The sequence below is a fragment of the Microcoleus vaginatus PCC 9802 genome (genome assembly GCA_022701275.1).
Lineage (GTDB): Bacteria > Cyanobacteriota > Cyanobacteriia > Cyanobacteriales > Microcoleaceae > Microcoleus > Microcoleus vaginatus_A.
Window position 1 is genome coordinate 3133914 of the sequence record CP031740.1, and the last position, 57671, is coordinate 3191584.

Consider the following 57671-nt stretch of genomic DNA (forward strand, 5'->3'; position numbering starts at 1 on the left):
TCGTCTTCAGACGACTTTAGCTTTGAGGCAGGGGTTGAAACCCCTGCCGGACTATTGGTTGTACGTTAATTTGACACCAATGGGCATTGCCGTGTCCTCAATAGTCCTGTTGTCGATCGTTATCTTCGAGGTCAATTCCTGCAGCCACATCTCAGACATAATCAACTACTTCTTACTCGGTGCAATCTTCTCAATAGAAATCAGCGACTCCATCACCGACTCCACAATCGGCGCCGCCACCGTCCCCCCCGAACCGTCCTTAGGCTCATCAATCACCGCCAAAACCACATACCGAGGCGCCTCCACAGGCATAATTCCCACAAAGCTAGTAATAATCGCCTTGTCAGAATAACCCCCACCAGCATTAGCTTTTTGAGCCGTACCCGTTTTTCCAGCAATCCGATACCCAGGAATTTGTGCAGCTTTCCCCGTACCACCATCAACCACAGTTTCCATCATTTCTAACACCTGTTTAGTAGTTTCCGGCGAAAAAACCTGCTTCGGAACCGGCCTCGGAAGCTTCCAATAAGCTTCACCGTCCCTATCAAAAAGTCCCCGCACAACGTGAGGAGTCACCAACTTGCCACCGTTAGCCAAAGCCCCGTTAAGCTGCACCAACTGCATCGGAGTAATCGAAAAACCTTGCCCAAAAGCCGTTGTAGCAACTTCCACCGGAGAGTTAATAAATTGCTCTCGATTTTTAAGCTGACTGGTTACTTCAAAAGGCAAATCAGTTCCCGCAGTTTGTCCCAGTCCGAGTTTTTCTAAAGCTTGATAGTAAAGAGAAGCTTTCATACTTCTCATTACGTGCACCATCCCCACATTGCTAGAATGTTTCAAAATCTCAGTAACAGTCGAAGGGCCACGCGCCCCTACGAATTTGTAATCGGAATTTTGGATAGTCCAGCCATCCATGAAAATCCGACCTTCGTCCTTAAACACACTATTAGGTTTCACCGCACCCGCTTCCAGAGCGATCGCCACATTAATCGCTTTAAAAGTCGAACCAGGCTCATAAACATCAGTTACAGCCCAATTTTTATAGCGCGACAAATCGAAATTAAAATATTGATTCGGGTCATAAGAAGGTTCCGCTACAACTGACAGCAATTCCCCGTTACGGGCATCCATCACAATCACCGTGCCCCGCTTCGCATCGTGTTCCTTCATTTTTTCCTTAAGCGCAGTTCGGGCAGCCCGCTGCAAGCGAGTGTCGATCGTCAATTGCAATTTCAAGTCATCAAGCTGCACAAATCCCGCCGTCAGCCGATCGGGAACCCAACTCCCATTGCTTGACCTGCTAAACTGAATCGACGGCATCGATCGTTCCAACAAATTCTGCTGGCTGTATTCCACCCCGGCTTGTCCCTTCCGTTCCCCGTCCACATAACCGAGGATATCCGCCGCCAACTCCTGCTGCGGGTAAAAACGCTGCTGCTGCCGCAGCAACTCCAAGCCATCGACCAGACTCTCTTTAATTTGCATCTGAGCGACGCGATCGGCAACCTCTTGAGGCAGAGACTCCGCAATTGTAATACCGCTTTCAGCAAGATTAAACCTGCGTATCAATTCAGTTTCCGACGTAGTGCCCGGACTCAGTTCCAGCGCCAGCATCGGAGCCAATTTAGCAGCAATTTCGACCTTCGAGTGGTTAAACAACTTCGGGTGAGCGTAGAGCGTGTACACCTCTCTGTCGATCGCCAAAACATTCCCTGCGCGGTCAACTATCGGGCGTCTCGGTACAAACGGCTTCGTTTTGAGAGTTTGCTGCTGCTCGGCCTGTTTACGCAGCGCCGGAGCTCGCGTCACCTGCAAATAAAACAAATTCACAGCCAGCCCCAGCCCCCCCAGCATCAACACCGCCCACACGGCCCACAAACGGAACTTGCTGCGCTTTAAACGTTCCACCGGCCGCCCCCAAGATGCAGCCGTCTGTTGTGGCGATCGGCCGAAACTGCCCGAAGATCTAGGTTTGGCTGGTTTTTCCCACCCAGTGCGTGAAGCGAAGCTATCCCGTAGGGAATCGCCCGCCTGTTTTGTGCGTTTAAAATTCGGCGATCTGTAGCGGTCAAAACGGGGGTCGTAGCTCATGGCATTAAAAATTCAATAGCAAGTTAGAGCGTTTTAGAATCTATAATTTATAACTTAAATATTAAAATATAAAATTCACGACTTGGGAATGAGCAGTCCCTATCAAGGTTGGGCTCACACCTACAGTTGCATTCTGTTTTTTGAAGTGGTGTTAATTATTTTTAATTTGTAACTTCCCGTTGGAAGCAGAAAATCGATCGCGACTTGCAAAAAAGTCAAAAAGGAAATTAGATCCTCGAATTTTCAGGCCCTCGGACACTCAGGCCCTCGGGCGCTCTACGCTTTGACACAGATTTAATAGCCCAGCGGTGTTTCCACACCGCCTCCCTTCTTGAGAGCGGGCTCAGAATTTGGTGCCGCAACGGGCGATCGAGTTTCAGGAGCCGGCTGCAAGAAAATTGTGTCCCCAGGATTCTGCGGAGCCAAACCGGTTTCGGGATTTTGGGCTTCTTTAGCAAGTTGGTGTTTCAAGACTTCACTAGAAGCACTCAATTGCTGTTCCCGGAGGCGCAGAGTTTCCAGCTTTTGATACTCCTGACTCCAGCGCTGCTCGCCGTAAACTGTCAAGCCGTAGAGACTCAGAGCACCGCCCAAAAGCATAAGTGCTGCCACTGAGGAGGCGCGCTGTGCCTGCAGGAGCGATCGCAACCACACTGGCTGCTGCTGGCGAGCTGGCATGACTTTCAGCACCGATGCCGACGACCGAGCCTGAGCCTGTTCGTCGGCTGGCGAGTAGTTGGGCAATACCGGCCCAGTCTTCGCCCGCCTAGCTCGGGCAATAGAAGTAACTTTGCTGCTGGCTGGGCCAGCAGCGGGCTTGCGGGTCGATCGGGAGCGGGGAGAATCCGGGGATCTGATAGCAGCGGTCATAGAGTTCACCAATACGTAAAGTGGGGTAGCTTCAGCTTGATTGAGGTTAAGAGTTTTTTGTCTCCAGAGCGCCAGTTGTGGCAATCTGGGCTCGATCGGTTATCCTTACCAAAGATACCTCACAAGCCAACCAACCCATCCTACCACTGGTCTCTTTGACTTCAGGATTTGCAAAAAAAAAAGAAATCTTTGCTGGTTAGCGATAATCTATGTGAAATTTATGAATAAATGCAGTATTGTAATCAACGAGCGAATCGTTGAGCTATTCGTGCCAGCATTGTTTCTGAAGTACACTATTCCCTTCCTTGCGATGGGTTTTCAGTCTTAAGGAGTTTTTATGAACAAGGGATTAATTCGTTTGACTTTGGTAGTGGGCTTGGCAGTAGCCCTCGGCGCCTGCGGAGGCGGAGATGCCGGCCCTGGCGGCACTGGCTCTAGCCCCTCTCCGGGCGGCGCTGGCGGCACTGGCGGCGCTGGCGGCACTGGCACTACTACTTCTCCTACTTCTTCTCCATCTCCAAAGTCTACTCCTGGGACTGGTGGAGCTGGGGCTGGTGGAGCTGGTGGAGCTGGGGCTGGTGGAACAGCTTCCCCTTCTCCTAAAAAGTCTCCCTAACTAGGGCGATCCGAGAGTGTTTGCCCAACGAGCCTAGCCTCCAGGTGAAAAATCGTTCGCTCCTCGCATTTTTTCATCTCAGAGGTCTAGGTCTCAAGTTGGGTGTTAGTTGTACTCTGATGCTTTTACTAGAGTTCCGTACATCCCCTTACTGCCGCAAAGTCCGCTTAGCGCTGGGTTACAAGGGCATTAGCTTTCAAGTAGAAAATTTGACTCCCGGCCTGCAGGTTTTGAAACTCAAGCCTCTGACGGGAGGTTTGAGGACAGTGCCAGTGCTGCTGCCTCAACTCGAAGGTCAACCGGAGGCGATCGCCCACTCGACGCAAATTTTGCACTGTTGATCGAGTCTCGCTTGCCTTCCCCGCCGCTGTTCCGACAGACGAGAGGAAAGCTATCTGAGCCTTGGATGCTGGTCGAAGACTTGCTCGATGAGAGCATCGGCATGGCTACTCGATTTATTGACTAGGAGTTTGGCGCCGGTGCGGGCAAGCAAATCGACCCGTCTGTTTTGAGCCAGTTTAGTGATTCAATTGGCGCCGCGCCAGTTCTGTATTAACCCTGCTTCGGCAAAACTCGCTCCAGTGGCGCCTGAGTGCTGCTTTAAACCTATTTCACCGTCGCTGGTAGGATGGTGCTAGTTTGCTAGGCGATGCCTTGAACAGGGCAGATATTGCTTGCTGCTGTCGCCATGCTGAGTCCTTTAACTTTGATGCCTCAATACCGAGTTGAGCATCCTTCGCTGTTTGAGCGTATTGCCCAAATTCACCGACTTTGTGGGGAAACCCAGCCTCCGGCAGGTGAAATTCTACAGATCGGGCGATCGTCCCTGCCTAAAAATTCCAGGTAAACTATTAACTGCTCCCCAACGCTTATAGTGTTGACCCTCCTGCAGTGGCAAATACACAATAGTTTAAAAAAAAATTCCTATCACATTTTAAATAAAAAGTCAAGGACATTAGGGAGATAAGATAAATTTTTCAATTTGTTTTAATATTTCTATACTTAGATGTTACCAATAAAACCCCAGCTCGGCCGTCGGCAAGGCAACAGCCTGCTGTGTGTCCCAGGGCGCGCTGGAGCTGGTGCAGGCAAGATCGTGCTAATCAGTGGTAGGATGAGCGATCAAAAATGTATCGAAATGTAAAGTGCAGCGCCGCTCTAGGTTTTGAAAGCCATTTAGTTAAAAGATTGAGGTAAGTAGTTTTATGCCCGCGACCGTCCCCTTTGAACAGATTGACCGCATTGTTTGGAATCAGCACCACGATCCATTTGAAGTGCTAGGCCCTCACGCTATCGAAGAAAATGGCAAAAAAGTCTGGGTCGTCCGAGCTTATCTGCCGAATGCGGATGCGGTATGGGTAGTTTTGCCGGAGGCCAGGGCCGAATACCCGATGAAATCAGAGCATCACCCTCACTTTTTTGAATGTACGATCGAAACCCCAGAACTAGCTAACTATCAACTGCGGGTCAAAGAAGGAGAACACGAGCGCTTTATCTACGACCCCTACGCCTTTCGATCGCCCAAACTCACAGAATTTGACCTTCACTTATTCTCAGAAGGCAACCACCACCGGATTTACGAAAAACTGGGGGCACACCTCACCGAAGTAGAGGGCATCACAGGAGTATATTTTGCCGTTTGGGCCCCGAATGCCCGAAATGTATCAGTTTTAGGAGATTTCAACTATTGGGACGGCCGCAAACATCAAATGCGGAAATCGCAAAACGGCATCTGGGAATTATTTATTCCCGGACTATCCGTGGGAACTTCCTACAAATACGAAGTGAAAAACCAAGACGGACATCCCTACGAAAAGTCCGATCCTTACGGTTTCCAGCAAGAAGTGCGGCCGAAAACAGCATCAATTGTCACCGACTTAAACACCTACACTTGGAACGACAGCGCTTGGATCGAAAAGCGGCGGCACACAGACCAACTGACGCAGCCGGTTTCGGTTTACGAATGCCACATCGGTTCTTGGCTGCACGCCGCTACTGACGAACCCGCCGTGCTACCAAATGGGGAAATACAACCCGCCGTGCAGGTTTCGGAACTCAATCCCGGGGCACGCTTTCTGACTTACCGGGAATTGGCCGATCGGCTGATTCCCTACGTCAAAGATTTAGGATTCACCCACATCGAAATGCTGCCGATCGCCGAACATCCTTTCGACGGCTCTTGGGGCTATCAAGTCACCGGTTATTTCGCCCCAACTTCCCGCTACGGCACACCTGAAGATTTCATGTATTTTGTTGACCAGTGCCACGCCAACGGCATTGGCGTACTGGTGGACTGGGTACCGGGACATTTCCCCAAAGACGGCCACGGTTTGGCTTTCTTTGACGGAACTCACTTGTACGAACACGCCGACCCCCGCAAGGGCGAGCACAAAGAGTGGGGAACCCTAGTATTTAACTACGGCCGCAACGAAGTGCGGAATTTCCTAGTATCAAACGCTCTGTTTTGGTTTGACAAGTACCACATCGACGGGATTCGCGTAGATGCCGTAGCCTCGATGCTTTATTTGGATTACTGCCGCGAACCCGGAGAATGGCTGACCAACCAATACGGAGGGCGTGAAAATATCGAGGCGGCGGATTTTCTACGTCAGGCGAATCACGTCATTTTTAGCTATTACCCAGGTGCGCTGTCGATCGCCGAAGAATCTACCTCTTGGCCGATGGTATCTTGGCCGACCTATGTAGGTGGTTTGGGCTTCAACCTGAAGTGGAATATGGGTTGGATGCACGATATGCTCGACTATTACCACATGGACCCGTGGTTCCGCCAGTTCCACCAGAACAATATAACTTTCAGTATGTGGTACAACCACAGCGAGAATTTCATGCTGGCTTTGTCCCACGATGAGGTAGTCCACGGCAAAGCCCACATCATCGGGAAAATGCCAGGGGACGAATGGCAAAAGTTTGCAAACGTGCGGTGTTTGTTTACTTTTATGTTTACTCATCCCGGAAAGAAAACGATCTTTATGGGAATGGAGTTTGGTCAGTGGAACGAGTGGAACGTTTGGGGGGATTTGCAGTGGCAGTTGCTGCAATTCGAGCCGCACCAAAAGTTGAAGCTGTTTTTTAAAGATTTGAACAATTTGTACCGCAGCGAAACGGCACTTTACAGTCAAGATTTTGCTGAGGATGGGTTTGAGTGGATTGATTGCAGCGACAACCGACACAGTGTCGTGGCATTTGTGCGCCGAGAGAAGGATGGCGACGAGTTTGTGGTGATCGTGTGCAATTTTACGCCCCAGCCGCACTCTCACTATCGCGTAGGAGTGCCGGAACCAGGTTTCTATACGGAGTTGTTTAACAGCGACGCGCGGGAATACGGCGGCAGCAATATGGGGAATTTGGGGGGCAAGTGGACTGAGGAGTGGTGGTTCCACAACAGTGCTTATTCGATCGACTTGTGTTTGCCGCCTTTGGGTGTGTTGATTTTAAAGCTCGATCGGGCAAAAACAACAGCAAAATCTCAAGAGTTTTAAGTTGTGAGTCGTGAGAGTTTTGAGTTAAGAAGAATCAAAACTTTATTAAACCTAAAAAGTTGAGGGTATTCAGAAACCCGGTTTCTCCAAGAAATCGGGTTTTTTTTGTTTTGTTGTTGTGGTGAATATCTGGAGGGGGTGACCAACTCGTCAAAAGACCTACTGATGGGGGAGCGTTGCATAATAGCGACAAGATTTTGATTTTTTTTGTAGAGGTGGCTATGCTCCTGAAGGCGTGTATTTTCACAGCAGGCAGGACGCTTAACCCATACTCCCCACAAGAATCATCCTCCAATTGTGCCAAGCCGAATTAATGATATAGCAACCGCCAAGGCGGTTAAGCCCTAGACTGGAAGTATCCCTTAATCTTGCTCCGGCTGTGCCGGAGCGAAACCCATGCCCAAACCCTACAGTTACGACCTCCGTCAAAAAGTGATCCAAGCAATCAAGCTTGATGGCTTAAAGATTAGTGAAGCTTGCCTTATATTTAGCATTAGTCGTAACACTATTCGTTTATGGTTGAAGCGGGAACGTGAGACTGGGGACTTTCAAGCCTTGCCTAATCAACCACCTGGTAATGGGCACAAAATTACTGATTGGGAAAAATTTACCAAATTTGTCGAGATTAATGGAGATAAAACTCAAGTAGAGATGGCAAAACTATGGACGGAAGAAATTAGTGATCGCACTATATCACGGGCATTAAAAAAGATTGGGTTTACGCGCAAAAAAAAACTTATGGTTATCAAGAAGGAGATGAAGTTAAACGACTTCTCTTTAAACAAGAGATAGGGCTGTATGTACCACAGGACATAGTTTATATAGATGAGTCTGGGATTGATAGTAGAGAAGATTATAGCTATGGTTGGAATGCTAAAGGGAGCCGCTTTTATGCTTTAAAAAGTTGCCGAAGACAAGGGCGAGTTAATATGATTGCTGCCTATTGTCATGGTGAGTTATTGGCTCCATTTACTGTTGAGGGTTCTTGTAATCGAACCGTGTTTGAAACCTGGCTAGAAACTTGTTTAATCCCAACGCTAAAACCGGGACAAATAGTGATTGCAGATAATGCCACATTTCATAAAGGTGGGCGGATTCTTCAATTAATTGAAGCTGCAGGTTGTCAGTTAAAATACTTGCCCCCCTATTCACCGGAGCTTAACAAAATTGAGCGATGCTGGTCATGGTTAAAAAGTCGAATTCGTAAACAACTAATTAAATTCGACTGTCGAGCGGGATGCAATGGAAGCCGTGCTTCGCATAGCCGCTTAACCGCCTTGGCGGTTGCTATAATTAGGGGCAATAAACTACCATTTTTTCAGATGTGTATTAGGGCTATGTTCTTGATTAGATCTATGTTCTGACGGGGTTGTCATTTAGTGAAGTGCGTAAATCATGTTCTTTTTTAAGTTAGATTAATTAGCAATGCCAATTTTTAATGCCCAATTTTTAATTCTGAATTTTTAATTGCGAGTATCGGAAGCGCCAAGATTATAAGAAACTTTTGACGGCTCAACTGTTACTACTTCCGAAATAGATTGTTCTGCCACTGCCTCTAAAGTTGGGACTGGTAGATGCTTCATTTCCCAAACTTTCAGCAAAATTAGATATTCATAAAAAGCTTGCAGCGTGCACCAAGCCAATCCCGCTTGGCCGTCAAGAAATCCGCCCAGTAAAATATACATATAGAAAAAGCGCACCACAGGCCGCAAAGGCAAGCGCAAAGAAAAATCTTTCAAAGCGCGGCGCCTTTCCACCTCCGACGCGCCAAACAATAAATCCCACCAATTTACTTGACCCGCTTCTAATTGACGGAGAGTTTCAGCCGCCTCGTCAGTCGAGTAGCGGTTGTGTTTTTCAATCCAGCGGGAAAGACCTTTGCTGCAAGTATAGTGAGGGTAAGTTTCCTTCAAAAAGTGAGTAGGCCCGTTGCAGACTTCCCGTTCAGTGTGACCGTAGTCAGTAAACCACACTCGGTCTTTGCGAAAGAGACGCATTTGATAACGGGGATATTGAGTGCTGCGGCGAATCCAGCGCTCCATAAATATTACTTTTTCAGCTACGTAATAGCCGATATATTCTTGACTTTCGATCGCCTTTAAGCATTCAGCAAACAGTGCAGGCGTCATCCGCTCGTCAGCTTCGAGGATGTAAACCCATTCGTACTTGCACGGGACTTCTTGGAGCATCCAAGTCCGCTGGCGTCCGTGAGTTTCAAAGCGGTGCTGCACTGTTTGCACGGCATAGTTCTGAACAATCTCAAGGGTGCGATCGGTGCTGAAAGAATCAACTACAATGATATCGTCACAAAGCAGTGCCGATTCAATGCAAGCGGCGATATCAATCTCTTCGTTGTAAGTCAGAATATAAATTGAGAACATTCCCAGCTTTCAGTAAGGGCAAACTATTGGGTAAACAAACTATTTCTCAGGGATGTCTCGACCAGCGCGATCCCTGCCAGCGCCAGTCAATTTTTGCGGCGGCCGAACCGCAGAATTCCCATACTTCTCAATCCCGTCCAACCAACAGTAATGTAGCCGATCGCTAACAGCAAACTGGTGATTCCCGTCTGCAAACTCGAATTTCTCGATCGAGTTCTTAACTCTTTCTCTTTTTGTTGCTTGCGGGTGCGAATCTCGTTGCGAGCTTGATTGGGCAGTTCTTGGGCTTGCTGTTCGAGGAATTTGTCGAGGGCTTTCGGGTCATTTTTCGACTCCTGAAGCACAGCTTTCCATTCCTTGGGAACCTCTGGACTCTTGAGTGCTTGTTGCAGCTTCCCGTCGTCTTGTAGCAGTGCGGCTATCTGGGTGCGACGCTGGCTTTTGAGTTCTTCTACCTGAGTTTTAAATTGAGCGCTTTTAAGTTGCGCCTCAAGTTGACCTTCGGCTTGTCCCGCTTCTTGATCGACTTGAGCCAGAGCATCCTTGAGTTCCAAACGAGTATTGTTGAGGTGAACGGGAACCAGAGATAGGTAAACTAGACCTAACAAGCTGGAAATCAACAGCGCCCAGAATCGCAAGTCCAGCCAAACATTGCGTCGCTCAATAGATACTCCACTGCTGCTGTCTACCCAAAAGCCAGTCATCAGCAGGGCGATACCGATCAAAGGAATAATGCCCCTGTCAACTATCTGAGTTGCTGCAGCCAACTGCCAGCCTCGATTGAGAAGGTCTGAACTTTCTCCCGGCAGCGACAGAACAATGCAGTCAAGCAAAGCAGAGAGAATCAAGATAATCCCGACTACTTTTAGAGTTCGAGCAGCTACTGAAGAAAATTGACGGCTATTACTTGCTTTCATAATTCGTGTTAGATAATTCTACACCGTTAGATTCAAGGGGGTAGTTGAGTGGATTTTGTTACGAGTTAAGCTATTTTCCACCAAAATAGCTGCTTCGGGTACCGAACTCGACTTTCCTCTGGGTTTTCACAGACTGCAGTTGCGAGCCAAAAGGTCGAGTTTCTGAGCAGCTATGCAGAGTGGGACACAGGAGGCTGTAGGCTTCTGGGCTGGCTGTAAAGCTTGGTCAAGATAGCGTCCAGAAACTCCAGCAAGCAACTGCTGGCTTCTTCTATAGTCTGACGAATCCAGCGTAAAGATGAGCTCTACACACTTGGGTTCCTGGTTTTAACTAGCTTTCGCTCGCGCGGCCGTGCCAGAAATAATAGACACAGGAGGAGCGCGTTTCGTTGGGTGTCACCCCCTAGGGCTCCCACTACCCGATCGCCTGCCCGAGGCGGTGAAACTAAATCCCTTGTCTTATAGTAATTGATATAAGAGAGGGCGGGAATAAATAATTGTTTACCAACCTTTTTAACCTCCAATTACCAACAGCACGATACGGCAGTCACAAATACACGAGTAGCGGTTTTTTACTCGGGAATTGTGTTTACCATATCAGGTTTGTCGCAGGTAATTTTTACTTATCCCTTCTTGCTTAATAGTCACAGATTACTAATCACTATTTACTCATGGTCAACTATTAATTATTGCCAGGAGGTTTAAGGATTTATTATTCAAGAGCGAAAGTGCAAACTATCACATTTTTTGGTAGGATAATTTTGACCGCTGTTCAAATTTGGTGGTAATGACTGCAATGATTTCTGATGTTTACACCTTGAGAGAACTTGAAAGATTGATCGCATCCGATCCGGACAAGTGGCGTCCGATCGTGTTTACTAACGGCTGCTTCGATATCCTGCACTGCGGTCATGTCCGCTATTTGCAGGCGGCAAAAAATTTGGGGCGATCGCTCGTTGTGGGCTTGAATAGCGACGCCAGCGTGCAAGCTATCAAACCGCAGCAGCCGGGATTGCCGCCCCGCCCGATCGTACCGGAAAATCAGCGAGCCGAAGTGTTAGCCGCTCTCAAACCAGTAGACGCCGTAGTAATTTTTTCCGAGATTACAGCAACTAAACTGATAAATATCCTGAAGCCTGATATATACGTTAAAGGAGGCGACTATCAAGTCGAAACTCTGCCGGAAGCACCGACCGTTATCGCCGGAGGTGGCAAGATTTCCTTGATCGAAATAGAAGTTCCGAGTTCTACCAGTGCGATCGTCAAACGCATTTTACAATTAGGTACTTAACCCTTGATCGCAAACAGCAAACAGTGAGCTAAACTCAGAAGTTGCCCCATCAAAAAACACTAAAGTATGCGCGTGCGAAGCTATCCCGTAGGGAATCGCTCGTACAACTTCATCCCAATTGCTAAGCAGGAGATAATTTTAATGGAACTCACAAGCAATAACACGATCGCGGAAATCCTACAAAGACACAAAGCAGAGTTACTAGCAGACTGGCTCAAAGAACTGCAAAATACCGGGCTGCGGCGGGACGACTTGATGAGAGCAAAAGAATTGCGCTCCGAGTGTCAAGAGTTCCTGCAATTGCTCCACATTGCAGTCGGGCACGGTAACTATAGCGACATCCAGACATCCGAATGGGAAAATATGCGGGTGCTGCTAGCAGAAGTTTCGCGATCGCGCGTTCAGAGAGGTTTTACTCCCTCAGAGATAGCGAGTTTCATTTTATGCTTCAAAAAGCCATTGTTCGATCGGCTTTGTCATGAACTGACAGAAAACCGCGACGCACTTGTCGAACAACTTTGGCTTTCCACCAGTTTATTAGACCAGCTTGGCCTTTGGGTAACAGAAATTTTTCTCAAAGCTCGCGAAGAAGTCATCGAACGCCAGCAGCAAGAAATGCTCGAATTGTCAACACCCGTAGTCAAACTTTGGCAAGGCATTCTCGCTTTACCGATGATCGGGACTCTCGACAGTGCCCGCACTCAAATAGTAATGGAAACTCTGTTGCAGGAAATCATGGAAACCGGCTCAGAATTTGCGATTTTAGACATTACAGGCGTGCCGACTGTTGACACTTTAGTTGCTCAACATTTATTAAAAACTGTAGCAGCCGCCCGTTTAATGGGTACTGAGTGCATCATCAGTGGCATTCGCCCGCAAATAGCTCAAACCATAGTTCACTTGGGAGTTGACTTGCAGGATATTCTGACAAAAGCTACTTTAGCAGATGCTTTTAAAGTCGCGTTGCAGCGCCAAGGTTTAACTATAAAAAATCTTAAAGAGGAAAGATAAAAATATTGCGCTCTGACATGATAACTCAAGTAAATGTTAGCAAGTAGGTGAATTTGTGGAACGAATACCGATACTTCAAATGGGAGAATTTTTGCTAGTAACAATTCAAGTAGATATGCACGACAGGTTAGCAATGACCCTGCAAGATGACCTGACGAACCGCATCGTCAAAACAGGTGTCAAAGGTGTGTTAATAGAAATTTCTTCCCTCGAAATTGTTGATTCTTTTATCGGTCGCATTATCAACAATATCGCTAGTATGTCGCGAATTTTAGATGCGGAAACAGTTGTGGTCGGGATGCAGCCAGCGGTTGCTATTACGCTCGTTGAGCTGGGGCTTTCCCTGACAGGAGTTCGCACAGCTTTAAGCGTTGAAAAGGGCATGATTTTGTTAAGAAAATCCTTGGGTTGGTCTGTTGACGAGCAAGCGTAAGCAGTTGATTAATAGTCCCCTGACTGAGGCACAGGCAGTCAAGAAAACTAGTTTGTTTGTAGATACCTTGTTGACAAACTGAAGATTTCTTAGGACAGGGCTTACGCACTCAAGGGGGTTAAATCAAGGGTTGAGATTCCTGGACTATGTTCTCTTTTGAGAGAAAATCGTAGTAAGTGCGTAAGTCCTATTAGGAGAAACTAAGTTGATGAGCGTAAGTCCTATATTTTGGGGAGAAGTTCTATTTTGGTACAGTAGCCGCCATGTCAAAACGTGAGACACTAGAAATCCGATCGTCATCCGATATAGTCCACGTCCGACAGCAAGTGCGAAGTTGGGCTGTAGCAATGGGATTCGGTTTATTAGACCAAACGAAAATCGTTACCGCAGCCAGCGAACTCGCCCGCAATACTGTAGACTACGGCAAAGGGGGAACTGTAACTCTCGAAACGCTCCAATTAGGCACCCGCAAAGGGCTGAGGCTGATATTTGAAGACAAGGGGCCAGGAATTCCAGACATCGAATTGGCAATGACTGACGGTTATACTTCTAATCACGGTTTGGGTTTGGGACTCAGTGGTTCCAAGCGGTTGATGCACGAATTTGAGATTGTTTCCAAAGTGGGTAAGGGGACTAAAATTGTGATCGTCCGCTGGCGGTGAGTAAGTAATACGATTTGAGAGTTGAGATTTTAGATTAAAGAATTGGGAATGACTGATGACTATCGGGGTTTGGACCTTGCGTATAGTGGCATTCTTTTTTTAAATTGGTATAAAGAGCAACCAGCAAAGCCAAGAAGTGATTCTTGGAATGCAACCCCATACCCGGAGAGGGTTGGCCTATGGAGGATTTCATGATTAGAGCTGATAAAAAATGATAGATGCCGTAGCCCTGCCCGTAACAGAAGAAAGTCAAGTGGGAGAAGCGCGCCGAATCGCAGTCGCCCTCGCGACCGAAGTCGGATTTAACGAGACCGATCGCGGTAAAGTGGCAATTGTTACCACCGAAGCAGCAAAAAACGTGGTCAAGCACGCCCGCGAAGGAGAACTTTTGCTGCGAACATTAAAAACAACGGCAGGATATAGCATTGAAATAGTAGCGCTAGACCGGGGGCAAGGCATGGCAAATGTCTCGCTGTGTCTGCGGGACGGTTTTTCAACAGCGGGAAGCCCTGGAACTGGACTGGGGGCAATTAAACGCCTCTCTACTTTTTTTGATATTCATTCTGTACCAAAACTGGGGACAGCCTTATTAGCGCGGCTGGAACCGACCCAAAATAGCCGGGAAGCATCCCAAAACAGCAATTACTTAGAATTAGGGGTTATCCACTTACCGAAAGCAGGAGAGCAAATTTGCGGGGATTCGTGGGCTGCGGAAAATCACCTTGACAAAAACCTGATTTTAGTTGCAGACGGGCTTGGCTACGGGGATTTGGCGGAGGAAGCGTCTCGCGAAGCAGTGCGGGTATTTGAGGAAAACGCCAAACTCGGGCCGAAAGCAATTTTAGAGAAGGCGCACGCTGCTTTAAAAAATACCAGAGGAGCGGCTGCGGCGATCGCCCAAATCGATCCTACCCAACAAACAGTTTGTTTTGCCGGAATTGGCAACATCAGCGGTGTAGTGGTCACAAATAACCAAAGCCGCACCATGGTTTCCTACAATGGCACAGTTGGACATATGATGCGAAAAGTAGCAGAATTTGTTTATCCTTGGTCGCAGCAGTCCCTACTCATCATGCACTCCGACGGTTTGGCGGCGCAGTGGAATTTAAACCGCTACCCGGGTTTAGCCTCCAGACATCCGGCTTTAATCGCAGCCGTGCTCTACCGGGACTTCAAACGCACTCGCGATGATATGACAGTTATAGTAGCCAAGGTGAGAGAAGCAGCGTGAGTTACCCAATCCTGACGACGGAAGTCCGCTTTGAACAAGACATCGTACAAGTACGCCAAAGAGCTCGCCAAATTGCTAAAGGGCTGGGATTCGATTCCCAAGTACAAACCCGCATCGCCACAGCAGTTTCCGAAATTGCCCGCAATGCTTTCAAATATGCAGGCGGTGGCAAAGTAGAATTCATTGTGGAAGGGGAATCGCCCCAAATTTTTCGGACTCGGATTTCCGACACCGGGCCGGGAATTGCTGATTTACCGGCTGTGTTAAGCCCCAATTTTCGATCGCAAACCGGCGCGGGACTCGGTTTAGCAGCAGCGAAACGGTTGATGGACGAAGTGAAAATCGACTCTGCGCCCGATCGCGGAACGGCTGTACAATTAATTAAACAGTTTTCCAAACATATGCCTGCGCTGAGTGCGATCGAACTAAATAAATTAGTTGACAAATTAGCGCGCCAAATTCCCGAAGATCCCTATGCCGAAATTCAGCAGCAAAATCAAGAATTACTACGCACTTTAGACGAACTCCGCCAGCGTCAAGAAGAACTCGTACAATTAAATCAACAACTAGAAGATACCAATCGCGGAGTCCTGGCACTTTACGCTGAATTGAACGATAAGGCCGAATCTCTCCGGCGCGCCAGCGAACTCAAGACCAGCTTTCTCTCTAATATGAGCCACGAGTTTCGTACTCCGCTAACGGCCATTATGAGCCTTTCGGAAATATTGTTACATCGCCTTGACGGAGAACTTTCCCCCGAACAGGACAAGCAAGTAAATTACATTTACAAATCCGCCGAGTCTCTCGCAGAACTTGTCAACGACTCGTTAGATTTAGCCAAAGTAGAAGCCGGAAAACTAACTGTTCGCGTGGCTGATTTTGAAGTCGAAGATTTGTTCAGCGCCCTGCGAGGAATGATGCGCCCCCTGCTTCCCCAAAACTCTGCCGTTTCTATAATTTTTGAAGATCCTCTCGAACTTCCAATCCTTACAACCGACGAGGGCAAAGTTTCTCAGATTTTGCGAAATCTGATTTCTAATGCCCTTAAATTTACCGAAGCAGGTGAAGTTCGAGTTGCTGCGGAAATGGGAGAGGAGGGAACAGTTACTTTTTCAGTAGCAGATACTGGCATCGGCATTGCCCCAGCCGATCAAAGGCGGATTTTTGAAGAATTTGTCCAACTCGAAAACCCCTTGCAGAAGCGCGTCAAAGGCACAGGATTGGGATTGTCTCTGTGCAAAAAACTGGCGGAATTTCTAGGGGGAAGCATTGAAATCACAAGTTCACCCGGAGTGGGTTCGACTTTTTTTGTAACACTGCCGATTCTGTATCCTGGAGAGGAAGAAAACCCTTTGGAAATGTCCCCTGCTAAGGGAGATGAAATATCGCTGGCAAGCGCAAATTCTCGTAGCTTGCGGGGTTCCGGGGCATCGCCAGCGGCGGATTCAGCAGCCAAAGTTTTGATTGGGGAGGATGAAGATAGTTTTTCGGTATTTGCTGAAAAACTTGCCACCAATTCATTGTACTGCGATATAGGTCGCCAACGGCGCTGAAGGTTTGGGTGCGGCTGCTCTTTGAGCAACCGCAAGCAATTTTTATCGACATTGTGATACCGGGTCTGACCGAATTGGAGGTTTGGGAAGGTTGGAAATGCGATCGGACTACTTATCAAATACCTGCTATCGTGATGAATTCAAAACATTTTGGGTTACATCACTTTTTTGCTGTGCCGGGTGCTAGGACTGCACGATGAAAAATATTATTCCGATGCAAAGGGAAATGATATCAGGCATTGTAGCTTTGGAGAACTGAAGTCGGATGCTGCGAACCTAATTATATTTTTTTCACCGTATTTTATATTGTTCGTAAGAGCGTTAATTTAGAGCAGGCAAGATTTATTTAATTTGCAACAGCATTTAACCTTTGTGCTGTAAAATGTAGCAGTTCTCAGTTGGCGACTACATAGTAGGGACTTACCGAGGGCCTATTTTCGTGTAGGCGATCGGCTAAAATCCATGATAAATCTTGTTCTTAGCAAAGTCTCGATTAATAAAAGTAATGCAAGAGTAGGCCCGTAATCCGAACCCATACAAAATAAGCCATTCCCAATTCCCAATTCTAAAATCTAAACTCTAAAATCTAAAATGGTATGACTTTCATCTCCCTTCAATATGCCCTATTTTTGTTAGTTTTGTTCGCGGCTTACTGGTTGGTTCCGCTGCGGTGGTGGCGGATGTTCATCATGTTGGCGGGTAGTTTGATTTTTTACGCTTCGCTGCAAATTTGGTACATTCCTCTGCTGTTAGTCGGTGCTTTGTTTAATTACTGCTTGGCGATGGCGATTGGGGAACCTCTGGATTGGCGAATTGCCAATGAATCTTGGAACCGCCGCCGTTTGTTGCTGCTGTGGATAGGCATCTGCCTGAATGTGTTGCTGCTTCTGGGCTTTAAGTATGTGCCTTTTTTATTGAGTTCGATCGGCACTTTGTTCAATTGGCCTTTCGCTATCGACGGGGCTGACTGGGTGAAAAGTCACGTCATCGCACCCCTGGGATTGAGTTTCTTTTGCTTTGAGTGCATTGCTTATTTGATTGACGTGTACCGAGGCGCGCCGGCTGCTACTTCGCTGCTGCACTTTGCTGCTTACAAGTTGTTTTTTCCAAAACTGATTTCAGGGCCGATTACTCGGTATCACAACTTGATATATCAACTGAAAACCCAGCAATTTCCGACGCCCGATCGCATTTCTGAGGGACTTTGGACGATCGCCTTTGGTGCAGTAAAAAAAGGTCTTTTCGCAGATAACTTGGGAATTTATGTCGATTTAAGCTTTACCAACTTGCAGCGGGCGGGTAGCGAGGATTTGTGGCTGGCTATTTTTGCTTACGGGCTGCAACTTTATCTCGATTTTAGTGGCTATGTTGACATGGCGCGCGGTACTGCTTTGCTGCTGGGTTGGTATTTGCCACCAAATTTTGATTTTCCTTATTTTAGTGCCAGCATAGCTGATTTTTGGCGACGCTGGCACATGACTTTAGGCGATTGGCTACGCAATTATTTGTATTTTCCTTTGGGCGGTTCGCGAGTCGGTTTGTGGCGCACTTGTCTGAATTTGTCAATTGTCATGTTAATTGCGGGAATTTGGCACGGGGCAGCTTGGGGATTTATTGTGTGGGGGGGTTTACACGGTTTAGCTTTGGCGGTTCACAGGGTGACTGATGTGCTGTTTAAGCGGTTGCGGATTGAGTTTTTGTGGGAAAATCCGATCGGGATTGCGATCGGTTGGCTGTTGACTCAGGCGATGGTTTTTGGTAGTTGGATATTTTTCCGCCTTCCCGATTTAAAGGATTCTGGATGGGCGATTTCGCATTTGTGGGGACACACTGCTGACGTACAGTTTGCTGAGAAAGTTTATGGCGAAGCTTTGGGTTTGGAAAGAGTGCATTTAACTTGGATGTTGGCGGCTTTGGCTGCGGCGATGCTGGGAAATTATGCGTTGAGCCGGGGTTTGAAGTTAGAGTTAAATTGGCCGATGAAATTGGTGTTAGTGCCGCTTTGTTTGTATGCGGTTTGGGTGTTGGCTCCCGAAGGCGGTTTGCCTTATATTTATTTTGATTTTTAGGGTAGGATGTAATCCCCCGTAAGGTACACAGCGCGCACCCTACGACGACATTGAGGTGCGCCGCAGTGATTCCCCGCTACCTATTAGTGTCAACTTAAGCTTTTAGTTCGCCAGTCCTTCCACTCACCCAACAATCCGCCAGGGAATGAATTCCCTGTCTCATAGCTAAAGTCCTCTCAAAGAGGAGTGAAGAACTCATTAGTCCTCATAGCGAGGAATTTCGCTTTGAGGTTCTTGTTTCAAGCGCTGCCGGACTGAGGGTTTAACGTTAAGTTGACACGAATGCCCGCTACCCTACAACTCACACTCAACAGTCAACAATCATCTCGCTTCTGCACCCTACAACTGATAAGAACACCAGTCACTCCAGCTACCGACATAAAGTTTAGCATCGGGAATTCCGGCGATTTCTAAAGACAGTAAATTAACGCACGCCGTCACCCCGGAACCGCAATAAACAATAATTTCTTCGGCTTTTTCTAATTCTGTCCACCGCTGCTTTTGTTCGGATGCCGATCGCACTTTTCCAGTTTCATCCGTCACCCCTTGCCAAGGATAGTTAACCGCACCCGGAATGTGACCTGCAATGGGGTCGATCGGCTCCCGCAAACCTTCATATCTCTCGCTTTCTCGCGAATCAACCAACACCTTCCCTGGCAAGTCTTTACGCTCTTTTACCGCCTCAATATCGACCGCCAAATCCTGCTGCAAATGAGCAACAAATTTACCCTCGCGGGGGTCGGGCAAAGTATTTGTTACCGGATAGCCCGCCGCTTTCCAGCCGCTGAAACCGCCGTCTAACAAAGCGACTTTACTATGTCCCATATATCGCAGCAGCCACCACAAACGAGCGGCAAAAGCCAGCCGCGAATCGTCATATGCGACGACTAAAGTTTCTGGTGAATTAATGCCGAGCGCGCTCAATTTATCAGCTAATTCTTCCATATTTGGCAGCGGATGTCTACCGCCGTGTTTGCCCACTGAACTCGCGAGATCGCGGTTTAAATCTAAATAGAAAGCTCCGGGAATGTGACTTTCTTGATATTGTTTTTGTCCCAATTCAGGGTCGGCAAGGGAAAACCGACAGTCAATGATTACAAATTGCGGATTGTCGGTATTGGTGGCTAACCATTCAGGAGAAACGATTAAAGTGTTGTCAGTCATAATTTTTCAAATCTATATTTGAACATTATCTAGAAGGAGATTTTTTCTCGGGTTCTGCTTTGTCGGAAGGAGATTTCTCTGAAGCTCTATTTTCAGAATTGGATTTTTTAGGAGTTGCTTTTTCCGGAGTTTCTTTGGGCGAATTGGATTTTTTAGGAGTTGCTTTTTCCGCAGGTAATTTTTCGGCTGGTGCGGGAGTTGGAGTTGGCAGAGGGGGAGTTACTGCTGCTTCTTGAGCGTAAAGCAGATATTTCTGATACTCGATTACTTTTGCTTGAGCTAGTTGATGGTTGGGGCTAGAGACTGGTACTCTTCTCATTAATGAGACCGCTTCTTGCCAACGATCGGTAACTGTAGTCCAATCTTCCTTGCTTTTTGCCACTCGCCCTAATTCTGCTGCTTTGAGTGCGCTGTTAACGGCTTCTCGAAAAGTATCCGGTGCAGTTGCTAAATTTGCTGTTTCATCGGGATTCTCCCCCGCAGTTGCTGCTGGCTGGTTCAAAATTTTACCGACAAACGCCACCACGGCGATCGCCAACATACCTGTTACTAGCCCGACTACAATGAAAGTTGAGCGCAGCCGATTCTCAAATGCAGCAAGTTCCGGCGCTTTTTCCTCCTCAAAATTGTTATCCATCTCTGTGCGATCGTCCATATTAGCAACCGCAGTATTTGGCACAGATTCTCCCCCAAAGCTCTGTGGTTCCAAAGTGCTTTTCTCCAAACTAAACTCTTGACTCCAAGCAGCAGCAATCTGACCGCTTTCTCGGCCCTCAACCTTCACTTTGCGAATCGAATCCGGCTGCAAATTCGTCAGCTCGGTGCGGACAAAATCAACTAATGTATTTTCTATGGGTACCTGCTCGGCCTCAAGAATTAGATCCAAACAGTCGCCGTCGAGATTCGCCGAGGCTGTGATGCCTTCAGATTGCAACCGGCTGTTTAGCCAAGATGCGATGCCCTGCGGATTTCCCTGCTTGGCAAGTTCCTGAAAATTAAGCTCTGTCATAGCTGGACACCTGATAACGCAGAAGATAGAAGGTAGAAGGAAGAAAAAATGAAAAAGTCAGAAAGAGTTTTTTGGAGTTGAAAACACAATAACTGAAATTCAACAAATAGTATAATGTATCGTGGCAAATCCCAGCCCAAAGATGCAAATTATCACTCTCGCTAGCCCTGGCATCCCTTGGGAAAAGACTTTAGTCCTTTCTGCGAACCGAACTCAGGTTTGCAGTACAGCCACAAATCCTCTCCCTAAGTCGCCAAATAATACCATTGCTTCAAGCTGGTAATTGATACCGGGGGCGCAACATCAGATACTGCAACGGCATTAAGTTGAACCGCAAGCATCGTCCCTAAAACCGACATCCGGCTGAAAAAAGCCTCGATCGCGCGGATGCGAGATGGGAAATTTTAGATGAAAAATTTGTGCGATCGCAGTGCCATCGGCGGACAGCGAGTGATATCATCAGTTAGTCAATATTCAAGTTTTTATAGCAAATAACTCGATCGTACAATGGTAGCAATAGCAATTTTAGCTGCTGGACGCGGCACGCGCATGAAATCTGACTTGCCCAAAGTTCTACACGAATTGGGCGGTCGCTCGCTGGTTGAGCGAGTCCTGCAAAGTTGTCAAGAAATTCAAATTACCCGGCGACTTGTCATCGTCGGTTATCGAGGCGAACTCGTTAAAGAAGCTCTGATTAGAGGTCAAGAAATATCGGAGAAAATTTCTCAACTTCCTCCCCTAGAATTTGTTGAACAAACCGAACAATTGGGAACAGGTCACGCCATCCAACAATTGCTGCCTCACTTAGAGGGATTTCAAGGAGACTTGCTAGTCTTAAATGGGGATGTACCTTTGCTGAGGGCAGAAACTATCAAACAATTGATGGCAATTCACAAACAGCACCAAAACTCTGCTACTTTATTGACAGCTAATTTACCTAATCCTCAAGGGTACGGGCGAGTATTTACCGACAGTCAAAACTTAGTCCAGCAAATTGTCGAAGACCGCGACTGCACACAAGCTCAAAAGCAAAATCACCGAATTAATGCAGGGGTTTACTGTTTTCACTGGCCGGATTTAGAGAAAATTTTGCCAGAATTGAAGGCAGATAATGACCAAAAAGAATATTACCTAACTGATACGGTAAATTTCCTCAATCCGGTGATGGCGGTGGATGTGGAAGATTATCAAGAAATATTGGGAATTAACGATCGCAAACATTTAGCCACAGCTTGCGATATTTTGCAAACGCGGGTAAAGGACAAATGGATGACGGCGGGAGTCACGCTGCTCGATCCCAACAGCATTACGATCGACGATACCGTAGAATTGCAGCCGGATGTGGTAATTGAACCGCAAACTCACTTGCGGGGAAATACTTCGATAGCCTCTGGGAGTCGCATCGGCCCCGGCAGCTTGATCGAAAACAGTCAGATTGGGAACAATGTGACTGTGCTTTATTCGGTGGTTTCTGACAGTATGGTTGCTGAAAATTCGCGAATTGGCCCTTACGCCCACTTGCGGGGACACGCAGAAATTGGGGCGAACTGCCGCGTCGGCAATTTTGTAGAATTGAAAAATACTCAAATAGGCGAGCGAACTAATGTCGCTCACTTGTCTTATTTAGGCGACGCGACTTTGGGAGAAAAAGTCAACATCGGTGCTGGGACAATTACGGCAAATTACGACGGAAAAAACAAGCACAAAACTCAAATAGGCGATCGGAGTAAAACGGGTTCTAACAGCGTGCTGGTTGCACCGATAACTTTGGGGGAAGATGTTACTGTAGCGGCGGGTTCTGTGGTGACAGAAGATGTGCCGAATGATGGTTTAGTAATTGCCCGTTCCCGGCAAGTTGTCAAACCAGGTTGGAAGTTGAAAGAACCTCAAAAGTGAACGATTGTTCACTTTTGAGATGATGAGTTTCCACCTGCGAGTTTCGCATTCGATACCAAAGAAACGGGGTTTTTATAACGGGGGCGATCGCGCTCTAGGAGAGATTTTGGTAAAAAACCCGGTTTCTGCGTAACTCGGCAAGCTTGAGAAATCGGGTTGATGGCGATCGGCTATTTTTTGTTATTTTTGCTGGTGCAGATAGTTGTTAATCGCTTTGGCGATTTTTTCTTGCTCGTAGAGACTCATAGTGCGGGGTAGGGAGATGCGAGAGCCTCCACAAACTAACAGTCTGACTTCGTACCAAATGTCCTTATCCAGATCTTTTGTTCGATCGACTTCCACCCCATAAATCTCGCACAGAGAGTATTCAATTACTTTACTTGCCAACAAACCCCGCTGTTCCACACTCAAGATGTTTAAAGTTCCATCGAAGCTGTAGATTTCATTATTTCTCAAGACGATCACTGCGATTCCTGTGAGCAAAAATATGCCTCCTGTCCATCCCAACCAGCGCTCGTCTTGGCTTAAGCGCAGCAATCGGTTTTTTGCATTTTTAACAAAAAAATTGATGTCAGAAGCAACAGCGTCTTGGGTTCCCCAATTAGTGGAGTTAGCAGTAAAGGGAACATTGCCCGCAGAAGTCAGAAGTACAACTCTGGTTTTATACCCGCATCTTTGAACTTTAGCTCCCCGCAAAGAAGCAAGCTCAATTTCTTGGATTTTTGAACCCAGTAAATTCGATCGCACAATCTGGCAACTGCCTTGTTTTGCCTGCAATCGCTGGCAGCTCAGGGTTGCTTTATGATAATCAAAAGCCAGCCCGAACAGTCCAAAGGCCATGAATAAACAACTAGGCAACCAAAAATCCAATATGCTTTGAGTCTGAATTATTAATTCACTTGCTGTTTGCTTGATTATTTTCATTTATCTCGCCCTTAAATTCCAAAAATGATGTTACAGATCGCCTTACTAACCCCGATCAGCCGAATTGTTAACTTATATATTATTTGAAGTCGTCCTCTGCGATGACCCCTTTTATTTTGGTAATAGGTTAGCACTAAAATTTCTGACAGGCCACCAATGTCGCGAGTTTACCTGCTGCTGGGTTTAAGATAGCTTTCCATTATTTAAAATAGATGAATCTTAAAAATATATTAATTATGTTATAGGGAATAAAACGTTAGCTTCGCGCTCCGTAGGAAAGTAATCAGCCAGGTGAGTACAGGTTTACATTTTGTTACATTGGCAGGTTTATTTGCGCCTACTTAATTATCGTTAGTTATTAATTTGGGCGATTCCCTACAGGATAGCTACGGTTCACGGACTTGCAGGCCAAATACATTGCTAAGCGTGCGATTATCCCTAATCGAGATATAGCTGCGAATCAAGTCAGCCATTTTGTGTTGTTCTGTTAGTGAATAGCTTTTTAAACAGAGGATATCGCCCCCGAACATCCACAAATCAACATAATAGCTACGATTTCCGTCGCTATCTCCTATTTCCTCTAATTCTACCGCAGAAATCTCGCGAGTTGGGCATTCGGTAACATCACGAAGCCATACACCCCGTCCTTTAATGGTCATTTTGCTAAAAGTTTTATCAAAAATATATGTTTCATCTATCGCACCGTCCAACAAAGACAGCGAAAATAACAGAAATATGCCTCCACCTATCCAATTTGAAGCTAAAATAATCTGCAATAGTCCAATGACAATGAACGGAAAAATTAATATCAAACCATCCCTGGTGCGGCAAGTTTAAATTGTTAGTTGAGTTGGTGGTTTCGTGAGAAGTTTCATCAGTTTATTTGGGATTTTTACAAAGAAGGTAAATTACTTATCTATCCGCTGTCTGCAATTTTTAATGCACGGATTATTCTTTGACACTGCTTTGGACGATCGCACTTTTGGTGTTGTAAACAGCCTTGACAGCATAAGCATCGCCCGGACGTATCTGTAAAGCTCTGTTAAAATTTATTAAAGCGGTTTCATAGTCTCCCTGCCCGTAGTAGATATAACCGAGTTTCATCAATTGTTTGAAATCAGAATTTTGAGCAACAACACGAGCAGAATTAGGCTCATTTACACGTGCAGCAACAGTAGGAGATGGCTCGGCAGCAGGAGATGGCTCTTGAGAGAGGGATGGATAAGTGTTGAAATCAGAAGAAAAAGAAGATGGCGATTGCTCGTTCGACCCCTGATCTACATTAGGCACAGAACCATCGGTTTGGAAAATACCTATGGCAGGTAATAATGCAATAATAATGCCTAACAAGAAATACACGAGGAATCCAGTAACTTGAAGTAAAAATTGTTTACTAACTTTTTTATAGCTCCAATTTTTAATATGAAATACCCATAAAGTAAAGACCACAAAAAAGTAAAGCACTTCCCACGGAGTTGGTGGTTTAATAGCTTGAAATAACCCCCAAATATAACAAATAAAAATTAAAATAAAACCCAGACCGCCAAAAAACAAGACGATCGCAATACCAGGCATTTTCTATTTATTCCCTTGGTGTATAATTATTTAGCAAACTGTAAAGGTAAGGATTTCGGCACATTTTTAACCTGAAACTCTTTCCGCTGTTTGCTGTGTTAAAAATAGATTAGCGGTGACAACAGTTCGATCGCGCCCAGCGAATTTTAGGATTTTGGTTAGGATTTGGACTAGGAACTCGATCGCGACTGCCGCAAATGATACCCTCTACCCGCGATCGACCCGAAGAACCATTTGCACGGGGGCAAGCAACGGCTGGGACATCCAAAAGCTTTATACCGACTTGGCAAATGCCAAACAAGAATTAGCCCCCCACACCAGATGAGGGCTGACACCCGTAGAAAAGCGGCATCTGTGTAGCTTGTTGTGCGGCTACAGCCCAGCGGAAATTGCGGTTTTTCTCAACAAACAAATCAAAGGTGTCGAAGTTGATTTGTCAAAAACTTTGTACCGATACATAGAATTATTGACAAATCGGCCGCGAAATGAGCTCAAAAATGAGAGAGATGCGATCGACTGACTGGAAATAGCCGGATATAAAACGCAGGCAAAAACCTCAACCGGCGCCATCTTAAAAGCCACTCTTCACCATTCAGGCAGGATTTTGTCTGCAGCTATCAGTCCCGACGGACAATTCCTCGCAACGGGTTCAGAGGACAGTACAGTGAAAATTTGGAGTTTGCACAGCGGGGAACTGCGGCAGACGATTTTCGGACATTCAACAGCGGTATTGCTAATGGCTTTCAGTCCCGCCAGCAAAACGCTGCTGACACGATCGCGCACGGGCACAGTCAAACTCTGGAACCTGCAAAACGGCGAACTGCTGAAGCATTTGGCAGACGTGTACCGCCATGAATCAGTCGCCGTTACGCCATCATGCCTATGGGTTTTATCTAGCATCTATTGGTCATGACACCAGAGCTATTCAGGCTTATCTGGGACACAAGAATATTCAACACACTATTGGCTACACGGAGTTATCGCCAGACCGCTTCCAGAATTTCTGGCTCGACTGAAACTATTTTTGGTTCAAAATCTCTACAAATCAATGGTTTCAACTGCCTTGCTTTACAAAATTTTACAACCTGTCCTCTTTTGCGCGTATCCCGGCTGAACCCCATTGAGAGTGTGGTTTAATTAATGTCTAAAAAGTTACACAAAATTTTTTTGGTTCTAAAAAGCTTTCACAGCAATGGTTTTAGCCTATCTTGCCTCGGTTAACAGCTTCGGTAGCTCCTCCCCACCCTGCAATTTTCTTGACATCTTCCTTAAGAAGGAGGTAGATTTATTTATGTTGTAGTAATGCTACTTCGGTTTTTACTAATATCCCTAACTAGACTCTGATGATGAAAAATCTATACAGCTTGCCTTCCTTAACAATGAATTATTCAGTTCCAATCGCTAAAATCTTTCAGACTTTAATGGTTACTACGGCCTTAGCCTTACCACTATCCGTAATGACAGCAAAGAGTGTTTTAGCGAAAAGTTTGGAGTTTAGGGTTACTAACAATACCGCTACTAATATAACAACATTTCAGACCTCTCCCACAGGAATAAATGATTGGGAGGAAGACATTCTTGGTATAGATATACTGAGACCGGGAGAATCTACAAACATAATTATTTCCGACAGTCGGGATGTCTGTACTTACGATATCAGAGCTGTTTTTGATGATGGGGAAGAAAGTATAAAATATAAAGTTAATCTTTGTACACTAGAAACCTTTACGTTCAACGACTAATAACGCAAGTTGCTAGTTATGCGAAGCGGTTTCCGAGCGCGTAGCGCCTGTCGTCGGGCGCTACGCGCTGTCAAGCTGTTCAATAAATCGCGATAAGATGCTTCGATTGAGTCATTTAAGCCATACAATTGGATCTAGGAATAGAATTTGGATACTTTAAGGCTGGCTGAAAAAATTGCTATTTATGCAATCGTACTCCCTTCCCGCTGTAAGATTATAGAATCACGTTGTATATCTGCTGAATTGTCTTTGCGATTTGACTTTGTGTCTGCAATTGTTCCGTTTCAAATAATTCTTTTATTCGTTTTTCTACCTCTTCTATGCTCGTTCCCACTCGCAAATGGTGTAGTAGCCTCAGTCTTAGTAAATGAATTAGAGATTCTGCTAGATTGAAGTTCGGTGAGTAGGTTGGTGTATAAATTAACTCTACTGTGATATTTTATTCTATCTCTGATGCTATTTGTTCAGCTATTAAATATTTCTTGATCTTCTTTCTATGGGTCGAATTATTATCCAACAATATCGTTATATGATGCGCTTTTTATTTGATACTTGGTGGGCACAATTCTCCTATATATAATGCTATATCTTCGGTTTGGGCTGTAGGTGATATAGCCTTTCTCAGAAAGATGGAGTACGTCGAAACCCTGTGTTGTCAAGCTTTTGAAGTTGAATTGTGTACCTCATCTACCCAAGAACCGCTATAGTCTGACAAACTTTTTTCCGCTTATAGCATCTACCGCTAAAAGTCTATTCAGCTTCTCTCTTTTTTTCCCTTCATTTGATGCCACTTCTGGTCGCGTATTTTTTTCGACCCATCCATAGTATAGGCTTGGTCGATTCGTGACTGCAAATTCATCCAAAAATACTATTCTATTCCCACTCTTTCTCTCAGCTATTTTTTTTAGGACTTCCACATACTCCTTCTGTTTCTCTGGCGATCCCTTTGCCTAATCTCGATGCGCTTTTTGATGAGATATATTTAGATCGGCTAAAATTTCAGAGATTCTCGACGTTTTTAGGTCTACTTTCCACCGTTGCTTTATTACCGCCGCCATGATTTTTCCTGTCCAAATTTCTCTGTCTATCCCATACTTTGTTGGTTTCTCCTCTAAAATCATTCTCTTTAATTCTTGCCGTTTTTCTTGATCCAGTCTTGATTTTACCTGGTGCTTGATTGGTTAGACTATTCCCTATAACCCGATTTCTAAGTAGGGTTTGACCCCTCTTGCCAATGTTAGATCTGTGCAGCCTAGTAGCTTGGTCACTTCTGTACGACTTTTTCCTTCACTTAGATGCCTAATTGCCGATAACCTTTGCCTGATATAGGATTGCTGATTATTGTAGTACAGTCGTTGCCGCTGCTTTTTCTCTAGCCTTACCAACCGCAATTGTTGGCTCAGATTCATTTCTATTACTCCCTTTTTTTTTCATTTTACCTCTATCTATATTCTTTGGGCGGGAAGAAAGTAAGCATCGCCAGATGAATTGTAGGGAAACGGCACAGCGCCGTTTCCTGACTGTCGATAATATCCATTCTGATGCCACCATATTTGATATAAAACTAACGCCGATCGAGATACCCAAATTATTCAAAAACTCGGGTATCTGAACCGCATACTGACAATTTATATCGCTTTTTTAAGCAATAAAAATCAGCTTTCCCTTGCTCATTTCCAAAGTATCGCCCATTTCCATACCGTTGTGAAAAGCACCCAAAATCACCTCGCTAGTTTTGCCGAAAGCGATCGCCCCGCTAGCATCAATTCCAATTGCGCCAAAATCCCGTTGACGTTCGTCAGCTTCAGTAAAAGAACGCTCAAAAGCAGCTTTCAAACTCAAACCATCCGTTACCCGAATCACAATTCGCGGGGCCAAACACTCGTCCATAATGTGCTCGCCAATCCCCGTACAGCTTACCGCCGCATTTCCAGTCGCGTAATTTCCCGCCGGCATCGCCGAGTCGCTAACCCGGCCAATCCGCTCAAAACCCTTGCCGCCAGTCGAAGTCCCAGCAGCCAAGCGTCCATTAACATCCAAAGCTACGACTCCGATCGTACCCATACCAGCCGGTTCCGCCACCACGTCAGCCATTGCTTTGCTAAAATTGCCTTGGCGTTCCTGCATCCACTCGTGCAAGCGCAAATCCGTCATCGGATCGTAAATCGGCAATTGAAGTTCTCGCAGCAATTCCGCCGAACCAAAATCAGAGAGAACCCGATCGTCCGAATGCTGCAAAAATTGAGCAAGTTCGATCGGATGTTGAACGCGAGAAACATTAATCGCCCCGCTGAAACGCTGCATCAAACCGTCCATCAGCGAAGCACTCATCCGAATTTGACCGTCCGACTGCACCACAGAACCAGTACCGGCATTGAATCGCGGGTCATCTTCCAACAATTGGCAGCCCCGCACCACTGCATCTACGGCACTTGCACCGTCTTTCAGCAGCGGATAAACTTCCTCCAAAACATCGTAAAGCGATTTCCGCACCGCCTCAATTCCGCCTTTACTATGTAGAGAACTGCCCGCACCGCCGTGAATAACTAACTTTGGTTGCACTTGTTGCGATGCCATAATTTATAACCTAATACCTAAAATTTTTCCTTTGCAATCTTAGCTTCGATCGAGCAACTTGCCCTAAATTCTTAATCTTGAGCCGCCAAACGGCGGCGACGACAACGTTCGGAGCAGTATTTGACCTCATCCCAGCAGTCGGCCCATTTTTTGCGCCAAGTAAAAGGTCGATCGCACACGGGACACATTTTTGTCGGTAAATCAGATTTCGATCGTTGCTTGGCCATGCTAATTTGGACATTACATTAGTTAGTGATTAAATTTTAATCAAAACAAACAAAACAACCAATTTCTGCCTAACACCTCCCCAAATAAAAATGCTCGAAACGGCCGACGCCAACATCCGAATCGTCTTAGTCGAACCTGCAGGCCCATTGAATGTTGGTTCTGTTGCCCGCGTCATGAAAAATATGGGTTTGCACCAATTAGTTTTGGTAAATCCCCAGTGCGATCATTTAGGGGAAGAAGCCCGACTGATGGCTGTTCGCGCCGCCGACATATTGGAAACTACCAAAGTAGTCGAGAGTTTGCCCGCTGCTTTGGTAGGGTGTGTCAGAGCGATCGCAACTACAGGGGATGATTGTCGATCGTTGCCAACACAACTAGAAGAACCCGCAGATGCCTTGCCTTGGCTCCTTGAAGCCCCCAGCGCCCTAATTTTCGGCCGAGAAGACTGCGGGTTGACCAATGCCGAATTAAACCGCGCTCAACGCTTGATCCGCATTCCCAGCAGCGATGCCTACACTTCCCTAAATCTCGCCCAAGCCGTCGCTATCTGCTGCTACGAACTATACAAGTCAGTTGTCAATTGTCAGTTGTCAGTTGTCAGTGGCCAGAAGGAATCGGCTCCCTTGGAAAATTTAGAGGGATATTACCAGCAACTAGAAACGCTGTTACTCAAAATAGGATATTTGCAGCAGCACACAGCAGCAAGCCGGATGGAAAAATTTCGGCGTTTGTACAACAGAGCCTATCCGACAGTGGATGAAGTCGCCATGCTGCGGGGCGTCCTCCGCCAAACAGAATGGGCAATCAAAACTTACCCACAAGAGGCAAATTCTGATACTCTGGATGGGGCGTTGCCGGAAAATCCAACGGATAGCTAGGAGAAATGCTGATAATTGGGGAGGTGAGATTGAGGATTTTTTTCACAGAGAACTTTCCTGCCCCCACTTGTCACCTTCATAACAGGGTTTCTTGACTAAAAACCTAAGCTTTGCGATAATTTGCGAGCAATAAACTTGGTTGCTGATACCATGCAGCGTGTGGGGCAAATCTAAAATCTAAAATCTAAAATTGATTGGCTGGCAAGCTGAAAAATCTTAAACTTGAAATTTACAGTAGTGATGAAGGAGTAAGACGTGGCAGAGCGGTTTCCCAAAGGATCGATATTATCGGTGATATCCTCGTCGATATCCTCTCCCAACTCCGGCTCAAAGCAGCCTAAGCCCGGCAAAGCAAGTCCGTCTGGCAACTCGGGTCGCCGCCGCCCTCCGCAACCGCAAAACGCCAATTCAGAAATTCGATCGCCCGAACCAGCGACTTTGCCACTGCAACAGGGCCGCGGCAGCAGAATTGGAGCCAATTCTCCCACATCTTCGGAAGAATTTACTACACAAGACTTTTTATCCGATCCCCGATCGGCAATTAACCCCAGAAAACCCAGAACCAGCAAAACTCCGCAGTCGAAGACTCGCCAACCAGGCAAAAAAGGTCTCGCTGCTGTCGATATGTTCGAGTTTCCGAACCCGAATCTGGAGCGGGAAAATGTGAGTTCGATCGCCAGCAATCCCAACAGCCAGCTCCCAACTGCCACTCCCCCTGCAACCCGTGGAAGTCGTCCCAGCTCGCCCCCAGTTCGCATTTCAGACACGGTAATCCCCGCAGATGCCAAAAAACCCCCCCTGCCTAAACCGCGCCCACAAGCGAGTCCGAGACCGGGTAAACGCTCTGCACCTCGGAGCGTACCGCCGTTGGTGTATGCTACTCGCTTGCTGATTTTGGGAGTTGGGATAGCGGTGATTTGCGGTACGCTGCTGTCGGTGGTAAATGCTGTGAGTCGAGCATCCACTGTAGCGACAGAAGAACAAACCAGCACAGGGCAGAACAACCCAGCCGATAGCGCATCTGCGGCACCCGCAGCCCCAGAAGTGCTGCAACTGAATCAAGAATTAGGAGCTTTGAAAACGCAAGTTCAGGTTTTAGCAACAGAAAATCCTAGTTTGACAGCCGGAATATTTCTAGTCGATTTAGATACTGGAAGCTACCTAAATTTTAATGGCGATACTGCTGTTGCTTCAGCTAGCACAATTAAAGTGCCAATTTTAGTAGCTTTTTTCCAAGCAGTAGATGAGGGCAAAGTGCAGTTAGATCAGATGCTGACGCTGAAGTCCGAACACATTGTCGGCGGTTCTGGGGAGATGCAAGATCAGGCTCCTGGGAAGAAGTATTCGGCTTTGGAAGTTGCCCAAAATATGATTGTTGTCAGCGACAATACGGCGACAAATATGATGATTGAGTTGTTGGGAGGTGCTGAGGTTTTGAATCAGCATTTTGCAAATTGGGGTTTGAGTACCACGGTTCTGCGTAATAATTTGCCCGATTTGGAGGGAACTAATACTACCAGTCCGAAGGATTTGATTAATATCATAGCCCAGGTCGATCGGGGTAATTTGGTATCGGTGAAATCGCGCGATCGCATTTTGCAAATCATGCGCCAAACTCAAAACGCTTCTTTGCTGCCGAAAGGTTTAGGCGAAGGTTCGGTTATTGCTCACAAAACCGGCAACATTGATACAATGCTAGCGGATGCGGGGATGGTGGATTTGCCGAACGGTAAGCGTTATTTAGTGGCGGTGATGGTGAAGCATTCACCGGAAACGGAGAAGCCAGCTCAAACATTGATTCGGGAGATTTCTCGGATTAGTTACCGCTATTTGAACGGTGAGGAAACCCCAGCCGATTCACAAGTGAAAATTAAAAATTGAAAATTCAACCGGGTTTTTTCGGGCAAGTGTTGTAGACTTTATCAAACTATAAATCAGTTTGTATTATGAAACTAAACATTCGACTTGCTTGTCTGGTAGCGCTCTCAACTTTAGCCGTTGGAGTCTCCCCCGCCTTGAGTAATGCTAATCCTGCTCCTGAATATGAGACCGACGGCGCGAGAGTGATCAACAATAATATCGAACTCAATCGGGCAAAAAACTTAGCCCGTCAAGCAGCAGAAAGGGCTAATGGGGGTTTAGGCAACTATCGAGCTGAAGCTTCTATGCACGGTACTTCTAAGGAATCGCCGTTTGTTGACAATGGCGATGGAACTTGGACTTTTACTTTTAAGGGTTCCAAGCCTGGTTCGTCTGTCTATACTGTAGAAACGGTTGTTACGGTTTCCCAAGATGGCCGAATCAGAGTTGATTACAATGGGCGAATCCGCGACTCAAGCGGAATTTAACAATACTTGCGACTTACTCACCGGTGCCGAGAAACCGGGTTTTTCACGAAATACTTTGTTACAGCCCCAGAAACGGTAAAAAACCCGGTTTCTTCGTCTTGATGCGTCCAGGGCTGAATTTGTGGAATAGCGATCGCCCGAGTAGAGAAATCATTGATTAAGCTTTCGTCGCGGGTGATCCGCGCAACATTCTTTCGGTACTGAGATCGCGATCGATTTCTTCTCAAGGAATGCCGTAACCACCGCCGCATACTTGCCACTTCTGGCGCTGTGCGGGTGTCGCTTTCAGCAATGGGGGATAGCAAAGTAGAGGTACGGTAATGGTTGGCCCATCCATCAAATCGAGGCTAATAGTTTCGATTTCGCCATCCCGAATCCCACTCAATATTACAGTCAGGACAGTAGTAGTGAATAGCTGGCTTTGCCTCTTTCACTGCTGAAAGTTTACGATTACATCTTGGGCATAGGTAGTAAACAAAAGAAACAAAAATTGATGCAGCACTTGCAAATCCAACAATAACTGCTCTGGTGATAACATTAGGGTAGGCAGGCAATTTATCTCCACCCATAATTGCCTAAACTAATACTCCACTAATTACGAGCACGAAGACGCCTCCCGCTATTAGAGTTCCTTTAATGAAACTTCGAGCAACTCTAATTTCACGCTTCATCAAGGCTAATCAAATTTCTACAGGAATGAAGGCTAACTGCTTACCTTAAATCTCACCAACCTTAAGATTTATTAAAATTTGTTGTTTTCTACTCCAACAAATTAGCATTTAACTATTGATTGTACTGCAATAATAATTGTACAATAGCCTGATTGTGACATCTTACTTTATATCGATAATGGATGCTTGCCTAGTACAAGGTTTATTGGTGGGGCACTGACGCTCGTCAGAGATGAATAGCGCCCCTAATCTTTCGGCTGTTCCCCCAACAGATGCACTTTGCATTATGGAGCGTCGATGTCTATTAACGACGGTTTGCAGATGTTTTTAGATATATCGGCACTCTTGAGAGGTCTTTTTCTAGGAACTACAAGACTCCGACTGCTGACAGCGCCTCCGCCTCTTTCTCGTTCATGTCGTCGAGTTTTTGCCAAACTTGCTGCATCAATTCATCCAATCCAACTCTACTAACGGCGGAAATCAACAAAACAGGAGCGCCACTAATTTCTTTAAGTCGGCTGATTAAATTACCGATTTCTTCGCTTTCCAGGTCGATCGCATCTACTTTATTAAAAGCCAAAATCTGCGGTTTATCGGCTAAACCACGCCTGTAAGCCTTCAATTCTTCCTGAATTGTGACATAATTGGCGATCGGATCTTCATCCGTAACATCGATCAAATGCAGCAACAACCGAGTCCGCTCAATGTGCCGCAAAAACTCGTAACCCAAACCAGCACCTTCGTGAGCTCCCTCAATCAATCCCGGAATGTCTGCAAACACCGTACCGTCGCCAGTCGGTTTTTTGACTACGCCCAAATTTGGTACTAAAGTTGTAAACGGATAATCTGCTATCTTGGGGCGAGCTGCAGACAAAGCAGAAATTAAAGTGGATTTGCCAGCATTCGGCAGCCCGAGAATTCCCACTTCAGCTAATAGCTTCAATTCCAAACGCAAAAACTTGTGTTCTCCTTCTTTTCCCGGCATCGCATAATCTGGAGCGCGGTTAGAATTAGTCAAAAAACACTTATTGCCCAAACCGCCTTTGCCGCCTTGGGCAACGCAAAAAGTCTGTCCCGGTGTTACTAAATCTGCTAAGATTGCCTGAGTTTCCGCGTCGTAAACAACTGTACCGCAGGGAACTTCGATCGTGCGATCTTCCCCAGAAGCCCCAGTCATATTTTTCGGCGCGCCCCGCTTCCCGTCTTCGGCTTTAAAAATCCGGTTGTACTGAAAATCTAGCAGCGTTTGCAGACTTTCCACCGCTACCATAAACACAGAACCGCCCCGCCCGCCGGTGCCGCCACTGGGCCCGCCCGCGGGTACATACTTTTCTCTGCGAAAAGCTACCATACCGTCGCCGCCTTTGCCGGCTGCGACTTGAATATCTGCTCGATCGATAAATTGCATAATTTAGTCAGTAGTCAATAGTCAGTAGTCAATAGTCATTACTTATTATGATACCAGATCCAAGTACCATATTCCCATTTTCCTTCCGTCCGCGTCGGCCGACGAAAGCCAAGTTTAGCCGCCATTTACTGTTGCCGGAGAAATATAATTATACCAATTCTGAAAAGTAGTGCAGAGCGAGAGATTCTACCAGAGCATCTGTAGGGAAACAGCACTGCCGTGTCCGGCTCCTAAATCTGCTTTTAATAATTTGTATAAGATTGAGAATTGTACCAAAACTTTTGTTTAATTAGTATTATCAAAGCCGATTTAATAATAGCAGGACACTCGCACAAAAACTGAATAAGCCCGATTTTTATAAGGGGGCGGATAGCTGTAAAAAGGTTTTTTTGTGGAAAAATTGGGTTTCTAAATCATCGCAAATCCTCTACAGCAAATTAGCCATTGCTAATTACACGAGTTCTGCAAATACGGATTTAACGTGCTAACTATAGCGGAAAACTGCTTGTGGGCGCACCCTACAGATAGAGGTTCTGCGCCCAGGAACGAATTAGCAATTCGCAATTACCCTCTCCTACTAACAATATGACGATACATCTTCCTTACATTCATCTGCCAAATAGCAGAGAGCTCGAAAGCGCATCCCCACCAACTGTTCGTAAAGTGGGTTAATCTGGCACATCGCCGGAATGTGGACGATTTTGCGACCAAATAACACGACATCTCGCTCAAATGGACACTGGGGCGGAATAATTTTACAGACAAAGTGTGCCAATTTGGGGTCGTGAATTTCCCAGCCGTCAAGCCAGTCTTTGACGGGTTGCAGGACATTTTTGTGGTGAGGTTTAGGTAGCCGAGATGAAAGGGGTGTTCCGGCGGCGGGGGCGACATTCGCATCAAAGACTATTTGGCTGCTGGGCCCCTGCGGATCATCGCACTTGCTGTCTTCGATGGTGTGTCGCAGAGCTTCGAGCGCCTCTACATTGTGCCCCAAAGCTGTGCAAAACTTATAGATTACCTCGTCTTCGCTGAGCGAGTAGGTACCGTCTGCCAAGGCTACCATGACTGCTGTCCTCAAAAAATCCTCGCCTTTGGCGGTGTCTTCCCCTAACACAGCGGCTAATTCCTCTGGCGCAATAGGTTCAAAACCCGCCTCAAAAGATACCGGGTGTAGTTCATCCTGAGTTAGATTTGCAATCATTTTTTGCTCGTCTTCGTCAAAGTTGCCGTCTGCCCAAGCAATTGTCAGCAATCCCCGCAGCCAAGCAGTAATCTCTTCATTTGTGCAGGAAGATTTAGCGTTACTCATTAGCATTTCCACTTGGATGTACCAGTCAATTTGTTCGTTTACAGCGGGCTCAATATTCCCCTCCCAATAATTTTTACTGGTTTTTTGGTCGATGGATGATCTATTTGTGGAAGGTTTGTGCCCGAAGATTGCTCCAAACGCTTGTAGTGGACGTGTTAAAAGCATATTTGTTTCTCAGCAGCATCGCTTACTAGCGAGCTAATCTATTGGCTAATCCTATTCCCTAAAAAGTCATCTATCGGGAGGAATAGGTTGGTTGAATTCATCTTAACTCTAGTTGCACCCATCGAGATGACGATCGAATTTTATGCAAACCCGATGGTCATTAGCAACCCAATTTTTCGCAACAAATAAAAGGTTTGCAAGCGTTGGATCTAATCAGACACTGGGTTTGTCACCCAGGGACGATCGAACTTCGCTCTCTTTACATTTTAATATATATTTTTGTAAATTTTTCTGTGCCGGCTGCACAATATTAACAGCGAGCCGGCTTTAAGCTGTTGAAATAAAAATATAAGAGGAAACTGTTACCGCCTGTCAAGGGTTGTGATTGCTGTGTCCGTCTAGAAATGATAGATTTTTTTAACTTCGGCGACACAAAATCCAGCGCAATTCCATTGGCGGGCGTCCGTTTGCCATCGGGAAGACATCTCGACCGGTGGCCCAACTGGGAAACCAGGGCGTCGGCGGCCAGGCTCCTTCTGGCAGGTGGTGGCGTTCGTACTCAAACACCAATTCGTCGGATATTTGGACTAAGGGCAACCCTTCCATTGCGGTGGCGAGTTCTTGGGGCGTAAATAAAGTAGACCAGGAGAGTTGGGCAACTTGTCGCACGAGGGCATCAGGCTGGTAGTCGCCGACGGTTAAAAACGTGCTGAACAGCAACAGGCCTCCCGGAGACAGGGAATCGCACATTTTAGCGAGGAAAAGCCGTACTTGATCGCTGTCTCGAAAATGTGAGATGACTTCGGCGGCAACTGCCAACTGGTAGCGGGCCGGTTTCATCCGCATTAAGGGGTCGAGCACATCGCCTTCAGTCACTGTCACGGGAAGATTTTCGGCTGTTACTGCAGCTTTCAATTGTTCTGCAAAAGCTGGAGTTAGTTCGATCGCATCCACAGAATAGCCCAATCTCGCCAGCGGCAAGGTATTGCGGCCTGTACCAGCCCCCACGTCCAAAATCCGCACTCGATCGGGCGTACCCAATTTAGCAGCCGTTGCCATCAATTTTGCGTCTGGATGAGAACCGAAAAGCGGAGGTTCTCTGGTGTCTACCCAGCTTTTGTACTGTTCTCCAACTGTTGAGGTAGTAACAATCACTTTGCAGGCTAAACCGGTTTGCGGCGGCTGCACTGACTCGTATTGCAGGATCAACATCGATGCTGTGGAGGTGCGGTAGCCTTGTTCTAACTTGGTGGCTAAAAGCTTGCTGAGTTCGTCTCTGCGGTCTTCGGGCAGGGGTCTGTCGAGAGTGCTAAATAGCTTTTCTATCGACTTGAGATAGTGGCTTAGCATTCCCGGTACGCAGGGGAAAATTAATTCTCCGCGAGCGTTTATGCGAGTATTAATTTTGTAGAGGATAGCTTGCTGGAGAATGTCGGGATTTACTACCAGCGGTAGCTGTTCGGTCTGGTTGATTGTACTTTCGGCGCCCATAGATTCCGCGAAGAAGTCATTAGTTATTAGTCATTAGTCATTAGTCAGAGGGAAGGCTGTTGAGAGCTGACTGTACAATTCAAGAGTATAAAAAAGCCGATTTTAGATTTATTTGGTTTGGTTGCTTAGTCTTTTTAGACTCTATAAAATTAGATTTGAGAGCTTTATTTTGGATAAATCTCAAATCTCAAATCTCAAATCGACCAAGCCCAAAACCCGAGTAGATCCCAAAATCGGAGTTAGTATCAATATAAGCTGTAGCGCATTTAAATTGTATGTTTCACGGCGAGGTGGAAAAAGCGTCAAATCCTCTCGCCTTCTCCCCTCTCTCCTTCCCCTCGTCAGCCATAACAGGCAATGTATATGGGTAGCAAATTAAAGCTGGGCTTAGTTGCTGCCGGTAAAAGTCACTTGGGGGAATCTTGACTGAGCTTCAGTCATCGGGCGCCGTCTGCCTTCTTCTTGCCAGTAGTTGATGACTTCTGTCGCTTGGTTGAGGATTTCGACGCGATCGTTATCAGCAATCCAGTGTTTGGCTTCGAGTTCGTTTTTGAGGTCTTCCCACGCATCTTTGCGAGGCCAGAAAAAGTAGGATGTCAGCGGGCTAGTTCCTTTGCCGACAACTTGGTCAACGGCGAGGGCAACATTCTCTTCTAGCCAGAGAACTTTTAAGATGAACTTGGACAAGCAAACCTCCAGGGTTCCGATCGAACTTGTTAAAAATTTCTACAATCGCTAAGCGTAGCACACTCTGTTCGATAATTAATCATCGGCCATGAAAAGTTTTGTGGCGCGGCTGGTTTTAGCGCCACTCAGGGGCTGGGAACAGATAAAATTTGGGTTCTCACCCGCCCTAGGTACAAGGATGGTTAAGTTGTGAACAGAGTTATTTTAGTCTTCGACATTGACGGTGTGGTGCGGGACGTGTCCGGTTCCTATCGGCGGGCGATCGCCGATGCGGTGGAGCATTTCACGGCGGGTGCTTTTCGCCCGAATTCTCTCGATATCGACTCTCTGAAGTCTGAGGGAGTGTGGAATAATGACTGGCAGGCGTCTTTCGAGTTAGTTTGCCGTTATTTTGAGGGGATTGGGCGATCGAGAAACCAACTCGCTCTCAACTATGACGAATTAGTGGCTTTTTTCCAAAGTCGCTATCGCGGGCCTGACGAGGAAAATTGGACTGGTTACATTTGTACCGAACCCCTGCTTTTAAGTCCGGCTTACCTGGAAAATTTAACAGTTGAGGGCATTGTTTGGGGCTTTTTTAGCGGGGCGATGCGGGATGAAGCTGCTTATGTTTTGTCAGGGAAACTGAGTTTAAATTCCCCCGTGTTGGTGGCGATGGAAGATGCACCGGGAAAACCCGATCCGGCTGGACTTTTCGCGGCAATTGAACAGTTGGAAAACCTGCACGGTTTAGAAAAAAATTTGCCCGTGATTTACGCGGGAGATACTGTTGCCGATATTTACACGGTTGTGAATGCGCGGGAAGTGCAACCAAATCGGGTTTGGCTGGGGACTGGAATTTTGCCACCTCATGTTTTGGATGATTCGGTGCGCTGCGATGCTTATGCTGCAGCGCTGAAAACTGCTGGTGCAGCAGCGGTTTTCAGGAATGTCGAAGAGTTGACGGCTGCGCGGATTCGAGAATTAGTCAATTGTTAGTTGTTAGTTGTCAGTTGTCAGTTGTTATACCAATCCTAAACATTTGTGAATTTCTTACTCCCTCCCCTTGCTAAGGGGAGGGTTGGGGTGGGGTAAAAATTTACGACCCCTACAAGGATTGCTATAGTTATCGAAATAACCAATAACCAATAACCAATAACCAATGACAACCGCCAACTTTCCCTTTGAGATTATTGCAACTGCAAGAATTTGTCTAATGCACTGACTGCAACTGGCGGCCAGCGCCGGGTATGGGCAACCCAATCGATGTCTTTGTAGCGGGAATCGAGGCCGACTGCTGCTACCCAATTGCTCTCAGCTTCGCCGCGCTTTCCTGCTTCCCAAAGACAGGCGCTGAGGGCGGCTCTCATGTCGGCAAATTGGGGGTATCTGCGGACGATGTTTTTCATGTTGCGAATTGCTTCTTTAGTTTGCCCGTTTTGATAAAGTGCGAGGGCGTGGTTGGCGCGGGCAAAGGCGTATTCGGGGGCTAATTCAAAGGCTTTGCTGTAGTCGGCAATTGCTTGTTCCCATTTTCCTAAACCTGCTTCGGCGTTGCCTCGGTTGTTGTAGGCTGCTGGATCTTTGGGGTCTAATTCTAGCACGTGATTGTAGTCGGCGATCGCTTCTTCCCAGCGTCCTAAACCTTCTAAGGCTGTGCCGCGGTTTAGGTATGGATCGGGGGCGTCGGGAGCTAGTTCGATCGCTCTTTCGTAGTCGGAAATTGCTGCTTGTAGCTTGTTTTGGCTGACTCTTGAATTGCCTCGGTTGCTCCAAGCGGCGGCTTGTGAAGGAAATTTGTCAATAATTTGAGTCCAAAAAGTTTCAGCGGCGGGAAATTTGCCTTCATTTGTAGCTTCAAAAGCTTTTTGAACGAGTTCTCCCAGTTCCTGTTCGGGAGTGGCGATATCTGTTGGTTGTACTTGTGCGGTAGCGGGCGCGATATTTCCCAACCAAACTAACCCGGTTACAATTAATACTGTAAAAAATGTCAAAAGTGAGCGAATCATCGTTGTTGGCAGTTTAAACTTTACTAAACATATTATTAACCGAAATTGCGGGCGTTGCTTGGATAGTACCAGTTTCAAAAAAGGATGTGACTGTAGGCAACCTCCGAACCCTTATTTCATCAGTCATTTACAAATCTAAAATCTAAAATCTAAAATCTCAATAAGTTAGGGAGAATTTGGTGAAAAAACGGTTGCTAATTTTGGGCGGAACGGGGGATGCTGCGGAACTGGCGGTAAGAGCGTCTCAAATTGCTGAAATTGAGGTCGTATCTTCGCTAGCAGGACGCACTCAACAGCCTTTTACCCCAAAAACGGGTACGGTGCGAATTGGGGGGTTTGGTGGGGCGGCTGGACTGGCAGCGTTTTTGCTCGATCGCCCGATCGACTTGTTAATTGATGCTACTCATCCGTTTGCGGCTCAGATTTCTGCCAATGCTGCTATTGCTGCTGCTGAATGCAATGTGCCCTATTTGATGCTGGTGCGTCCAGCTTGGGAGAGGGTGGAGGGCGATCGCTGGATTGAAGTTGCCAGCCACTCGCAGGCTGCAAAAGCTTTATTAGGGCAGTCTCAGCGGGTGTTTCTCACCATTGGTAGGCAGGAATTGGCGGAGTTTGCGGGTTTGGATGCTATTTGGTTTTTGATGCGGGCGATCGATCCTCCTGCACTCAATTCTCCTGTTCCTAACGGTAAATTGTTATTAGCAAGGGGGCCTTTTACATTGGAAGACGATCGGCAACTGCTGTTAGAATATCAGATTGATACAATTGTTAGCAAAAACAGCGGAGGCGGTGCTACTTATGCGAAAATTGCTGCGGCTAGGGAACTGGGAATTCCAGTTGTGATGGTGCAGCGACCGCAGATTCCCGATGTTGAGCAGGTTGCTGATGTTGAAGGGGCGATCGCTTGGCTGAGGGAGCAATTGAATTAATTTAATCTTACTTACATCTTGCCTCAATTTTAGTAACAGGCAAGATGCCTGTTTCACAAGACATAAATTTTTTTGTGGGGTGGGCATCTTGCCCGCCCCCAAAGGTTACTAACAGGCAAGATGCCTGTTTCACAAAACATAAACTTCCTTCCAGCCTCTGCCTGGGAATACAAATTGATCGGCTGTGCCTCGAATACCCAATTACTTAGATTTTTTCTGACTATTCAAAGAGTTAAGATGATTGTTCATATCCTGCAAATATTTTGATAAAACAGGATACTGTGAAGTTGCTAGTAGTGCATCTTTTTTCTGGCTGACAGTTGTTTCTAAGGGCAAAACGCGATAGTTCGTTTTATTGTTCTGAGTATAGCGGTGTACCCAAGTCGGAATGGTTTTGATGCTGGTAATTTCTGTAGTTTTTTCGGGAAATCTTTTGCGAATATTTACTTGCAAAATTACGCCTAAGTCTGTATATTTTTTATTCTGACCGGAAATGAAGTTTCCCATTGAATAAATTGCTACAGCTTTGCGAGTTTTGCCATTTTTTCCGGGAAACTTAAAAATTTTGTAAGGTTGGACGACGTGGGGATGGCTGCCGAGAATGATGTCTGCACCAGCTTTTAATAGGTTTTCAACTAATTGTTTTTGTTGGGGGTTTGGCTGTCGCTGATATTCGTCGCCAAAATGCAGGGAAATTGCGATAATATCTGCTCCTTGCTTTCGGGCTTTGGCAATGTCTTTGACTATCTTTTTTTCGTCTATTAGCGAAACTAAGTAGTCTTTGCCTTTGGGTATGGGAATGCCGTTTGTGCCGTAGGTGTAGGCTAGCAGGGCTAGTGAAATGTTGTTTTTGGTGCTGATTAAAGTGCGTGAAGCCTCGGCGGCTGATGTGGCTGTTCCTGTGAACGCAATTTTGCGATCGCTCAGATTGGCGATCGTCCTAATTACTCCTTTTTCTCCACGGTCTAAAGCATGATTGTTGGCGGTTGTCAAGATATTAAATCCGGCTTTTTTAGTCGCATCCGCTAATTGAGCCGGTGCGTTAAATAGCGGATATCCCGTATATCCGCCCGCATCTTCGCCCGCTAAAGGTGTTTCGAGATTTCCGATGACCCAATCGCCTTTTGACAGGATACTTTTAACTGGTCCGAAGAAATTGTCAAAATTGTATGTTTTCTTTTTTGCGTCGTAGCCCGAGCGCGTTTGGGTACTGTGCATCATGATGTCGCCGACAGCAATTAGTGTTGCTTCTTTGATCTCAGACTTTGGTTTGGCGGGAACAGGGGTTGCTATTGGCGATCGACTTTCTGTAGGCTGTGTGTTGGTTTGTGGCGTTTGGATATTGCAGCCTGCGATCGAAAGCATAGCAATTATCGAGAGCAACCGACGAAAATTCATGATTTTTGGGAGTGATTTGTCGGCTTATATGGTATCATAACTAATTTACTTACGGCTAAACAAATGAAAAAAAACTATCTAATTCTTGCCTTGATGGTTTTTGTATCAATTACGGGTTTTGGGATTTTAACTTACGCTCAAACTTCGGGCGATAGACCTTTTGAATTTGCCTTAATTGGCGATTTGCCCTACAGTGCCGAACAGGAAGCAAAATTTCCGAGTTTGATTGCAGATATCAATCGATCGCCCGCAGCGTTTGTCGTCCACGACGGCGACATTAAAAACGGTTCTAGTGTCTGCGATGATGCAACTTTTGTCAGTCGCAAGCAGTTATTTGATAATTTTGAGATGCCATTTATTCTCGCTTATGGTGACAATGAATGGACGGATTGTCACCGTTCAAATAACGGCAGTTACGATCCAGTAGAAAGACTCGCTAAACTGCGGGAAATTTTCAACCAAGGTAATCAAAGTTTGGGAAAGCGCACCTTAACTCTCACCCGTCAAAGCGAAAACCCGCAGTTTGCTAAATTCCGCGAAAATGTTCGCTGGACTTATCATGGAGTTGTGTTTTTGGCGATAAATATGCCGGGAAGCAACAACAATTTTGGTCGCACTCCCGAAGCAGATGCAGAATATGCCGATCGCAATTCAGCTAACTTAGCCTGGATCAAAGAATGTTTTGCTTTAGCCAAACGCAGCAACAGCAAAGGAATTGTGTTAGTTGCACAGGCAAATCCGGGATTTGAACTCGAGCCGACGGACAAAAGAAGAAGCGGCTACAACGATTTTATCGCAACTCTGGAAACAGAAACAGGCAATTTCCCAGGGCAGGTTGTATTCGTCCACGGCGATACTCACTATTTCCGCATCGATAAACCTTTACCCTATTTTACCGATGAGACTCAACTACCGAGAATGAAAAATTTTACTAGAGTTGAAACTTTTGGTTCTCCAAACGTGCATTGGTTGCGGGCTTTTTATGACCCTAAAAATCCTAATTTGTTTGAATTTAAACAGCAGATTGTTCCGGAAAATTAGGCTATCTAACACCATTTTTATGCAAGATAAATAATTTTTGGATTACACTGAAGATAGGTATAATTGAGGAATTTATTTATGACAGTCGCAACTAGGCGCTTCACCCTGGAAGAATTTTTGAAACTGCCAGAAACTAAACCTGCCAGCGAATACATTGAGGGGGAGATTATCCAAAAACCTATGCCGAAAACTAAACATTCTCGTCTCCAGGGGCAATTCCTGCGTATCATTAATGAAGTGGTAGAGGAACCCAAGATAGCTTACGCTTTTCCCGAGTTGCGGTGTACGTTTGGCGGTCGATCGATTGTTCCAGATATTGCGGTACTATTGTGGGAACAGATTCAATTTGATGATAGCGGCGAACCAGTGGATGATGTGCGAATTGCGCCGTATTGGACGATCGAAATCCTGTCGCCACAGCAAAGCTCAAATCGCGTAACTAGAAAAATTATTCACTGTCTGCAACATAATTGTCAGTTGGGGTGGCTAATCGATCCAGACGATCGATCGATTTTAGCGTTTTTGCCCAACCAACAACCGCAATTCTGCGAAGGTAGCGATGTCCTTCCTGTGCCCGAAATGATTCCCCTGAATATCACCGCCGAACAGGTGTTTAGCTGGTTGAGAATGCAACAATGAATCAGGGCGATCGTCTTTTTTGTACCACTTTAAAAAATCTTCCGGTGTGGTTTGTAGTGAAAACTTTAGCTTTCATCTCAACTAAGGACTGAAATCCTTACTACAAACCAAATCCCCTATTGCCGCCACCTGTCAAATTGGTCTTCGGAACAGCCATTAATAAATTGATTGTTCACCCAACCGTCAAGGATTGTCAAAGTTTCATTAGGAGGATTACCCGAAAATCTGGCCGCAATTTTCACCCACTTACCTTGTCTGCTGACAGCCCTAACTCCGTCTCCCCTTTTGAGTTTAGCTACAACCGCGTACTTATTGCCTGGACCTTTGCGAATGTTAACAGCGCCGCCATTACCCGTAATAAACGAGCATTGAGTTTGCTTTTTTAAAGCTTCTGCTTTTGCGGGAGCAAGGCTTTGCTGCTTGCCGAAAACAGGAAAGCTGTAAAGTGAGAAGCTAAAACTTGCAACGACGGCTGCAATAAAAAAGGCTTTTGATTGAGTAAAAATTAGCATTATTTCATTTCCTTGGATTGACCGAACTGAAGTCCTGACTATGATTTTTGGGAGAAAGACTTCAGTCCTTACTACTAACTGTTATTTGACAGAGGCAAACCATTCGGTAACACCTTGGGCGATCGCCTCGGCTAACTTCTTCTGTTCTGTTGGATTCACAATCCATTCAAACTCTTCGGGATTGATCAGAAATCCCAATTCCATTAAAACAGATGGAGCAACGGCAGGACGAGTCATTGCTAAGTTGTTCCAAAATACACCATAGCTCGGACGGTTCAACTTGGCAACTAAATAATTGTGCAAAAACATTGCCAAACTGTGCGCTTGTGGGTGAAACCAGAAAGCGCCGACACCTTTAGTCTTAATCGCGTCGCCGTTATCCGGCAAAGCATTGTAGTGAATTGAAATTGCGATGGCAGGTTCTTCTTTTTGAATCATTTCCACCCTTGGCGGCAAATCCAAATCGACATCTTCCACCCGCGTCATTAGCACATTCGCGCCCCGATTCACCAATTCTTCTCGCACCAATTTCGACACAGTTAAAGCTACTGTTTTTTCTCTAATCCCCACTGGACTCACAGCACCTCCATCCTCCGACCCGCCGTGTCCCGGATCGATCAGAATCTTAATTCCCGACAGCGGCTTTGCTTGCGAATTGGGCACCGCGCTTGTATTGGCCGGCGGGTGTTTTAAAGACAACACTAAAGTTGTGCCCTCGTATCTCAACTTGTAACCCCACTGTTGGGCGGATTTGAGATTAAAAGTGTATTGTACTTGCAGCGGCGATATTTGTTGCCATTCCAAACGCGAAATTACGGGGTCATCCTGGATGCGAATAATGTCAGTTTGAGCAGTAGTATTGTACAGGGTTAAAGTGAAAGTGCGTTCTCCTTCTTGCACAGTGACTGGGACGGGTATTTCTAAGGGAAATAAGACCTCTGTCCAGCCGGAAACTTGACGCGAACTGGCGCTGCGAATAATCGATCGCGGAGGCACTGCATCCTTGACAATTTGCACTTCTGATGCTTTAATCCAAGCACCGTAATCGAGTCTGAGCCATTCTCCCTCGCGCCCGATAACTGTTGCTCGCGTTCCCTTGGGCAGCGGTGTCATCCGAGAAAAATCTGTACTCGCCCCGGTTCGGGCAACACCCGGATCTGCTGTTACTTCGGCTATTTCTAAGTCAGCCGGAGAAAGAATAGAAATCTTGCCAGTACCCTGCTGGCTGATAGTTTGATTATTCATTGTTAGCTCAAATACAGGCACTCCTAAATCCACTTTTTCCGTTTTTGGTAGCGAGGAGTTAGAGTCATTTTCCCCCCTGACCAAGGAAGCATTAGATTCATTGCCCCCCCTTGCCAAGGGGGGGTTGGGGGGGGTATGAGCGCAGCCTTGATACTGTTCGCTGCCGCCTTTTTTGATCGGGGAGTTTTCACCTAACAGTACAGATTTGTTGTCGGGTAATTCGACTTGCGATCGCGCTTTTAAAGGAATAGTAACGCCCGCCAATTTTACTGAAACTTGAGCATTCGCAGGTGCGATCGCCCCAAAGCAAATATATTCCCCCGGCAAACTCGCCACATCGACTTTCGGCGTCAGGGAATCTTTAGCAAAAGCCAATCCTACAGGGACTTCCGGCTGATTCGACTCGCGCGTCACCTTAATTTTGACTTCCTGATTTTCGTAACGCAAGGTAAAGAGATTTTCGCCGAGTTGCAGCGGAAAAGTTGGGGCGAAATGCCCGGATGCGGTGCGCGAAATTTGGTTGCCATTTACTAACACTTGTCCCGGTGCGGGCGCTGTGCCGATTAAAAAGATGCGATCGGCTGTAGTTTTGTGGTTGGCTGGAGGATAAGAGACGAACAAAGGTTGAGCCGCCACAGCTACAGAGGCGATCGCCATTATCAGCCCAAACACACATAATGCTAAAAATTTTCTCATTCTAAACTGCAACTAATTGAGACTCTGTTGGTTATTTATACTAGGACTTGCGCTAAGAAACCCGGGAGAAATCCGGGAATAAACCGGGTTTCTGAGAATTAGCCGTAAGTCCTATTTACTATACAGGCCCCATTTTATCAGGTTTGTAGTTGCAATTGAGCGATCGGCAACATAAATTCCCGCGTCAAACCATTAAGTTTTAATTAATTCCGAGGTGGTTCTCCACAGTTGCTCCAACCGATTCGCCGGCATCGTCAAATACAAAACATCCCCCGTACTCAAACAACAATTCAGCAAAGCCCAGCCGTGGAGAGTTTGACACTTAGTTTCCACATAAAGAGGCACAAAATCCGCAGACTTAGCAGCATCTTGAATGCGGTGGCCGCAGAAAGGATGTTTTGGCGTAATCAATGTGGCCAAGCAAACCCATAGACTGTCAGCAGTCATTCCGTTGCCCAAAATTCTGCCTCCAATCGCCGCCGCCGCAAAAGCAGGAGCTGCCAATTCCGTCGGGTTCAAAACTCCTTCAAACTCAAAAACTTGCTGCACCATCAAAGCAAAATGTGGGTCTTGATTGCGGACAATAACTGATAGTTTTGGTGCCAATCCTTTAGCGCTCAAGGCAATTTCGACATTAGACATATCGCTGCTAGTTACCGCCAAAAGTGCTGCCGCTTGCTTAACATTAGCAGCTTCCAGAGTTGCGGGCAAACTAGCACTTCCCTGAATGACCGGAATTTTCATTGAGCGAGCCGTGCTCAGAAACCGGCAGTTCGGATCTTGCTCGATCGCCACAATATCGTAACCGTTAGTGTGCAGTTCTTTAGCAATTTGGATGCCAATTCCTCCGAGTCCGCAAATAATGTAATGATTGCGCTGCGGAACTCGCGCCACATCCCAATATTCGGTAAAGCGAGTTCCCAATACATAATCGTTGAGCAGTGCGTAGCAGATGCCGATGATGCCGGCTCCAACTAACATCATCACAACTGTAAATAGTTTAATGCTTTCAGGAGCTTGTTCCGCCACTTTTTCATGGCCTCCGGCTCCGGTAATCATCCCTACTGAAAAATAGAGAGAATCGACAATTGAGATATTATCGTCAACACAAATATAGGTAGCAGTAGCAACGGCAATCATTGACAGCAGCGTCAGTACAACAATTACTGCTGCTTGGCTGTGCTGCTGAAATCTGTGCAGCCTAGTTAATGTTTTGAGCAGTTTTTGAGTTAAAGTTTTTTGGGGGCTGTGGATAGTCGGCTGAGTGGCAACAATTAGCCGATCGCCCTGCTGACACTGCCGATCGGCAAGCACCGCCGATACTAAATCAGTTTTGTTAGCAGCCGGCAGATAATAAATCAACATTCGCGATCGATCGTCCCACAAATCGCTCAGTTTTCGGTTTTTCCAAGGATGTGTTTCATCGATATATTCTTCGTGAATCGGCCAAGTGCGATCGAACAAACGCAACTGTCCGATCGCCTGACTTCCGAGAGCCGCAAAGGCAAAAACGGGAGCAGCCAATGATGAAACGCTCATGGAAGTGTGATCGGGCAAAGTGTGGTCAATCCTGTCGCCCAAGCTAGTATTGAACAATCTGTTGATGATGCGAATCTGAGGATTGAGAATCCTCGCCTGCATCAAAATTGCCAAATTCACAGCATCATCGTCTCCTGCAATTACTAAAGTGTGAGCGTTTTGAATGCCAGCCGCCAACAAGGTAGAAGCTGCTTGCAAATTGCCGACAACCACATCAGAAGTTTCGCCGCGAATTGGGCGATCGCTAATACCAACCACAATCGCTCCTTGCTGTCTCAACAAACAAAAAATCTTGTGTCCCGTGTGGCCCAACCCGCAAACAATGATTCGAGGTTTCATAAAAATTTATTGGCCAGCCAATTTCGGAGCTGTCCTTGTAGTTTTACTTACCATTGTTGACTGCTCTGGCTTTGAAGAATGTAGCTAAAAACACTATCTAGGATGCTTGTGCCGCAGTGGCCTCGAAGTTTTGCAACAAGGAAAGGACAGTGCCATGTCTCTAAAGCCACGTTCCCAAGTTTTGAAACAAGGACACAGCAGTGCCCTGTACCTACAGATATGAGGTGCAACTAACCTAATTTAAGATTTGAAAAATATCCGGGTGCGACACCCAACCAGCAGAAATTGAATAGGTAGGGACATGACACTGCCCTGTCCCTACAACTATGACTTCCTACATAAATTTAGCTGCCTTAGCGGCAGGAGTTATTATGAAATTGACTGCACCCTTATTAGCATCCGCTTTAGTGTTCGCCGGTACTGTCGCCTTTGCAAGCCAAGTGCAAGCAGCTACCAGCAACTCTGGGAATAGCACTAGAACAACATTTCAGTGCGTTACTTCCGGCCGAAATTTTGTCACAATTGCGCGCCGGGGAAATGTCACGACAGATCCAATGATTCTGTGGAAATCTACCGAGTTCGGCCGCGAATATACACCTTGGCAGCGCTGTCAAATTGTTTCCAATAGATTAACCAAAGCTGTTGCCCAGAATGGCGGAAGATTGAGCAACTTGCAGTTAACAACAGGAATTGTTAATAACTTGCCCGTAGTTTGTTACGTGAACGGACGGGGGCGCTGCAACTCTCAAAATCTGCTGTTCACCCTAGACAAGCGAAATGCTAAAAATCCCGGTGATGCTTTAACGAGATTGATTAATTTTGCCCAAGACGGCAGCGGGCCAGTTACAACGTTCAGAACCGGAGCTCCATCGTCTGTACCGCAGTTTGTTCCCTTTGGAGATATGGTCGATCGAGCTTTTAATTCTCCAAACAATAAACCGTCAGTTCCTGTAGCAAAACCGCAGGGCGATCGGGGTATTTAATCTCCACTTCTACTCGTTATCTACTCGTTACCAGGCAGAGCCTGGTAACACCGATCCGGAGGCTCTGCCTCCAATTTTCATGGAAGCTGGCGAGGCAGAGCCTCTGGATATCGGTTCCCAGGCAGAGCCTAGGAACCAGTTAACTAAAAAAACTACACTGTCACCCCTTCAATTTTCTCATCAGTTAACTCATACAACTCGCGCAACTGCTGCAACTTATCCGCATCCGGCAGCCAAAAACCCCGGCCGTTAGCCTCCAACATTCTGCCGACTATATTGCGAAAAGCTTCAGGATTTGCCTCCCGCAACTTCTGCGCCATTTCCCGATCTAAAGCATAAGTATCAGCCGCCTGATCGTAAACCCAACCATCAGTAAAATCAGCCGTTCCGCCCCAACCAATTAACGCCGTCATGCGCTGCGAAATTTCATAAGCGCCGCCCGAACCTTGATTGACCATCGCGTTAGCCCACTTAGGATTTAGCAACTTAGTTCGATATTCCAAGCGCAGCAAATCTTCTAAATTGCGCGGCGTTGTATCCTGAGAAAAACTTTCTACAAAACTCGTGTTAACCTTTTTGCCGCGCTGCTTTTCTGCGGCTTTCTTCAAACCGCCAGTATTCGCATAATACTCTTGAATATCAGTCAAACCGTATTCAACAGAATCAATTTCTTGAATTATGCGATCGCACCCTTGCAACAACTGAGTCAAAACCTCCGGCCTCGCTTCCCCCTTATCCTTCCTCCCGTAACTAAAAACATTGCGACTTTCCCAAGTTTTCCCCAACTCATCCCCCGATTCCCAACTACCATCAACAACCCTATCGTTAACCAAAGAACCAAAATCCCCAGCCGGATTAGAAAACAACCTTGCCGAATAATTCTGCACACCTTGTCCCTGCAAAATTAAAGCGTGTTTGCGAATAAAATTCTCCGATTCCGGTTCATCAGCATCCGCCGCGCGCCCAAACAAATCGTCCAACAACTCAATAATATTCACAAAGCTATCACGGAAAATCCCAGAAAGATTTCCCAACACATCAATCCGGGGATGACCGACATCAGCTAACGGTTTTAATTCATAGCGAACAATGCGGCCAGTACCTTCTTTAAGAGGTTCAGCACCCACCAATTCTAGCAGAATTCCAATAGATTCGCCCCGCGTTTTAATCGCATCCAAACCCCACAACATCACCGCCACCGTCTCAGGATAATTCCCCTGTTCCTCAACGTGCTTCTCAATAATTTTCCGAGCAATTTCGCGCCCCCTTTCATAAGCCGCCGGAGAAGGCATCCGATAAGGGTCTAAAGCGTGAATATTCCGACCAGTTGGCAACACCCCAGCCCCATCCCGCAACAAATCCCCGCCCGGTGCAGGCAGAATATATTCCCCATTCAAACCCCGCATAAGATTAGTCAACTCATCCGTCGTTTGCAACAACAAATTCCGCACTAACAAACCCTCCTCAAAAGCCCCATCAAACCCCTCTTGTGGCACAGGCATCTTGCCTGTGCTTGTTTGTGGCACAGGCATCTTGCCTGTGCTTGCTTGCGAAACAATTGCTTTCACCTGTTCCTCCGACAACCTATCCCCAAAATAAGCCTCAAGATAAGAGGTCATTTCCTCAGAATTAGGCGGTTCCCCGAGAACGTGCAAACCAGAAGAAAACAAGCGACATTCCACCACCTGCAAATACTCGTAAAGCTTCACCAAATAGCGGTGAAAAACATCAGGACTGAACATTCCCACATTCTCAAAACTAAAAGCAATCCCCAACTTGCGAGCCTCATCAAACGGACAATCAGCCTCCAAACCGCTATCTAAAATTGTCTTGCAAATAGCCTCTTTCAGCACATAATTCTTTGCCGTATCTTCCCGATATTCGGCAATCAAATCCCGCAAAGCCATCAATTCCTTGTACAAGCCCGCGCGGCCGTAGGGCGGCACGTTGTGAGAAATCAAAACACCGTAACCGCGCCGTTTTGCTAACATCGATTCCGAGGGATTGTTGGCGGCATAGATATAAAGATTCGGCAAACTTCCCAACAAAATATCCGACCAAGAATAGCCAGTATTTCCCAGAGGAGAACCTGGCAACCATTCCACCGTGCCGTGCATTCCGAAGTGAACCACAGCATCAGCTTGCAAATCATTTTGCAGCCACTTGTAAAAAGCAGCGTATTGAGGGTGAGGTGTCAAATCGCGATCGAACATTAAGCGCATCGGATCGCCCGAAATTCCCAGCGGCGGCTGCAAACCTATCCAAACATTCCCCAGTTGAATGCCACCGATTAGGAACTCGTCGCCGTCTGTCTTAATGCCAGTACCAGTCAGAGATTCCCACTGTTTTTCGATACGACTTGTTAACAGATAGCCCAGCCATTTTTCTAAAGTTTTGACATTAACAGTCTCTTTTGTGGTACGGGCATCTTGCCCGTCACAAGTAGGTTCATCCGCCTCTTTCACCCTGCGAATTAACTCCTCACCGTCAGCCGGAATTTTTCCAACTGTATAACCTGCTGCTTGAAGTTTGTGCAGGAAATTTAGCAGCGATTTCGGTACATTTAATAAAGCAGCCGTACCAGCCGCACCGTAACCGGGAGGAAACCCGTAGAGAATAATCGCAATTTTCCTTTCAGATGGCGGAGTCTGGCGCAATTTCACCCAATTATTAATTCTACTTGTCAGGCGTTTGGCGCGATCGGGCACCAGATAAATATCCTCACCCACCAAACCGCCTAGGGGAACAGGATCGATCGCGCCATCCAACTCCGGCAAAGCATACAATACCACACTTTGCAAACCTCCAATCCCCTGACGAGTCCAAGAATGGATATCCTGAATCAGCAGAGGTGCGGACACAAAATAAGGTACATTTTTAGCAGTTAAAATCCGCTTAGCAACTTCCACCTGCCTTCCACCCTCCATCGAACCAGCAGGCCCGCCAACCAAAGGAAAGCCAATAGTAGAAACAATCGCATCAACTTCCACAGCATCTTTAGAAAGCGAGAGAGTTTCAATATTGCCTTGTTTTCGCCGCGCAGTTTCATCAGCAGTCGTCATCCAATCCCGCACCGCCACATGGCCTTCAACGCCATTGATAAAAATCGGCAAAGGCACAATTCCCGCATCTTCAAAATAGCGAATTAATTGAGGAATATAAGGCTGCTTGGTGATAACGTGTTTGCGGTAAAGCAAAATTCCCACAACAGGGGATTTTACTTGATCTGAATTTGGAAACCCATTGGTTCCAAACTTTGTGGAACGGGCATCTTGCCCGTTACAAACCTGGTCAGAAATTTGAGACAAATTTGTCTCAAATTTTGTGGAACGGGCATCTTGCCCGTTATAACCCTTTCTATCAAGATGTCTAGCCTCTTTTGTGGAACGGGCATCTTGCCCGCCCCTAGCACTTTGATGACTCAGATACCAATCCAAATATTGCCGAGGCGATTCAAAATAACCATTATAATGGGGATGCAATAAACCCATATTGGGAGTTTCCACAGGCGGCGGAATTTCTGCAACCTTCAGCCCCAAATACTTTTCGGCAATAATCCAAAACATCGACACAACATTATCCGCCCCGCCCGCATTCCAGTAACCATAAATAATCAGCCAGTTTCGCAAATCCTGCACTTTTTGCACCGGCACATATTTTAATAATTTCGGCCCAACCTTCAAAAAGCTGATATAACCAGCCAGCTTATCTTCTTCTCGCCCATTGCTAAACTTATCCAGAATAAACTTAACCGGTTTCGGCATTCCCTTCGGTTTGTCGCCAATTTTAAAAGCGCCGATTTGAGTAAGACTCATCAATTCCAAAGCCGACTCAAAAACCAGGCGAATCGGAATATTCTGCACCCTTTCCCGCAGCCACATTACCGCATCGTAATCAAACAGCAAACTCCCGAAAAACACATCAGCATTCGAGAGGGCGGCTGCTACAGCGTTGGGTTCGTCTACGAGGGCGCGATCGCTAAAAACGCGCACTTCCAATCCCTGACACCCAGAAACAGCCAACTCGGCAGCTTTGCGGTACAAATCAGCATTAAAAGATTCAAACCCTGCAATTAAGACAATGCGTTTCACAGCCCTACCTCGAAATATTTGCTTCTTTTAATGATAGACTAATTGCAGAAAAGCACAGGCAAGATGCCTGTGCCACTTCCAGACAGAACAACACAAAAGATAAACTTCTTCCTTCTCTTTCTTCGCGCCCTTCGCGCCTTCGCGGTTCGTCAAATCTAAGAAAATATTAAAATAATCAGACCAATCCAAACACAAGCATAATTAAAACAGTGAATCGAATTCCTCCCGCAATAGTTATATTAGGTCAAAACAGCCTGCCGATCGCCAAAAAAATCTCCGCACATTTCCCCGGTTCCCAGATTTACGGTTTAATCGATCGCACGAACGACGCAGACATCAACTTTAGCAACTTCGGCGAAACATTGCGGGAATTATTTGCCACAGAAACCCCAATTATCGCTATCTGCGCCGCCGGAATAATCATCCGCACCCTCGCCCCGCTGCTGTCAGACAAACGCGCCGAACCGCCAGTTTTAGCCGTCGCAGAAGACGGAAGCGCCGTCGTACCGCTGCTGGGCGGTTTGCACGGCGTTAATGATTTGGCCAGAGAGATTGCAGCAGCCCTCGGCGTACAGCCTGCAATTACCACAACCGGAGATATCCGCTTTCGCACTGCGCTGTTGAGTCCTCCCCAAGGCTATTCTTTGGCGAATCCAGAAGATGCGAAGACTTTTATTTCAAATTTGCTCGCCGGGGCCAAAGTACGCCTAGAAGGTGCTGCAAGCTGGCTTTCCGAGAGCAATTTGCCGATCGCCCCCGACGCCCAATTAACTATCCGCGTCACCGAAAAAGCAATTGCGCCGACGCCAGATTGTTTGGTTTACCATCCGCAAATTGCAGCAGTTGCACTCGCGAATCTATCGAATATTCAGCCAGAAATAGCCCTGTATTGCGTGCAGGAATTACTGGCAAAAACAAATTTAGCAGCAGCTTCTGTTGCTGGATTTTTTGCATTAAAACATGAGATGGGAAATCCGGCACTTGAAGCAGTTTCACAATATTTTAAAGTCCCCGTCCGCTTTTTCAATCTCTCCGAACTTGTCGAATTAGACTCAATTGGATTCATCGAAAATAAGGCTGCACAAATTGCCCTGACAGCAGCAGGTGCAAACAGTCAGTTAATCGAATGCGATCGCACTTTATCCCTGAATTGCGCGCTCGCCCTGGCCGCCGAGCCCATAAATGCTAGCGCGATCGGAATTAGCCGCGGCCAACTCGCGATCGTCGGTACGGGCCCTGGAGGCGCGGCCTGGATGTCCCCGGAAGTTAAGGAAATTCTGCGCGAAGCCACGGATTGGGTGGGTTACAAGTTCTATCTCGACTTAGCCGGAACCCTCCGGGAAGGACAAAAGCGGCACGATTCCGACAACCGCGAAGAGATCGATCGCGCCCGTTTTGCCCTAGATTTAGCAGCATCGGGTCAATCTGTAGCTGTGGTTTCGTCGGGAGATCCGGGTATTTTTGCGATGGCGGCGGCGGTGTTTGAGGCGATCGACTTTGATGCCAAACCCGAATGGCAAGGCATCGATATTCGGGTGGCACCGGGCATTTCAGCCATGCAGGCGGCCGCTGCTGCGATCGGAGCACCCCTCGGACACGATTTTTGCGTGATTTCGCTTTCGGATATTCTCAAGCCTTGGGAGGTCATTGAACAGCGGATTGCGGCCGCTGCGATCGCAGATTTCGCGCTCGCATTTTACAATCCGATCTCGAAACAGCGGATTTGGCAACTCTCAAGGGCGATCGAGATTTTGTTGCAAAGTCGCGATGCTAATACCCCCGTCATATTGGGGCGAAACCTCGGCCGGCCCGGTCAATCTGTGCGCGTTTGCACCCTCGGCGAATTCCAGCCAGAAGATGCAGACATGAGAACTTTAGTGATTGTCGGTTCGAGTCAAACTCGGATTATTCCCCGCAAATATGGAGATGTTTGGGTTTACACGCCACGCAGGTACGACAAATAAGTAAAGCCGCAAAAACTTAGGAAATAAGCAATTGATTGAAAGCTAAATGACTTTGCCAAAGAGATGTTTTGATCTCGCTGGGGGGGTCTAGGTTAAGAAATGGTGGCGAATCACTCGATCGCGATCGACCTGTTATTTCATCTCATGGTTTTCACTCTCGATTCATCAGCGATCGCCTTTGATTACAGAAATCCTCGGTACTGAGGGATCTCGGCTTCCTGAAGCCGAGTTTCTCTGGCAGATATCGAGGGAATTTAGATACCGACTCAACCCAAGTCAGGATTTCAGCTTCTTTTTTGGATTTATATAATTTACATCTCAGGAAACAAAAAAAAATTATATAGCCAGAATAGAATTAAGGGCGATCGAGGTCTGTTAAATTCCTTAATCCTACGATAATCCTACGGTTACAAAAAGAGGGTTTTCACCTGGATGAGTCTTCTGTGTCTTTGGGTAGACCGAATTTTTTTTGTCTTTTGATAAGATTTCCTTAAACAAAGCTTAATAGAACAGTTAAAAGAACATGAAATTCCAAATTCCTTTAGCTCCTGGGGCTGTAACCCAATTTTTGCTTCGAGTGGTAGCCTGTCTAGCTGTACTCTCTTTCTTAAGTCAGATGAGTCTGTACTACTTGCCGGAATACCCGTTGAGAGAGTACATTGCAAGGATATTTAACGTTGATGCCGAGCGGAACCTTCCCACCCTCTACTCATTTTTGGCATTGCTGTTTAGTTCTCTCTTGCTGGGTGTGATCGCCTATGCAAAAAATGTGGATAGCGATCGCTACAAAAATCACTGGAAAATTTTATCATTCATATTTCTATATTTATCATTAGACGAAGCTGGTCAATTGCACGAAAAGTTTATAAATCCGATGCGAAGCTTGCTAAATGCCTCAGGAGTTTTTTACTTTACTTGGATTGTGCCGTTCGCTTTTCTGGTAGCACTCTTTCTATTATCCTATAGTAAGTTTGTGTTCCACCTTCCTGTTGCCACAAGAAAATTGTTTGTAGCAGCAGGCGCTCTTTATGTTGGAGGAGCAATCGGGATGGAAATGATTGGAGCCTACCTATTTACTACAATAGGAATGGAGAATGTATATTACCTGATAGTAGCGACCCTGGAAGAGTCATTAGAGATGGTGGGAATCGTTGTATTTATCCACGGATTGATTTCATATATCAAGACATATTTAGGCGGCGTAAGTTGGAATATTTACATACCAGGAAACAACACACAAGCTACCGAATATCAAAATATTGGCTTACCTTCCCTTAGCGGACCAGCCAACACAAATCTATTAAAGTGAATCACTTAAAACCCGGTTTAATGGACGACGAAAATACTGCATTATGGCTTTTGAGCAGGATAAAAAACCCGGTTTTTTTGGTAATGATGTGTCCTGGACTGGAGATCCTGCGATCGCCAGCGGACACAACGACTAATATATAGGCTGCTTGCTGCACGAAAAGACTAATTAGAGGTGGAACAGCTTAGTTCACAGATGACATCCTCACCTTTACCAGAAAATCACTAAGAGCAACCTTTGCATGAGGATTTGACGGCAAATGACTTGTAAAACTTGCATCTTCTAATATATTAATTAGCCG

The 57671-nt window shown here is 46.3% G+C and carries 51 protein-coding genes and 2 pseudogenes (1 of these 53 only partly in view); 28 read left to right on the forward strand and 25 right to left on the reverse strand.

Features of this window, described 5'->3' with window-relative positions; translation table 11 throughout:
• Nucleotides 1-165: 165 nt before the first annotated feature.
• Both D0A34_12655 and D0A34_12660 read right to left on the reverse strand, forming a co-directional pair.
• Nucleotides 166-2091: a penicillin-binding protein 2 gene (locus D0A34_12655; protein ID UNU19604.1), complete on the reverse strand. Its 1926-nt coding sequence runs from the start codon at nt 2089-2091 to the stop codon at nt 166-168.
• Between the two features lie 294 nt (nt 2092-2385).
• The gene (locus tag D0A34_12660; protein ID UNU19605.1) at nt 2386-2961 is read right to left on the reverse strand and encodes a hypothetical protein; all 576 of its coding nucleotides are present in this window, start codon (nt 2959-2961) and stop codon (nt 2386-2388) included.
• Nucleotides 2962-3298: 337 nt separating this feature from the next.
• On the opposite strand from D0A34_12660, the gene D0A34_12665 reads away from it, so the two are divergent.
• From D0A34_12665 to D0A34_12680, 4 genes and pseudogenes are all read left to right on the forward strand, one after another.
• The gene (locus D0A34_12665) at nt 3299-3577 is read left to right on the forward strand and encodes a serine protease (GenBank protein UNU19606.1); all 279 of its coding nucleotides are present in this window, start codon (nt 3299-3301) and stop codon (nt 3575-3577) included.
• 119 nt (nt 3578-3696) lie between these two features.
• A pseudogene (locus D0A34_12670) lies at nt 3697-4215 on the forward strand (glutathione S-transferase).
• Nucleotides 4216-4782: 567 nt separating this feature from the next.
• Entirely contained in the window at nt 4783-7077 is a 2295-nt protein-coding gene (locus D0A34_12675) for a 1,4-alpha-glucan branching protein GlgB (protein ID UNU19607.1), read from the forward strand.
• 396 nt (nt 7078-7473) lie between these two features.
• Nucleotides 7474-8349: pseudogene (locus tag D0A34_12680) on the forward strand (IS630 family transposase).
• Nucleotides 8350-8540: 191 nt separating this feature from the next.
• Here the strand turns inward: D0A34_12680 and D0A34_12685 are convergent.
• Together D0A34_12685 and D0A34_12690 are read right to left on the reverse strand one after the other, a co-directional pair.
• Nucleotides 8541-9458, reverse strand: coding sequence for a glycosyltransferase family 2 protein (locus tag D0A34_12685; GenBank protein UNU19608.1), 918 nt, complete (start codon nt 9456-9458; stop codon nt 8541-8543).
• An 86-nt stretch (nt 9459-9544) separates the two neighbouring features.
• Nucleotides 9545-10375: a hypothetical protein gene (locus tag D0A34_12690; protein UNU19609.1), complete on the reverse strand. Its 831-nt coding sequence runs from the start codon at nt 10373-10375 to the stop codon at nt 9545-9547.
• A 796-nt stretch (nt 10376-11171) separates the two neighbouring features.
• Here D0A34_12690 and rfaE2 point away from each other — a divergent pair.
• From rfaE2 to D0A34_12725, 7 genes are all read left to right on the forward strand, one after another.
• Nucleotides 11172-11666, forward strand: coding sequence for a D-glycero-beta-D-manno-heptose 1-phosphate adenylyltransferase (gene rfaE2 / locus D0A34_12695; protein ID UNU22274.1), 495 nt, complete (start codon nt 11172-11174; stop codon nt 11664-11666).
• A gap of 141 nt (nt 11667-11807) precedes the next feature.
• Nucleotides 11808-12677, forward strand: coding sequence for an STAS domain-containing protein (locus tag D0A34_12700; GenBank protein ID UNU19610.1), 870 nt, complete (start codon nt 11808-11810; stop codon nt 12675-12677).
• 55 nt (nt 12678-12732) lie between these two features.
• Complete coding sequence (locus D0A34_12705; GenBank protein UNU19611.1) at nt 12733-13110, forward strand: STAS domain-containing protein; 378 nt, start codon at nt 12733-12735, stop codon at nt 13108-13110.
• Nucleotides 13111-13373: 263 nt separating this feature from the next.
• Nucleotides 13374-13772: an anti-sigma regulatory factor gene (locus D0A34_12710; protein ID UNU19612.1), complete on the forward strand. Its 399-nt coding sequence runs from the start codon at nt 13374-13376 to the stop codon at nt 13770-13772.
• Nucleotides 13773-13983: 211 nt separating this feature from the next.
• Nucleotides 13984-15003: a serine/threonine protein kinase gene (locus tag D0A34_12715; GenBank protein UNU19613.1), complete on the forward strand. Its 1020-nt coding sequence runs from the start codon at nt 13984-13986 to the stop codon at nt 15001-15003.
• Entirely contained in the window at nt 15000-16556 is a 1557-nt protein-coding gene (locus D0A34_12720; GenBank protein UNU19614.1) for a histidine kinase, read from the forward strand. The genes D0A34_12715 and D0A34_12720 overlap by 4 nt, the downstream gene beginning before the upstream one ends.
• 596 nt (nt 16557-17152) lie before the next feature.
• Entirely contained in the window at nt 17153-18625 is a 1473-nt protein-coding gene (locus D0A34_12725) for an MBOAT family protein (GenBank protein UNU19615.1), read from the forward strand.
• Between the two features lie 339 nt (nt 18626-18964).
• Here the strand turns inward: D0A34_12725 and D0A34_12730 are convergent, their stop codons facing one another.
• The gene (locus D0A34_12730; protein UNU19616.1) at nt 18965-19789 is read right to left on the reverse strand and encodes a sulfurtransferase; all 825 of its coding nucleotides are present in this window, start codon (nt 19787-19789) and stop codon (nt 18965-18967) included.
• A 14-nt stretch (nt 19790-19803) separates the two neighbouring features.
• Here D0A34_12730 and D0A34_12735 point away from each other — a divergent pair, with 14 nt between their 5' ends.
• The 3 genes from D0A34_12735 (at nt 19804) to glmU (ending at nt 22694) form a co-directional block, all read left to right on the forward strand.
• Complete coding sequence (locus D0A34_12735) at nt 19804-20025, forward strand: hypothetical protein (protein ID UNU19617.1); 222 nt, start codon at nt 19804-19806, stop codon at nt 20023-20025.
• A gap of 132 nt (nt 20026-20157) precedes the next feature.
• Entirely contained in the window at nt 20158-20526 is a 369-nt protein-coding gene (locus D0A34_12740; GenBank protein ID UNU19618.1) for a hypothetical protein, read from the forward strand.
• Between the two features lie 779 nt (nt 20527-21305).
• Nucleotides 21306-22694: a bifunctional UDP-N-acetylglucosamine diphosphorylase/glucosamine-1-phosphate N-acetyltransferase GlmU gene (gene glmU, locus D0A34_12745; protein ID UNU19619.1), complete on the forward strand. Its 1389-nt coding sequence runs from the start codon at nt 21306-21308 to the stop codon at nt 22692-22694.
• 180 nt (nt 22695-22874) lie between these two features.
• Here glmU and D0A34_12750 read toward each other — a convergent pair whose 3' ends face one another.
• From D0A34_12750 to D0A34_12760, 3 genes are all read right to left on the reverse strand, one after another.
• Nucleotides 22875-23618 carry a hypothetical protein gene (locus D0A34_12750; GenBank protein UNU19620.1) on the reverse strand — a complete coding sequence of 248 codons (744 nt, stop codon included), beginning with the start codon at nt 23616-23618 and terminating at the stop codon, nt 22875-22877.
• A 386-nt stretch (nt 23619-24004) separates the two neighbouring features.
• Nucleotides 24005-24430 carry a hypothetical protein gene (locus D0A34_12755; protein UNU19621.1) on the reverse strand — a complete coding sequence of 142 codons (426 nt, stop codon included), beginning with the start codon at nt 24428-24430 and terminating at the stop codon, nt 24005-24007.
• A 136-nt stretch (nt 24431-24566) separates the two neighbouring features.
• The gene (locus D0A34_12760) at nt 24567-24722 is read right to left on the reverse strand and encodes a tetratricopeptide repeat protein (GenBank protein UNU22275.1); all 156 of its coding nucleotides are present in this window, start codon (nt 24720-24722) and stop codon (nt 24567-24569) included.
• Between the two features lie 586 nt (nt 24723-25308).
• Between D0A34_12760 and D0A34_12765 the strand changes: the two genes are divergently transcribed.
• The 4 genes from D0A34_12765 (at nt 25309) to D0A34_12780 (ending at nt 26935) form a co-directional block, all read left to right on the forward strand.
• On the forward strand, nt 25309-25518 hold the full coding sequence (locus D0A34_12765) for a hypothetical protein (GenBank protein UNU19622.1): 210 nt from the start codon (nt 25309-25311) through the stop codon (nt 25516-25518).
• Between the two features lie 195 nt (nt 25519-25713).
• The gene (locus D0A34_12770; GenBank protein UNU19623.1) at nt 25714-26106 is read left to right on the forward strand and encodes a hypothetical protein; all 393 of its coding nucleotides are present in this window, start codon (nt 25714-25716) and stop codon (nt 26104-26106) included.
• Nucleotides 26045-26209, forward strand: a complete 165-nt coding sequence (locus D0A34_12775; protein ID UNU19624.1) for a hypothetical protein — start codon at nt 26045-26047, stop codon at nt 26207-26209. Before D0A34_12770 ends, D0A34_12775 begins: the two co-directional genes overlap by 62 nt.
• A gap of 363 nt (nt 26210-26572) precedes the next feature.
• Nucleotides 26573-26935, forward strand: coding sequence for a hypothetical protein (locus tag D0A34_12780; GenBank protein UNU19625.1), 363 nt, complete (start codon nt 26573-26575; stop codon nt 26933-26935).
• A 701-nt stretch (nt 26936-27636) separates the two neighbouring features.
• Here the strand turns inward: D0A34_12780 and D0A34_12785 are convergent.
• The 4 genes from D0A34_12785 to D0A34_12800 all read right to left on the reverse strand — a co-directional run bounded on the left by D0A34_12785 (nt 27637) and on the right by D0A34_12800 (nt 29739).
• A complete protein-coding gene (locus D0A34_12785) occupies nt 27637-27852 on the reverse strand; it encodes a hypothetical protein (GenBank protein UNU19626.1) in 216 nt (71 codons plus the stop codon).
• Between the two features lie 33 nt (nt 27853-27885).
• Entirely contained in the window at nt 27886-28056 is a 171-nt protein-coding gene (locus D0A34_12790) for a hypothetical protein (GenBank protein UNU19627.1), read from the reverse strand.
• Between the two features lie 520 nt (nt 28057-28576).
• Nucleotides 28577-29512: an isoaspartyl peptidase gene (locus tag D0A34_12795; GenBank protein UNU19628.1), complete on the reverse strand. Its 936-nt coding sequence runs from the start codon at nt 29510-29512 to the stop codon at nt 28577-28579.
• Nucleotides 29513-29583: 71 nt separating this feature from the next.
• Nucleotides 29584-29739 (reverse strand): DUF2256 domain-containing protein, encoded by a 156-nt coding sequence (locus D0A34_12800; protein ID UNU19629.1) that lies wholly within the window; start codon nt 29737-29739, stop codon nt 29584-29586.
• 90 nt (nt 29740-29829) lie between these two features.
• Between D0A34_12800 and D0A34_12805 the strand changes: the two genes are divergently transcribed.
• The 3 genes from D0A34_12805 (at nt 29830) to D0A34_12815 (ending at nt 32966) form a co-directional block, all read left to right on the forward strand.
• Nucleotides 29830-30618, forward strand: a complete 789-nt coding sequence (locus D0A34_12805; protein ID UNU19630.1) for an RNA methyltransferase — start codon at nt 29830-29832, stop codon at nt 30616-30618.
• Nucleotides 30619-30873: 255 nt separating this feature from the next.
• A complete protein-coding gene (locus D0A34_12810) occupies nt 30874-32499 on the forward strand; it encodes a serine hydrolase (protein ID UNU19631.1) in 1626 nt (541 codons plus the stop codon).
• A gap of 65 nt (nt 32500-32564) precedes the next feature.
• Nucleotides 32565-32966, forward strand: coding sequence for a hypothetical protein (locus tag D0A34_12815; GenBank protein UNU19632.1), 402 nt, complete (start codon nt 32565-32567; stop codon nt 32964-32966).
• 17 nt (nt 32967-32983) lie between these two features.
• Here D0A34_12815 and D0A34_12820 read toward each other — a convergent pair whose 3' ends face one another.
• The 6 genes from D0A34_12820 to D0A34_12845 all read right to left on the reverse strand — a co-directional run bounded on the left by D0A34_12820 (nt 32984) and on the right by D0A34_12845 (nt 38697).
• Complete coding sequence (locus D0A34_12820) at nt 32984-33193, reverse strand: hypothetical protein (protein UNU19633.1); 210 nt, start codon at nt 33191-33193, stop codon at nt 32984-32986.
• A complete protein-coding gene (locus tag D0A34_12825; protein ID UNU22276.1) occupies nt 33190-33303 on the reverse strand; it encodes a hypothetical protein in 114 nt (37 codons plus the stop codon). Before D0A34_12825 ends, D0A34_12820 begins: the two co-directional genes overlap by 4 nt.
• A 701-nt stretch (nt 33304-34004) precedes the next feature.
• Entirely contained in the window at nt 34005-35045 is a 1041-nt protein-coding gene (gene obgE, locus D0A34_12830) for a GTPase ObgE (protein ID UNU19634.1), read from the reverse strand.
• Nucleotides 35046-35622: 577 nt separating this feature from the next.
• The gene (locus D0A34_12835; protein UNU22277.1) at nt 35623-36360 is read right to left on the reverse strand and encodes a Mo-dependent nitrogenase; all 738 of its coding nucleotides are present in this window, start codon (nt 36358-36360) and stop codon (nt 35623-35625) included.
• A gap of 576 nt (nt 36361-36936) precedes the next feature.
• Entirely contained in the window at nt 36937-38010 is a 1074-nt protein-coding gene (locus D0A34_12840) for a class I SAM-dependent methyltransferase (protein ID UNU19635.1), read from the reverse strand.
• Nucleotides 38011-38397: 387 nt separating this feature from the next.
• On the reverse strand, nt 38398-38697 hold the full coding sequence (locus tag D0A34_12845) for a 30S ribosomal protein Ycf65 (GenBank protein UNU19636.1): 300 nt from the start codon (nt 38695-38697) through the stop codon (nt 38398-38400).
• Between the two features lie 189 nt (nt 38698-38886).
• Here D0A34_12845 and D0A34_12850 point away from each other — a divergent pair, with 189 nt between their 5' ends.
• Nucleotides 38887-39675, forward strand: coding sequence for a TIGR01548 family HAD-type hydrolase (locus tag D0A34_12850; protein UNU19637.1), 789 nt, complete (start codon nt 38887-38889; stop codon nt 39673-39675).
• A gap of 191 nt (nt 39676-39866) precedes the next feature.
• Here the strand turns inward: D0A34_12850 and D0A34_12855 are convergent, their stop codons facing one another.
• Nucleotides 39867-40685 carry a tetratricopeptide repeat protein gene (locus D0A34_12855; protein ID UNU19638.1) on the reverse strand — a complete coding sequence of 273 codons (819 nt, stop codon included), beginning with the start codon at nt 40683-40685 and terminating at the stop codon, nt 39867-39869.
• A gap of 179 nt (nt 40686-40864) precedes the next feature.
• Between D0A34_12855 and D0A34_12860 the strand changes: the two genes are divergently transcribed.
• Nucleotides 40865-41614: a cobalt-precorrin-6A reductase gene (locus D0A34_12860; protein UNU19639.1), complete on the forward strand. Its 750-nt coding sequence runs from the start codon at nt 40865-40867 to the stop codon at nt 41612-41614.
• A gap of 201 nt (nt 41615-41815) precedes the next feature.
• Here D0A34_12860 and D0A34_12865 read toward each other — a convergent pair whose 3' ends face one another.
• A complete protein-coding gene (locus tag D0A34_12865; protein UNU19640.1) occupies nt 41816-43012 on the reverse strand; it encodes a CapA family protein in 1197 nt (398 codons plus the stop codon).
• A 63-nt stretch (nt 43013-43075) separates the two neighbouring features.
• On the opposite strand from D0A34_12865, the gene D0A34_12870 reads away from it, so the two are divergent.
• Nucleotides 43076-44053 carry a hypothetical protein gene (locus D0A34_12870; GenBank protein UNU19641.1) on the forward strand — a complete coding sequence of 326 codons (978 nt, stop codon included), beginning with the start codon at nt 43076-43078 and terminating at the stop codon, nt 44051-44053.
• 78 nt (nt 44054-44131) lie between these two features.
• The gene (locus D0A34_12875) at nt 44132-44692 is read left to right on the forward strand and encodes a Uma2 family endonuclease (protein UNU19642.1); all 561 of its coding nucleotides are present in this window, start codon (nt 44132-44134) and stop codon (nt 44690-44692) included.
• Between the two features lie 116 nt (nt 44693-44808).
• On the opposite strand, the gene D0A34_12880 is transcribed toward D0A34_12875, so the two are convergent.
• The 3 genes from D0A34_12880 to D0A34_12890 all read right to left on the reverse strand — a co-directional run bounded on the left by D0A34_12880 (nt 44809) and on the right by D0A34_12890 (nt 49023).
• The gene (locus tag D0A34_12880) at nt 44809-45204 is read right to left on the reverse strand and encodes an SH3 domain-containing protein (GenBank protein UNU19643.1); all 396 of its coding nucleotides are present in this window, start codon (nt 45202-45204) and stop codon (nt 44809-44811) included.
• Between the two features lie 81 nt (nt 45205-45285).
• Complete coding sequence (locus D0A34_12885; protein ID UNU19644.1) at nt 45286-47145, reverse strand: N-acetylmuramoyl-L-alanine amidase; 1860 nt, start codon at nt 47143-47145, stop codon at nt 45286-45288.
• Between the two features lie 192 nt (nt 47146-47337).
• Nucleotides 47338-49023 carry a potassium channel protein gene (locus tag D0A34_12890; GenBank protein ID UNU19645.1) on the reverse strand — a complete coding sequence of 562 codons (1686 nt, stop codon included), beginning with the start codon at nt 49021-49023 and terminating at the stop codon, nt 47338-47340.
• Nucleotides 49024-49349: 326 nt separating this feature from the next.
• On the opposite strand from D0A34_12890, the gene D0A34_12895 reads away from it, so the two are divergent.
• Nucleotides 49350-50006: a hypothetical protein gene (locus D0A34_12895; GenBank protein ID UNU19646.1), complete on the forward strand. Its 657-nt coding sequence runs from the start codon at nt 49350-49352 to the stop codon at nt 50004-50006.
• Nucleotides 50007-50158: 152 nt separating this feature from the next.
• On the opposite strand, the gene D0A34_12900 is transcribed toward D0A34_12895, so the two are convergent.
• The gene (locus tag D0A34_12900; protein ID UNU19647.1) at nt 50159-54097 is read right to left on the reverse strand and encodes a DUF3479 domain-containing protein; all 3939 of its coding nucleotides are present in this window, start codon (nt 54095-54097) and stop codon (nt 50159-50161) included.
• Nucleotides 54098-54306: 209 nt separating this feature from the next.
• Here D0A34_12900 and cobJ point away from each other — a divergent pair, with 209 nt between their 5' ends.
• On the forward strand, nt 54307-56061 hold the full coding sequence (cobJ, locus tag D0A34_12905; GenBank protein UNU19648.1) for a precorrin-3B C(17)-methyltransferase: 1755 nt from the start codon (nt 54307-54309) through the stop codon (nt 56059-56061).
• A gap of 523 nt (nt 56062-56584) precedes the next feature.
• Nucleotides 56585-57370, forward strand: coding sequence for a hypothetical protein (locus tag D0A34_12910; GenBank protein UNU19649.1), 786 nt, complete (start codon nt 56585-56587; stop codon nt 57368-57370).
• A gap of 184 nt (nt 57371-57554) precedes the next feature.
• Here D0A34_12910 and D0A34_12915 read toward each other — a convergent pair whose 3' ends face one another.
• Nucleotides 57555-57671, reverse strand: the 3' portion of a protein-coding gene (locus tag D0A34_12915; GenBank protein ID UNU19650.1) for a nucleotidyltransferase. It continues 645 nt past the right edge of the window; the window shows 117 of its 762 coding nt (coding positions 646-762); its start codon lies off the right edge, out of view; the stop codon is at nt 57555-57557.

Coding starts and splice junctions, on each gene's coding strand:
- D0A34_12655 (UNU19604.1), bottom strand. CDS start 2,091: ATGAGCTACGACCCCCGTTTTGACCGCTACAGATCGCCGAATTTTAAA.
- D0A34_12660 (UNU19605.1), bottom strand. CDS start 2,961: ATGACCGCTGCTATCAGATCCCCGGATTCTCCCCGCTCCCGATCGACC.
- D0A34_12665 (UNU19606.1), top strand. CDS start 3,299: ATGAACAAGGGATTAATTCGTTTGACTTTGGTAGTGGGCTTGGCAGTA.
- D0A34_12675 (UNU19607.1), top strand. CDS start 4,783: ATGCCCGCGACCGTCCCCTTTGAACAGATTGACCGCATTGTTTGGAAT.
- D0A34_12685 (UNU19608.1), bottom strand. CDS start 9,458: ATGTTCTCAATTTATATTCTGACTTACAACGAAGAGATTGATATCGCC.
- D0A34_12690 (UNU19609.1), bottom strand. CDS start 10,375: ATGAAAGCAAGTAATAGCCGTCAATTTTCTTCAGTAGCTGCTCGAACT.
- rfaE2 (UNU22274.1), top strand. CDS start 11,172: ATGATTTCTGATGTTTACACCTTGAGAGAACTTGAAAGATTGATCGCA.
- D0A34_12700 (UNU19610.1), top strand. CDS start 11,808: ATGGAACTCACAAGCAATAACACGATCGCGGAAATCCTACAAAGACAC.
- D0A34_12710 (UNU19612.1), top strand. CDS start 13,374: ATGTCAAAACGTGAGACACTAGAAATCCGATCGTCATCCGATATAGTC.
- D0A34_12715 (UNU19613.1), top strand. CDS start 13,984: ATGATAGATGCCGTAGCCCTGCCCGTAACAGAAGAAAGTCAAGTGGGA.
- D0A34_12725 (UNU19615.1), top strand. CDS start 17,153: ATGACTTTCATCTCCCTTCAATATGCCCTATTTTTGTTAGTTTTGTTC.
- D0A34_12730 (UNU19616.1), bottom strand. CDS start 19,789: ATGACTGACAACACTTTAATCGTTTCTCCTGAATGGTTAGCCACCAAT.
- glmU (UNU19619.1), top strand. CDS start 21,306: ATGGTAGCAATAGCAATTTTAGCTGCTGGACGCGGCACGCGCATGAAA.
- D0A34_12750 (UNU19620.1), bottom strand. CDS start 23,618: ATGAAAATAATCAAGCAAACAGCAAGTGAATTAATAATTCAGACTCAA.
- D0A34_12760 (UNU22275.1), bottom strand. CDS start 24,722: ATGAAACTCGGTTATATCTACTACGGGCAGGGAGACTATGAAACCGCT.
- D0A34_12775 (UNU19624.1), top strand. CDS start 26,045: ATGAATCAGTCGCCGTTACGCCATCATGCCTATGGGTTTTATCTAGCA.
- D0A34_12780 (UNU19625.1), top strand. CDS start 26,573: ATGAATTATTCAGTTCCAATCGCTAAAATCTTTCAGACTTTAATGGTT.
- D0A34_12790 (UNU19627.1), bottom strand. CDS start 28,056: ATGATTTTAGAGGAGAAACCAACAAAGTATGGGATAGACAGAGAAATT.
- D0A34_12795 (UNU19628.1), bottom strand. CDS start 29,512: ATGGCATCGCAACAAGTGCAACCAAAGTTAGTTATTCACGGCGGTGCG.
- D0A34_12800 (UNU19629.1), bottom strand. CDS start 29,739: ATGGCCAAGCAACGATCGAAATCTGATTTACCGACAAAAATGTGTCCC.
- D0A34_12805 (UNU19630.1), top strand. CDS start 29,830: ATGCTCGAAACGGCCGACGCCAACATCCGAATCGTCTTAGTCGAACCT.
- D0A34_12815 (UNU19632.1), top strand. CDS start 32,565: ATGAAACTAAACATTCGACTTGCTTGTCTGGTAGCGCTCTCAACTTTA.
- D0A34_12825 (UNU22276.1), bottom strand. CDS start 33,303: ATGGATGGGCCAACCATTACCGTACCTCTACTTTGCTATCCCCCATTG.
- obgE (UNU19634.1), bottom strand. CDS start 35,045: ATGCAATTTATCGATCGAGCAGATATTCAAGTCGCAGCCGGCAAAGGC.
- D0A34_12835 (UNU22277.1), bottom strand. CDS start 36,360: ATGCTAATGAGTAACGCTAAATCTTCCTGCACAAATGAAGAGATTACT.
- D0A34_12840 (UNU19635.1), bottom strand. CDS start 38,010: ATGGGCGCCGAAAGTACAATCAACCAGACCGAACAGCTACCGCTGGTA.
- D0A34_12855 (UNU19638.1), bottom strand. CDS start 40,685: ATGATTCGCTCACTTTTGACATTTTTTACAGTATTAATTGTAACCGGG.
- D0A34_12865 (UNU19640.1), bottom strand. CDS start 43,012: ATGAATTTTCGTCGGTTGCTCTCGATAATTGCTATGCTTTCGATCGCA.
- D0A34_12870 (UNU19641.1), top strand. CDS start 43,076: ATGAAAAAAAACTATCTAATTCTTGCCTTGATGGTTTTTGTATCAATT.
- D0A34_12875 (UNU19642.1), top strand. CDS start 44,132: ATGACAGTCGCAACTAGGCGCTTCACCCTGGAAGAATTTTTGAAACTG.
- D0A34_12880 (UNU19643.1), bottom strand. CDS start 45,204: ATGCTAATTTTTACTCAATCAAAAGCCTTTTTTATTGCAGCCGTCGTT.
- D0A34_12885 (UNU19644.1), bottom strand. CDS start 47,145: ATGAGAAAATTTTTAGCATTATGTGTGTTTGGGCTGATAATGGCGATC.
- D0A34_12890 (UNU19645.1), bottom strand. CDS start 49,023: ATGAAACCTCGAATCATTGTTTGCGGGTTGGGCCACACGGGACACAAG.
- D0A34_12895 (UNU19646.1), top strand. CDS start 49,350: ATGACTTCCTACATAAATTTAGCTGCCTTAGCGGCAGGAGTTATTATG.
- D0A34_12910 (UNU19649.1), top strand. CDS start 56,585: ATGAAATTCCAAATTCCTTTAGCTCCTGGGGCTGTAACCCAATTTTTG.